This window comes from Stenotrophomonas sp. DR822, from assembly GCF_019793815.1.
GTDB classification, from domain to species: Bacteria; Pseudomonadota; Gammaproteobacteria; order Xanthomonadales; family Xanthomonadaceae; genus Stenotrophomonas; species Stenotrophomonas indicatrix.
The window spans coordinates 512,012-569,682 of record NZ_CP081826.1; the positions used below are offsets into that span (position 1 = coordinate 512,012).

General features: G+C 64.1%; 44 protein-coding genes and 1 pseudogene (2 of these 45 running past the window's edge). 19 read left to right on the forward strand and 26 right to left on the reverse strand.

Translation table 11 applies throughout. The features are described 5' to 3' along the window. Positions 1 to 3,427, forward strand: the 3' portion of a protein-coding gene (locus K5K93_RS02410) for an autotransporter outer membrane beta-barrel domain-containing protein (protein ID WP_222389632.1). 311 nt of this gene lie to the left of the window's left edge; only the last 3,427 of its 3,738 coding nucleotides appear in the window; the start codon falls outside the window, past its left edge; it ends in the stop codon at positions 3,425 to 3,427. Positions 3,428 to 3,474: 47 nt separating this feature from the next. Here K5K93_RS02410 and K5K93_RS20225 read toward each other — a convergent pair whose 3' ends face one another. Both K5K93_RS20225 and K5K93_RS02420 read right to left on the reverse strand, forming a co-directional pair. Next, the gene (locus K5K93_RS20225) at positions 3,475 to 3,951 is read right to left on the reverse strand and encodes a hypothetical protein (RefSeq protein ID WP_261311908.1); all 477 of its coding nucleotides are present in this window, start codon (positions 3,949 to 3,951) and stop codon (positions 3,475 to 3,477) included. 24 nt (positions 3,952 to 3,975) lie between these two features. Next, positions 3,976 to 4,332: a hypothetical protein gene (locus K5K93_RS02420; RefSeq protein ID WP_080148792.1), complete on the reverse strand. Its 357-nt coding sequence runs from the start codon at positions 4,330 to 4,332 to the stop codon at positions 3,976 to 3,978. Between the two features lie 579 nt (positions 4,333 to 4,911). On the opposite strand from K5K93_RS02420, the gene K5K93_RS02425 reads away from it, so the two are divergent. Both K5K93_RS02425 and K5K93_RS02430 read left to right on the forward strand, forming a co-directional pair. Continuing rightward, entirely contained in the window at positions 4,912 to 5,622 is a 711-nt protein-coding gene (locus K5K93_RS02425; RefSeq protein WP_222389634.1) for a hypothetical protein, read from the forward strand. Between the two features lie 293 nt (positions 5,623 to 5,915). Next, positions 5,916 to 6,464, forward strand: coding sequence for a hypothetical protein (locus tag K5K93_RS02430; RefSeq protein WP_222389636.1), 549 nt, complete (start codon positions 5,916 to 5,918; stop codon positions 6,462 to 6,464). Here the strand turns inward: K5K93_RS02430 and K5K93_RS02435 are convergent, their stop codons facing one another. Further along, complete coding sequence (locus K5K93_RS02435) at positions 6,465 to 6,704, reverse strand: hypothetical protein (protein WP_222389638.1); 240 nt, start codon at positions 6,702 to 6,704, stop codon at positions 6,465 to 6,467. 82 nt (positions 6,705 to 6,786) lie between these two features. Then, positions 6,787 to 7,023 carry a hypothetical protein gene (locus K5K93_RS02440; protein ID WP_222389639.1) on the reverse strand — a complete coding sequence of 79 codons (237 nt, stop codon included), beginning with the start codon at positions 7,021 to 7,023 and terminating at the stop codon, positions 6,787 to 6,789. 127 nt (positions 7,024 to 7,150) lie between these two features. Here K5K93_RS02440 and K5K93_RS02445 point away from each other — a divergent pair, with 127 nt between their 5' ends. The 4 genes from K5K93_RS02445 (at position 7,151) to K5K93_RS02460 (ending at position 12,571) form a co-directional block, all read left to right on the forward strand. Continuing rightward, the gene (locus tag K5K93_RS02445) at positions 7,151 to 7,444 is read left to right on the forward strand and encodes a transposase (protein WP_222389641.1); all 294 of its coding nucleotides are present in this window, start codon (positions 7,151 to 7,153) and stop codon (positions 7,442 to 7,444) included. Next, complete coding sequence (locus tag K5K93_RS02450; protein ID WP_222389642.1) at positions 7,441 to 8,301, forward strand: IS3 family transposase; 861 nt, start codon at positions 7,441 to 7,443, stop codon at positions 8,299 to 8,301. Before K5K93_RS02445 ends, K5K93_RS02450 begins: the two co-directional genes overlap by 4 nt. A gap of 779 nt (positions 8,302 to 9,080) precedes the next feature. Continuing rightward, positions 9,081 to 10,409, forward strand: a complete 1,329-nt coding sequence (locus K5K93_RS02455) for an XRE family transcriptional regulator (protein ID WP_222389644.1) — start codon at positions 9,081 to 9,083, stop codon at positions 10,407 to 10,409. A gap of 521 nt (positions 10,410 to 10,930) precedes the next feature. Then, entirely contained in the window at positions 10,931 to 12,571 is a 1,641-nt protein-coding gene (locus tag K5K93_RS02460) for an SEC-C domain-containing protein (protein WP_222389646.1), read from the forward strand. A gap of 865 nt (positions 12,572 to 13,436) precedes the next feature. Here the strand turns inward: K5K93_RS02460 and K5K93_RS20230 are convergent. Beyond that, positions 13,437 to 13,685, reverse strand: a complete 249-nt coding sequence (locus K5K93_RS20230; RefSeq protein ID WP_261311909.1) for a hypothetical protein — start codon at positions 13,683 to 13,685, stop codon at positions 13,437 to 13,439. Between the two features lie 109 nt (positions 13,686 to 13,794). Between K5K93_RS20230 and K5K93_RS02470 the strand changes: the two genes are divergently transcribed. Together K5K93_RS02470 and K5K93_RS02475 are read left to right on the forward strand one after the other, a co-directional pair. Next, entirely contained in the window at positions 13,795 to 14,748 is a 954-nt protein-coding gene (locus tag K5K93_RS02470) for a hypothetical protein (RefSeq protein ID WP_222389650.1), read from the forward strand. A gap of 181 nt (positions 14,749 to 14,929) precedes the next feature. After that, entirely contained in the window at positions 14,930 to 18,724 is a 3,795-nt protein-coding gene (locus K5K93_RS02475; protein WP_222389652.1) for a CHAT domain-containing protein, read from the forward strand. Positions 18,725 to 19,048: 324 nt separating this feature from the next. Here K5K93_RS02475 and K5K93_RS02480 read toward each other — a convergent pair. Next, positions 19,049 to 19,834: pseudogene (locus K5K93_RS02480) on the reverse strand (site-specific integrase); the annotation flags it as partial. 41 nt (positions 19,835 to 19,875) lie between these two features. On the opposite strand from K5K93_RS02480, the gene K5K93_RS02485 reads away from it, so the two are divergent. Continuing rightward, complete coding sequence (locus tag K5K93_RS02485; RefSeq protein WP_222389654.1) at positions 19,876 to 20,775, forward strand: DNA-binding protein; 900 nt, start codon at positions 19,876 to 19,878, stop codon at positions 20,773 to 20,775. 33 nt (positions 20,776 to 20,808) lie between these two features. Here K5K93_RS02485 and K5K93_RS02490 read toward each other — a convergent pair whose 3' ends face one another. From K5K93_RS02490 to K5K93_RS02500, 3 genes are all read right to left on the reverse strand, one after another. Next, entirely contained in the window at positions 20,809 to 21,045 is a 237-nt protein-coding gene (locus K5K93_RS02490) for a hypothetical protein (protein ID WP_261311910.1), read from the reverse strand. Positions 21,046 to 21,376: 331 nt separating this feature from the next. Next, entirely contained in the window at positions 21,377 to 24,832 is a 3,456-nt protein-coding gene (locus K5K93_RS02495) for an ESPR-type extended signal peptide-containing protein (RefSeq protein ID WP_222389656.1), read from the reverse strand. A 256-nt stretch (positions 24,833 to 25,088) separates the two neighbouring features. Further along, complete coding sequence (locus K5K93_RS02500) at positions 25,089 to 26,477, reverse strand: DUF389 domain-containing protein (RefSeq protein ID WP_222389658.1); 1,389 nt, start codon at positions 26,475 to 26,477, stop codon at positions 25,089 to 25,091. A gap of 548 nt (positions 26,478 to 27,025) precedes the next feature. On the opposite strand from K5K93_RS02500, the gene K5K93_RS02505 reads away from it, so the two are divergent. After that, entirely contained in the window at positions 27,026 to 27,652 is a 627-nt protein-coding gene (locus K5K93_RS02505; protein ID WP_093818293.1) for a response regulator transcription factor, read from the forward strand. Then, on the forward strand, positions 27,649 to 29,967 hold the full coding sequence (locus tag K5K93_RS02510) for an ATP-binding protein (RefSeq protein ID WP_261311911.1): 2,319 nt from the start codon (positions 27,649 to 27,651) through the stop codon (positions 29,965 to 29,967). Before K5K93_RS02505 ends, K5K93_RS02510 begins: the two co-directional genes overlap by 4 nt. Position 29,968: 1 nt before the next feature. On the opposite strand, the gene K5K93_RS02515 is transcribed toward K5K93_RS02510, so the two are convergent. The 9 genes from K5K93_RS02515 to K5K93_RS02555 form a co-directional block, all read right to left on the reverse strand. Beyond that, entirely contained in the window at positions 29,969 to 30,724 is a 756-nt protein-coding gene (locus K5K93_RS02515; RefSeq protein WP_222390951.1) for a SapC family protein, read from the reverse strand. Positions 30,725 to 30,836: 112 nt separating this feature from the next. After that, the gene (locus tag K5K93_RS02520; protein WP_025877210.1) at positions 30,837 to 31,109 is read right to left on the reverse strand and encodes a hypothetical protein; all 273 of its coding nucleotides are present in this window, start codon (positions 31,107 to 31,109) and stop codon (positions 30,837 to 30,839) included. A 234-nt stretch (positions 31,110 to 31,343) separates the two neighbouring features. Beyond that, positions 31,344 to 33,386 carry an elongation factor G gene (fusA, locus tag K5K93_RS02525; protein ID WP_222389659.1) on the reverse strand — a complete coding sequence of 681 codons (2,043 nt, stop codon included), beginning with the start codon at positions 33,384 to 33,386 and terminating at the stop codon, positions 31,344 to 31,346. Between the two features lie 402 nt (positions 33,387 to 33,788). Further along, entirely contained in the window at positions 33,789 to 34,538 is a 750-nt protein-coding gene (locus K5K93_RS02530; protein WP_222389660.1) for a hypothetical protein, read from the reverse strand. 67 nt (positions 34,539 to 34,605) lie between these two features. Continuing rightward, positions 34,606 to 35,367, reverse strand: coding sequence for a heme ABC transporter ATP-binding protein (locus K5K93_RS02535; protein WP_222389661.1), 762 nt, complete (start codon positions 35,365 to 35,367; stop codon positions 34,606 to 34,608). Continuing rightward, entirely contained in the window at positions 35,364 to 36,407 is a 1,044-nt protein-coding gene (locus tag K5K93_RS02540) for an iron ABC transporter permease (protein ID WP_025877218.1), read from the reverse strand. Before K5K93_RS02540 ends, K5K93_RS02535 begins: the two co-directional genes overlap by 4 nt. Then, on the reverse strand, positions 36,404 to 37,450 hold the full coding sequence (locus K5K93_RS02545; RefSeq protein ID WP_222389662.1) for an ABC transporter substrate-binding protein: 1,047 nt from the start codon (positions 37,448 to 37,450) through the stop codon (positions 36,404 to 36,406). The genes K5K93_RS02540 and K5K93_RS02545 overlap by 4 nt, the downstream gene beginning before the upstream one ends. A gap of 50 nt (positions 37,451 to 37,500) precedes the next feature. Further along, on the reverse strand, positions 37,501 to 38,880 hold the full coding sequence (locus tag K5K93_RS02550; protein WP_093818288.1) for an ATP-binding protein: 1,380 nt from the start codon (positions 38,878 to 38,880) through the stop codon (positions 37,501 to 37,503). Positions 38,881 to 39,001: 121 nt separating this feature from the next. Then, on the reverse strand, positions 39,002 to 40,030 hold the full coding sequence (locus tag K5K93_RS02555; RefSeq protein ID WP_222389663.1) for an alpha/beta hydrolase-fold protein: 1,029 nt from the start codon (positions 40,028 to 40,030) through the stop codon (positions 39,002 to 39,004). Between the two features lie 280 nt (positions 40,031 to 40,310). Here K5K93_RS02555 and K5K93_RS02560 point away from each other — a divergent pair, with 280 nt between their 5' ends. Next, the gene (locus K5K93_RS02560) at positions 40,311 to 40,685 is read left to right on the forward strand and encodes a hypothetical protein (RefSeq protein WP_222389664.1); all 375 of its coding nucleotides are present in this window, start codon (positions 40,311 to 40,313) and stop codon (positions 40,683 to 40,685) included. Positions 40,686 to 40,758: 73 nt separating this feature from the next. Here K5K93_RS02560 and K5K93_RS02565 read toward each other — a convergent pair whose 3' ends face one another. From K5K93_RS02565 to K5K93_RS02585, 5 genes are all read right to left on the reverse strand, one after another. Further along, positions 40,759 to 41,130, reverse strand: coding sequence for a DUF805 domain-containing protein (locus tag K5K93_RS02565; RefSeq protein ID WP_222389665.1), 372 nt, complete (start codon positions 41,128 to 41,130; stop codon positions 40,759 to 40,761). Between the two features lie 101 nt (positions 41,131 to 41,231). Then, positions 41,232 to 42,530: a replication-associated recombination protein A gene (locus tag K5K93_RS02570; protein ID WP_261311913.1), complete on the reverse strand. Its 1,299-nt coding sequence runs from the start codon at positions 42,528 to 42,530 to the stop codon at positions 41,232 to 41,234. Between the two features lie 283 nt (positions 42,531 to 42,813). Further along, positions 42,814 to 43,452: an outer membrane lipoprotein chaperone LolA gene (gene lolA, locus K5K93_RS02575; RefSeq protein ID WP_222389667.1), complete on the reverse strand. Its 639-nt coding sequence runs from the start codon at positions 43,450 to 43,452 to the stop codon at positions 42,814 to 42,816. A gap of 110 nt (positions 43,453 to 43,562) precedes the next feature. After that, the gene (locus tag K5K93_RS02580; protein WP_059064157.1) at positions 43,563 to 45,503 is read right to left on the reverse strand and encodes a DUF3857 domain-containing protein; all 1,941 of its coding nucleotides are present in this window, start codon (positions 45,501 to 45,503) and stop codon (positions 43,563 to 43,565) included. A 41-nt stretch (positions 45,504 to 45,544) separates the two neighbouring features. Beyond that, a complete protein-coding gene (locus tag K5K93_RS02585) occupies positions 45,545 to 47,908 on the reverse strand; it encodes a DNA translocase FtsK (RefSeq protein WP_093818282.1) in 2,364 nt (787 codons plus the stop codon). Positions 47,909 to 48,140: 232 nt separating this feature from the next. On the opposite strand from K5K93_RS02585, the gene trxB reads away from it, so the two are divergent. Then, positions 48,141 to 49,112, forward strand: coding sequence for a thioredoxin-disulfide reductase (gene trxB, locus K5K93_RS02590; protein WP_222389669.1), 972 nt, complete (start codon positions 48,141 to 48,143; stop codon positions 49,110 to 49,112). Between the two features lie 126 nt (positions 49,113 to 49,238). On the opposite strand, the gene K5K93_RS02595 is transcribed toward trxB, so the two are convergent. After that, positions 49,239 to 50,819: an N-acetylmuramoyl-L-alanine amidase gene (locus tag K5K93_RS02595; RefSeq protein ID WP_222389670.1), complete on the reverse strand. Its 1,581-nt coding sequence runs from the start codon at positions 50,817 to 50,819 to the stop codon at positions 49,239 to 49,241. A gap of 87 nt (positions 50,820 to 50,906) precedes the next feature. Between K5K93_RS02595 and K5K93_RS02600 the strand changes: the two genes are divergently transcribed. Beyond that, positions 50,907 to 52,028 carry a GNAT family N-acetyltransferase gene (locus K5K93_RS02600; RefSeq protein WP_222389671.1) on the forward strand — a complete coding sequence of 374 codons (1,122 nt, stop codon included), beginning with the start codon at positions 50,907 to 50,909 and terminating at the stop codon, positions 52,026 to 52,028. Positions 52,029 to 52,089: 61 nt separating this feature from the next. Here K5K93_RS02600 and K5K93_RS02605 read toward each other — a convergent pair whose 3' ends face one another. Further along, entirely contained in the window at positions 52,090 to 53,358 is a 1,269-nt protein-coding gene (locus tag K5K93_RS02605) for a hypothetical protein (protein WP_222389672.1), read from the reverse strand. Positions 53,359 to 53,429: 71 nt separating this feature from the next. Here K5K93_RS02605 and aat point away from each other — a divergent pair, with 71 nt between their 5' ends. The 3 genes from aat (at position 53,430) to K5K93_RS02620 (ending at position 55,074) form a co-directional block, all read left to right on the forward strand. Continuing rightward, positions 53,430 to 54,170: a leucyl/phenylalanyl-tRNA--protein transferase gene (gene aat / locus K5K93_RS02610; protein ID WP_222390954.1), complete on the forward strand. Its 741-nt coding sequence runs from the start codon at positions 53,430 to 53,432 to the stop codon at positions 54,168 to 54,170. A gap of 86 nt (positions 54,171 to 54,256) precedes the next feature. Further along, positions 54,257 to 54,475 (forward strand): translation initiation factor IF-1, encoded by a 219-nt coding sequence (gene infA, locus K5K93_RS02615; protein ID WP_005409596.1) that lies wholly within the window; start codon positions 54,257 to 54,259, stop codon positions 54,473 to 54,475. A 203-nt stretch (positions 54,476 to 54,678) separates the two neighbouring features. Beyond that, positions 54,679 to 55,074 (forward strand): hypothetical protein, encoded by a 396-nt coding sequence (locus tag K5K93_RS02620; RefSeq protein ID WP_093818278.1) that lies wholly within the window; start codon positions 54,679 to 54,681, stop codon positions 55,072 to 55,074. Positions 55,075 to 55,147: 73 nt separating this feature from the next. Here K5K93_RS02620 and clpA read toward each other — a convergent pair whose 3' ends face one another. Then, positions 55,148 to 57,430 carry an ATP-dependent Clp protease ATP-binding subunit ClpA gene (clpA, locus tag K5K93_RS02625; RefSeq protein ID WP_093818277.1) on the reverse strand — a complete coding sequence of 761 codons (2,283 nt, stop codon included), beginning with the start codon at positions 57,428 to 57,430 and terminating at the stop codon, positions 55,148 to 55,150. 137 nt (positions 57,431 to 57,567) lie between these two features. Between clpA and K5K93_RS02630 the strand changes: the two genes are divergently transcribed. Beyond that, positions 57,568 to 57,671: the beginning of an APH(6) family putative aminoglycoside O-phosphotransferase gene (locus K5K93_RS02630; protein WP_025879128.1), read on the forward strand. Its footprint extends 709 nt past the window's final position; the window shows 104 of its 813 coding nt (coding positions 1-104); the start codon lies at positions 57,568 to 57,570; the stop codon falls past the right edge of the window.

Below are 57,671 nucleotides of genomic sequence, written 5' to 3' on the forward strand. Positions count from 1 at the left end.
CGGCGGCACGGTGAACCGCGGCACGCAGAATCTGGACCTCAGCGGCCTTTCAAACTACGTCTTCGACAATGCCCAGGGCGTCTACAGCGTGGGTGGGCGTGCTGTTGGCGGCGCTTGGAATCAGACCGGTGCTACCACGGGAGCCGTCACGCTGGCCTCGGGTAGCAACCTCATCCGTGCTTCATACTTCGGCATCGGCGATGTGGGTCGTAGCATCAGCGCAAATGCCACCAATCAGGGCACCGTGCGCCTGGGCCGGAACAATACGATCTACGCGGACAGGATCATCCTTGGAGGCAACCAGAGTTCCGGCACCCTGACGTTCCAGGACTCGGTCACGGAGGGAACCCTCACCCTGCGCGGCTCGGACGGCAGCAGCGCCGTGGGCAGCTGGAACATTGGCACGGGAAACAGCAGCAATTACAACGACGCCACCGGCAATGTCGACCTGCGTCGCGGCACGATTGATGCAAAGGTGGACGCCCTGAACATTGCGGGCGCGTTGTACGGCAATGGCTCTGCAAATGGCACCCTGAGCCTGGGCCGGGGCGTGCTCGAGGCCAATACCATCATGCTTGGCGCACGAAGCGGCACCTCAGGCACGGGCGGCTCGAACGGGCGCCTGAATATTGGCGAGGGCGGCAGCGTGCTGGCCAACAGCATCACCATGGGCAACCGCACCGGCACGACAGGCACCGTGTCCGCGAACATCACCCTCGAGGGTGGTGCGCTGCACGCCGGCAGCATCCTGGCCGGCGCTGGCGCTGGTACCCGTGCGATCACCTTCAATGATGGCGTGCTGGGCAACCGTGCCGCAGGGCAGGACATGCTGGTCAACGTTCCGGTGGTGCTGGCCGCAAGCGGCCAGCACGTGTTCCGCGTCGACGGCGGCGATGCCCTGATGACCGTCAGTGGTCAGGTCCGAGGCAATGCAGGCACCCTGACCAAGACAGGCGAGGGCGTGCTGGCCTTGACCGGCGCCAACACCTACAGCGGGTCCACGCGCGTCAATCAAGGCCTGATCCGATTCCAGTCCGGCAGCAACCTGGGCACTGGCAGCATCGTCCTTGATGGCGGCGGCCTGCAGTGGGCTGCTGGCAGCCACGAGGACATCTCCGCGCGACTGGAGGCGCTGGGTACCGCAGGCGCCGTTCTGGACACCAACGGCAACGCGGTCACCCTGGCCACCGCCCTGCGTGGGGAAGGCGGCCAGCTGATCAAGCGTGGCAACGGCAGCCTCGCCCTTACCGCGGACAGCACCCATACCGGTACGACCCGGATTGAACAGGGTGAACTGGTGCTTGGCGATGGCGGCACAACCGGCAACGTGGCCGGCGACATCGTCAACAACGCCCTGCTCACCCTCAACCGTGGTGACCGCATGTCCCTGTCCGCCAACATCTCCGGCGGCGGCGAGCTGCTGCAGGCTGGCAGCGGTACCGTTGTGCTGTCCGGCAACGTCGCCCATGGCGGCGGCACCCGGGTGGAGGCTGGCACGCTGCAGGTTGGTGATGGCGGCTCGCGCGGCACGCTGGCTGGCGATGTCAGCCAGGCCAGTGGCACGCATCTGGACGTCGACCGCAACGATACGTTCGTGCTCTCCGCGCGCGTCGGCGGCGACGGTGCGCTGCGCCAGATCGGCTCGGGCACCACCGTGCTGGACGCCGACCACACCTACACCGGCGGCACGCTCATCGCGGCCGGTGCATTACGTGTGGGCAACGGCGGCACCACCGGCAGCGTGACGGGTGCAATCGACAACCAAGGCCGGCTGGAATTCAATCGCAGCGACGACTTCGTGCTGGGCAATGCCGTGAGCGGCGCTGGCGGCCTGGTGCAGATGGGTACGGGCACCCTGCGCATCGCCGATGACCAGGCATACACCGGCGCCACCCGCGTGCTTGGTGGCGCACTACAGGTCGATGGCAGCATCCGCTCGGCAACCGAAGTGGCCAGCACTGCCACCCTGAGCGGCAACGGCACGATTCATGGTGACGTAGTCAATGCCGGAACCATTCGTCCGGGCAGCGGAAATGACTATGGCCACCTGACCATTCACGGCAACTACGTTGGCCAGCAGGGGCAGTTGGAACTGAACACCTGGCTGGGCGAGGACGCATCGCCCAGCAGCCAGCTGGTGATCGATGGCGGCGTCGCCAGCGGCAGCACCACCGTGCGCGTTCACAACACCAGCGGCGCGGAAGGCCACACCGTCGCCGATGGCATCCTGGTGGTTGCCGCCATCAATGGGGGCACTACGTCGGCCGAGGCATTCAAGCTGGGAAACCATGCACGAAATGGTGCCTTCGGGTACGGGCTCTTCCGCGGCGACCTGGAGGGCAAGTCGGCCGAGAACTGGTATCTGCGCAACGCCTTCGTCGTGCAGCCGCCGGTCGATCCTGTCGATCCGACCCATCCGGCCGACCCGGTTCCTCCGGTGGCCATGCCCATTTTCGGCCGCGAGCTGGCGACCTACGGTACCCTCCAGCCGCTTGCGCACGAGCTGGGAACACTGGCAATGGGCAACCGGCGTGACAGGGCAGAAGCCGCCGCCGCTGGCGACGCGCGTCGCGCTGCCTGGGTACGGGTGGCGGGCCGCAGCCTGCACAACGGGTACGATTCCATCGTTGCGCCCGAAGCGAAGGGCAGGCTGGATGCGCTGCAGGTCGGAAGTGATTTCTGGCAGGCTGCCGCGTCGGCAGGCACGAACTGGCGGGCGGGCGGCTACCTGTCGCACGCAAGCAGCAATGTGCAGGTCCAGGGCATCTACACCAACGATGAGCGAACCCGCTATGTGCGTGGCGCAACCGGCAGCGTTGACCTGCACGCCACCAGTGCCGGCCTCACCCTGACGGGCGCGGGCAGCAGTGGCGGCTATCTGGATGCCGTCGTCCAGCTGACGCGCTACGGCGGTTCCGCCAGCGCGGGGCCGGTCAGCCTCGATACCCACGGCGAAGGCTACCTGGCGTCGCTCGAGGCGGGCCATCCGTTTGTCATGCAGGCCGGCAAAGGGCAGTTCACGCTCCAGCCGGAGGTCCAGCTGGTCTGGCAGAAGGTGCGTTTCGATGCAGCGCAGGACGCCGCAGGCCGCGTATCGCTTGGCAGTTCGCAGGGTCTGAGCGAGCGGCTGGGCATCAACGGCAGCTGGCAGTTCCAGGGCGCGGGTGGCGTGCAGTGGGCGCCGTACCTCGCAGCGGACGTGTGGCACGCATCGAATGCGCGCTCGGCGGTGACATACGCCGACAAGGATCAGATTCCGCTGGAAGCAGGCGGAAACCGAGTGTCGTTGAGCGCTGGCGTTACCGTCCGGTTGAATGACCGCTTCAAGCTGCAGGTATCCGGTGGCCGCGAGCGCTCCTTGGGCAATGGCAGTGGTGTCAGCCGGGACGGGGCGTTCGGCAACGTCGGCCTGCAGGTGCGCTGGTAAAGCCAGCGCACCCTGCCGCCCCGGCTGACGCCAAGCCGGGGCGGCTTCTACTGCCGTACGCCACACCGCTCATCCTCAGGCACATCGCCAGCAAGCGTCAGCAGCAGCCGATCCTGCAGCGTAGGCTCCTGCACGCCAGACAGGACCTGCTCCAGATAGGTCAACGGCACCAGTGACCATTGCAGCGTGGCCTGCAGGGGGTAGATCGCAGGCGCCCGTTGCTCGGCACCCAGCGCAACCCTGATCAGCAGAAGCGGCGGCTGCCTCTGCACGTGCAGCACCGGCACACCCTTGCACAGGATCTGGAAGGAAGCCGAAGCGGGCGCCCCCTCCAGGAACTCGAAACCGTCCCGCGTCCGTGCCTCTGCGAATCGAAGCGCGTGACGGCGCAGCGTCCGGAATGTCTCATCGGGTACATCACGGTACGCGAGCACTTCGGGCTCAACGGGCTCTGGCAAGTGCATCTGCACGGCAACGACCAGCGCCAGAAAGAGCGCCCACATCACCCCGTGGCGCACCTTCATTTCGGGTTCCACCAGGGCAGTCCTTCAGTCTGCCGGCTGCAGCCGTTCGCTGGCGTGGGCTGCCAGCCCCAGGCCGGCCATGATCAGCCCTTCCATCACCCGGTCGCCGACGTATTGCTCCGGCTCGCCGTTCTGGCGGGTGCGTTCTGCGGCCAGCAGCACTTCCAGCACCACGCGCAGGCCCGTCAGCGAGCAGTCGGCATCGGCCAGCGCCATCTGCCGGCCACGCAGCTGATGCCGCTCTGGCCAGGGCTGACCGTTGGCGGCCACACCCGAGCCGATGCTGTGCAGCAGCGCGATGAGGGTGTTGGGGTCCACTGCAGGCCCGGCCGAGGGCGCCTCGTGGATGGGCTGTGGGGCAGGGGAGTAGGGCGTGGTCATGGCAGGGCTCCTTGCGTGCAGGCAGAAGCCGCCACCGATAAAGGTGGCGGACGATGCGTGGCTCGAAATCCGGCGTGCAATCAGACCGGCAGGCGCAAGGCCTCCACGCACCGCCCGCCATAGCCGGCAGACGGATTGCCAGCCGGCACCACCTTAGCGATGGTGCCGACTGGCAAGCGTAAGTCACGATTACACAACCGGGATTTCGAGGCCCGACCACCGGTGTTCGGTGGCATGGCAAGGAATACGCCCGGTTGTGCGCGATGCCAATACAGTAAGGGCAATGCCGTCACCGTTTTCGACGTTTTCAGAATCGTTGTATGCCGGGGAAGGGTGCTAGAGGCTTGGCGTGCAAGGGCTGCCGACGGTGCCGATTAGCCCGCATATTTTGTGCCGGTACCGACATGCCCTGACCGGGAGTAGGGCAGACGCGACAAATGGATGGGCGGGGCGAACCCTCGATGCTCCCTTGAGGTCTGCTCCTATCTGCGGCAATCAGAGTGCGCTGCGTGGCTGACGCCGCGCTCCACGACATGGCACTATCCTGGATGCGTCAGGGGCGCTTGATAGGGGGAGTACATGGAAAGTACGCAAAAAGGATTAACGATGGCCGATGTGGCTGGCTGGGGCTCGGCTGTCGTCACGTTTGGCTTGATTCAGGGCGCGCTCTATCTGAAGGCGTACTGGGGTCACTTTGGCCTTGATCCCTTTCAGTTTGTTGCCGTGAGCGAACTGGCCTTGGCTGGCCTGGCCGGCATTGGCATGGTGCTGTTTCTCTTGCTGGTGGCCTTGCTGTTTGGCGGCTGGGTGGAGACGAAGGTGACGAGCGGCAGCGCCAAAAGCAAGCTGTTCGCATGGCTGTTTCCGATACTTTTCTTCACTGGCCTGGGGCTGCTGCTCTGGTGGTCGAACTCGTGGCCTCTTCTGATAGGGCTTCTTCTGACGATCATCTGTGCGCTGATCGTGCAACTTTCGCCGGTAGTACCCGCGACGGTGAAAGATTCCCCTTGGCTGATCTATGCCTTGGTGATGCTGGTCTACGTTTCGATAGTGTCAATCACGCTTGGTTCCGAGCGTGCCGGGACGATTTCCTCTGGGGGCGGCAAGCACGTGACGGCCGTGACTGTTGATGGAAAGGTGCAGGGCGGCCTTAGCCTGATTGGACGGCTTGGTGATAGCTATGCACTGTGGGACCCGGCGCGGAAAGCAGCTGTGCTTGTGCCTGTTGGCGATGTTGGAAGGTTGGAGATTGCGCGAAAGGGTGTGATGCCTATCCGAACAACGCAATAGGGTTGAGTCTCGGTAAGCATCAAGCCTCGAGCTGACACGTTTCTTCGGTGCCGGCGACTAGGGTGTCTATTGAGGATAGGGGCCGCTGCATCCTTCAGAGGCGCTGGCACTGTCCGGAGCCCGACTGCCCGGATAACTCCCAGCCCACACGCCTAGCCGTCCCAGCAGCCGCGGAAGATACTTGAACACGACGCCTCGATGACGCAAAGTTGATTTCACTCAAGCTTTGACTGGCAATTCTGCGTGCTGAATCTGCTCTTGGATCGGCTCGACTAGCATTCGCTGAGGGAACTATGCCATTTACGCTGACACGGACGGTCCTTGGGATTTTGGTGCCAGGCCTGATCGCCATCACGCCTTGGTTGCTCGCGCTCGTCCAGCACACAAAGGCAACCCTTGGCTTCGACTCAAACTCCACTCTTGGACATGCCCTGATCTTCTCTGCCGCAATCGTAGCCGGTACGTTTTTCGAGGCGCAAGGAACTAAGCTTGAGGTCAAGTGGGACAATAGAAAGGAGGAGGCGCATCAGGTTTTGGAGAACTGGTATAGCTATCTGTCGCAGGTCCTAGATAAAGAGCCGGTTGGGTATCGATACATGAGTAGACTCGCCACGACTCTCTACTTTGAGCTTGCCATGATGTGGGCTGCCCCCGCCTTCCTGCTCGGCGCTACGATTCTTGCGTCACTCCGTTTTCCGGAGGCTTGGGTCATCCTTGGAATTGTTGGGCTTGCAGCCGCCGTGGCGGTTGGATTCTATTTCTATAGACAGGCAAATTGCACCCACGACGTGATCTGTTCTACCCGAAAAGAACTTGTATCGCGCCTTCCGAAAAAGGACTAGTCACAGTTGGCGGAGCAGGCCAGCTGCGGTCGCTGCCAGCTTCCGCCATACCGCTTTCTCCTCTCGGCTGACGGCACGCGCCTCGTCGACGATCCCTAGGACGCGCGTCAACGGCAGTCCCGTCAGCCCAGCCAAGTTTGCGCACATCACCGTGTCGGGCAGCGAAATTGTTCCGCGCGATACGCCGAGCTGGCGTGCGAATTCCGCGTCGCTGCTGACGTTCAGCGCTTTACGTGCCACATCGATCCGGCATCTCAAAGCCACTGGCGGGTTTCCTCGGAGCAGAGGCTTGGACAGAGGCAGGGGGCACATGGACGCACTCTTACAGAGATCTTCTCGCGACCGCGACGAGCTTCTTAAATTCGGTGCAGTTCTCGTGGGCTCTCATCGCAAAGCCCAAGATATCCCTTGTAACTTTCATGTCGGTGTCGTCAATTTTTCGATTCACGTCGCCCTTGTAGTCCGCAATGTAGCCCTGGCCACGCGCCACAGTTCCTCTTATCGCATCAAGAGCAAAATTCAACCTCGCGATTTCCCTAATGGCGTCTTCGTCAAGCAAGTCGGTAACTTCAGAAGGAAGGACTACGTCTTTTGCATTGAGCGCCACACGCTTCAGCAGATCTGATCTGGCTCCCCGTGAGCGGACGCCAAGAAGCGATACTTTGATCGCACTTGGAGGTCCTTTTATGTCCCGTATCACCCGCCGTAGCTACACCGATGAGTTCAAGCACCAGGCTGTGGCGCTGGCCGAGTCACTCGGCCCAGCCGCAGCGGCCCGACAACTGGAGATGTCGGTCAAAACGCTGGCCAATTGGGTCGACGCTGTTCGGGCCGGCCGGTCGCTGACCTCGGAGGCCCGTAGACCGGCCACCGACCTGGAAAGCGAGATCAGCCGCCTGCGGGCCGAGAACGCCAACCTGAGGATGGAGCGGGAAATCCTAAAAAAAGCGGCGGCGTTCTTTGCCAAAGAGCCCAAGTGAGGTACGCCTTCGTCGCCAGCCATAGGACTCGCTACCCGACTCGGGTGCTGTGCCGTGTTCTCGGAGTATCCGTCTCTGGATTCCATGACTATCTGCGCCGACAGTCCGGCGCAGCCGCCGACCCCGATGCAGCACTCCGTGCCGAGCTTCGGGCTATCCATGCGGCCAGCAAGCGCAGCTATGGACGACATCGGCTGGTCAGGGCCCTGCGCGACCGGAATCATCACATCGGCCATAAGCGCGTGGCGCGGCTGATGGCCGAGGAGCGCATCCAGGGTAAGACCAAGGGGCGCTGGCGGCGCAACGCTTCGGCCGGAAGTTTGACCCTCGCCCCGAATCTGCTGGATCGAAAATTCGCTCCTGGTGCCGGGCCGACGGCGTGGGTCGGAGACATCACCTATGTCGCCACCCGTCAGGGCTGGCTGCATTTGGCGGTAGTCATCAGCGTCCAGACCCGACAGGTGCTGGGCTACAGCACTTCCGGCCGGATGACCGAGGACCTGGTGGTGAAAGCCTTTGCCAACGCTTGGGCCCTGCATCCACAACGGCCTGGCCTGATCTTCCATTCGGATCGAGGCGGGCAATACTGGGGCAATGAGTTTCGCCGGCTCCTGCAATCCCACGGGGTGGTCCAAAGCATGAGCCGGCCTGGCAATTGCTGGGACAACGCAGTAGCCGAGAGCTTTTTTGCCACGCTCAAGGCCGAAGAGGCCGCTGATCCTTACTCAAGCCGGGAGCAGGCCAGCCAGTCCCTCGCCACCTACATCCACGGCTTCTACAATCCCGCCCGGCTACACTCGGCACTGGGCTATCAATCGCCCAATGCCTACGCCCGGCAGCTCAGGGCTGCCGCCTGAAACGGCTTCATGGCGTCCGTTTTCAGGGAGCCAGATCAGTTGTGCGCAAGGACCAGGGACTGGTAGGGGCAACCAAAGATGCCTAGGTCAACCACTAGCCCAATTGAAGCAGTCACGCGTTCCCAAGCATCGGCGCCCAAATTCCAGATCGCCACTAGCAGTCCCTCTAGTCTGATAGAATTCGAGTCAATACCACCTGTCCAACACGATGAAATGCATAGCTCGGTCAAGGATTCGGACCTCATGCAGCAACCGCAAGCTTCGCCACATTTTGATGACTTGAGAGCCTTCGCCCAGCTTCGCGCTCCAGCGATACCCAAGGTCCATGAGGATGAGGATGTGTGCCTGATGGGCCACGATGAGGTATTTTCTCTCCGAGAGGCTCCAAGTCATGATTGCATTTTCTGTTCTGAAAGCGGGGGCCAAGAGGGAAAGTACCTTTGGCTGGTCCTGAGGGCGGACGTGGCCTGCGCGCTAGAGTATGGATCTTTAGGGTTGTCGCTTGGGCGGAAGCGCATGGCACACACTAATTTTTCCGGTAAAGAGCCTGCTTACATTGGCGGCGAGATGTGGTTCAGAGATGAGTATTCCGTCTGGATCAACGGTGGCTCTGGTCGCTTTCCCGCGCAAGACGCATCCGAGTGGGATGCGGCCGTCAGAGGCTTCATGCACGCGGGCTACAGAGTATGTAGCGCGGGTTGGGATGAGGGCGCCGGCACCCCTTCACGCGTGATTCGCAGTGAGGAATGGACTGCTCTGACTACAGACGAGGGGGAAGTATGACGATGTTTGTTCGTAGTCAGGACAATTTGGCAGTGCGGAGTAACCCAAAAGCCAATGGACATGTACTCACAGAGTTTGAGGTTCGCTCGGCTTTCGGTGACGAAGTTCTTGCCAGGGTGCTGGATGAAGGCGTGATACCACTTGCGTCATCCTTATGTGAGCCGTCTGAGACCCTTCGACGCACGCGTGAATCGCTTGGATTGACGGCGAAAGACGTTGCCAAGCGAGCAAAGCTTAGAGAGCAGGAAGTCAAAGACGCTGAGGATCGTTCTCGCGTTAATCCCATTCAAAATCTCGAGCGACTCGCGATCGTATTGGGCCTAGATGAGCGGATTTTGTCTTATTCCGCGGGAGCCAACGGAAATGATCAGCTGGCCGGTAGACTCAAAGCACTGAGAGAGGGAACTCTTTCCGTGAACTCTGTGAGTGCACTTTCCGAAGCCTCTTGGGTTATACGTACACAGTATCGCCTGATGAAAGAATGCGGACGATCGAAATCCGAGGCTTTGAGGAAATTCGCTCCGAGCGATAACTACGGAAGCCCAGGTTATCCAGCATATAAGCAGGGATATTATCTCGCTAATGAAACTCGAAAAATTCTGGACCTGTCGCCGGATGAACCCATCACATCCCTGCGTGATCTGTGTGAAGCGATCGACATTGCGGTCGTGCAAACAGAATTGTCGCCAAAGATTGCAGGCGCAACGATCGCGGTCGCCGGGGAGCGCGGCATCGTACTAAATATTAACGGACCCAACGCCAATGTTTGGGTGCGGCGAGCGACATTGGCACATGAATTGGCGCACCTTTTCTGGGATTCAGAGGAGAGGCTTGAACATATCACTGTCGATGATTATAAAAGCTTAAATTCGCAGCCTGCTAGAAATTCAGATCGCGTCGAGGCGAGGGCCAACGCATTCGCAATAGCGCTTCTGGCGCCGCCAGTCGCGACCGCCAGGCGATTTGAGGCTGCGGCTAGCCCGGAAGAAGGTCTAAGTGACATCATGAGCCACTTCGGCCTTAGTTTTTCAGCCGCAAGGCATCATATTTCAAACTGCACCGGCAAAGTAATCAATGTGGGACACATCGACCCACTCCCCTCCGACGAGTGGACGGCCCGCGAGAACTCCACGGTGGATTTCTTTCCTGATCACAGGACTCCGTTTTCGCGGCGCGGAAAGTTTGCAGAGAATGTCGTTGCAGCCTTGGATGCGGAAATTATCTCTGAAGATAGCGCTGCCAGATATCTTAATATTGATATCGATAGCCTTGCTGATAGGCTCCCGAGCTTAAGGGGTCTCTTCCCGAGCGTGAGAGCGCAATGACGGCATAGCCCTTCGGAAGCACCAACTAGACGCTCTAGATGAAAGCACCGCTCAAGACGCGACATCGGGCGCGACCGATGCGACGTAAGACAGGGCGCGAGCAGAGTCTGTGGATTGCAAAGGACATTCAGCTAGCGGAGATCGGGATGGTCGCTCTTTATGGCCACCTCAAGATCAAGGCGATGACAACGAATTGATCCAGAGACGGGGATCGCCTGACTCCTGATCGCCAGCTGTGAAAAGGCCCTCTTATGCCCCCCCCTTAAGCGCGTGACGCGGGCCCCAGAGGACCCACGTCTGGCCAGAAACGGACATCAGGCGAAGGGGGGGGGATTAGGGATGTTTATCGAGGGTAGGGGAGGGCCGTTCCCGACCCGATGCGGAGGATGTAAAGTGTTGATGACGCCAGATCGAAGTGGTTGCTGCTACCTCTGCACGACCATCTCGGCACGACCATTGAGAGAAGTGAATGAGCGGCTGAAGTGGGCCACCCTCAAGGAAGAACGGAGAAAGAGCCACATATGGGCGGAACAAAGCCAGGCAGGAACGATCTCTGCCCGTGTGGAAGCGGCAAGAAGTTCAAGCGCTGCCACGGCGGTCCGAATGTCAACTACGAAGAGATGATCTCGCGAGGGGCCGAGGAAGCTCAGCGCAAGGCTGAGATCAATTGGATACAGCAGCAGCGACAGCAAGGCCTCGGTCGCCCAATCATTACCGCCCAGACAGCCGGTAAGCGGATCGTTGCTGTGGGCCATCGTCTTTTTCAAGGCGCATGGCCAACTTTTCATGACTTCCTCTATAGCTACATCCTCGATGTTCTGGGGCGCGACTGGTTTGAAGCCCAGACGCAGCTGGAACACGACGAACGTCATCCTGTGATTAATTGGCACGAGAGGTTCCTGCTGGCGTCCAAAGCCGCCAACCTGGCGCCAGGCGAGACACAACAGACGCCAATGACCGGCGCGATCAGTGCCTTTCTAACGCTGGCGTATGACCTCTACACCCTGGAACACAACAATGATCAAACGCGCACCCCTCAGCTGCGGAAATCACTGATTGGTCGCTTGAAGTGTCAAGATCAGTTCATCGGGGTGCGTTATGAGATCCGCGTTGCGGCCATGCTGTTGAGAGCCGGGTTCGAGCTGGAATGGGAAGATGAAACCGATCGCCGAACCAAGCATGTGGAATACACCGCCACCTATCCGCGCACCAGAAAAGCGTTTGGCATCGAGTGCAAGATCCGAAACCAGGATGTTGCGAAGCAGGCCAACCAGCATCTTGGGAAGTTTGCTGGGCTGGTGAGTGATGCGCTGAAGAAGGCAACCCCACATGACCGTTTGATCTTCGTCGATCTGAACACGCAGGCCTATCCGTATGTTCCCGGTGGACCACATGATTGGCGAACAATCGGCATCAACACGCTTCGAAAGTTCGAGGCACAACCCAAGGCAGCGACCCTGCCACCCGCCGTGGTGTTCATCACCAACTATCCGGACCATCACCACCTTGACACACAGGTTCCCGATGCTGGAGCCGCCGTTGAGGGTTTCAAGATCGATGACTATCGAACCGGTCAGTTCCTGACGCTGCCGCAGAAGATTGAGATGCGCGTACGTAATCCTGAGGTCGAGGCACTCGTGGCATCGATCCGGGAACATATCGACCTGCCTTCCACATTTGAAGGGGAAATTCCTGGGCTGACATCAAACCGCCTACTCATCGGGCACCGATATCAGATGGACGATGGTGTGGTAGGCATCTTGGAAGACGCCTGCGTGATGAACGACAACGGCGAGGTCGCGTTGATTATTGATCGGGACGAAGGTGGGCGAGCGATCTACACTAACCGGCTCTCGCCTGAGGAATTTGCCGCTTGGAAGCGCTATCCAGAGACCTTCTTCGGGGAGATCCGCCAGGAACCGGGCCCTATCAATGATCCAATTGAACTCTATGACAGATTGAAAGCTACTTACGTCCGCACCCCAAAGGAAAAGCTGCTTCAGTTCATGGGAGAACACAGCGACCGCTTTGCCGCGCTCACGCAGCCCGAGCTGTTGGACGTCTATGTGCAAGGCATGGTGAACTCTGTGATGGAGCGGGCGGGCACGCAGGAAGTCCCAGTGCACATTCAAAGGATGAAGCCGCCGCCGACTCGGGCTTAGGAGGTAGCTCTGCTAGGTATTGAACGCGCGCGTTGGATGAATGACGAATTCCCCGGGTAGGGACTTCGGCTTTGGCTAGTCCCCGGGAAATGAACAGTGATGTCCGCTCTTGCAGCTGGCATGGGAAGAGTTAAGGAGTAGGGGGATTTATCGGGATTATGGTGGAGGTCAAACGCTGGTGGATAGAGGGCGTCTAGTGGCCTAGAACCATCGCGGTGCTGTGAACCTCAGTTTGACCGCACCTGTACTTCGAGGAGGGCAGCGCACACGAAGTGGGCGCCGAGTGGCCGAAGTAGCTGCCGCCCGAAAATCGGGTAGCAGCAGGTGAGGTGGGAAGTGATCATTGTCTAGCACCAAGGGCGGCTAGCATGCGAGTGTCGTCGACGTGCCATGTGATCCTTAAGACGATTACCGTGCAATGCTCTGGAAGGTCGTCACCGCACCGATTGAGGCCTTAGCCCATCTATGCCGCTTGTCAGCCGGCGCATGCTCACGTATAGATTAGACACATAATTTTATGGGTGAGGGGGCGCAGTGGTCATGGAAAAGCGTAGCGCGGAAAAGGGAGCCCGTTATGCATGCCCTTAGGGGAGATATCGCGAGAGACGGATATGCGTTTGTTCGTTCCTATCGCCCTGAGGCGGACGTTCTCGTGGTTGCACGCGCACTTGGTCAACCGCTCGATCCGTTGGGACGTGGAGCGATCCAAGAGTTGATTCCTCGTTCTAACTCGACGCCGAACACGTACAGCGGTAGCTACGGGCTCGGTTCCTTCCCATTTCATACCGACCTTGCGCATTGGCGCACCCCACCTCGATACTTACTCCTAAGATGCGTGACCGGCTACGCTGACGTCCCAACTCTTTTACTTGACGGGCAAGACGTCTTCGATGCCGTGCCTGTGGACATTCTTGCGCGCGCCATCTTTAAACCGCGCAGACCAAGAAACGGCGCGCTCGAATTGCTTCGCTTGTACGAGCCCACCGAAAATGGTTATTGCTTCCGGTGGGATGATCTGTTCTTGAGGTCTGCCAGCAGAGTCGGTGATGTCGCCGATCGGCGCATCAAGGAGCAACTGAGTAGATCTGAGCCTTTGAGGATCGCCCTTGCGCACGTTGGAGATACTTTATTGATTGACAATTGGCGCATGCTGCACGCACGCTCGCCGATTCCTGCTGGGCGTGAAAATAGAAGAGTTCAGAGGGTATACCTAGAGGCCTTGAATGAAGAAGACAGTCAAACCAGCGGCAACCCCTATGACCTGGGATCCGGAAGCGCTTTATCTCAAGGCCCAACGTTACGTGCAGCATATGAGTGATCTCGATAGCGATGATTGGGAGTACGCCCTCTGGTCTGGGTTCTCTTTGGAATTCCTCGCGCGAGCAGCTCTAGCCAATGTGAGTCCGGCGCTTTTGGTAGAGGCCGACAAGGGGTGGGGTAGTCTCTACCATGCGTTGGGGTTCAGTCCGATAGAGGAAAAATTCACGCCAAAGTCGATCGCGGTCAGTGAAGTGTTTAAACGTCTTATGGCGATCTTTCCGGACTTCACGAAGGAGCACGAGAGTTTCGGAATATTGCACACTGGTAGGCGTAATGCCGAACTACATTCAGGCGATCCAGGCTTCGACGGAATCAAAGGCTCCTTTTGGCAGCCGCGTTTTTATCAGGCCAGTGAAGTTCTCCTTGGCTCAATGGGTATGACTTTAGAGGACTTTTTTGGCGAGGATGAGGCAAAGGTTGCGAAGCAAGTTATTGCTGCTGCAGTCGATGACAGCGCTAAAGCGGTGAAAGGCGACGTTGAAGCCCACAAAAAAGTCTGGCATGCCAAAAGTGACAAGGAGCGTGCCACGTTGGCAGCGCAAGCCGCGGTCAGGGCGACTCGGCAAGAAGGGCACCGTGTTGAATGCCCTGCGTGCACTTCGCAAGCACTTGTTGTGGGAGAGCCTGTTTCTGCACCGGTTCAAACCCTTCGTGACGGAGAGATAATTGAGAAGCAGGAACATCTTCCAGCCCACTTTGAATGCGTCGCTTGTGGCTTGAAGATAACTGGCCTTTCTCGGCTGTCGGTGGTCGGGCTTGGTGACCGCTACAAGAAGACGCAAGTCTATGATGCGGCGGAATATTATGCTCCTCAAGATGATTTCATGGGCTATGATGAAGACAATAATGAGCCATAAGATGTAGGATACTTTTTGTATTGCCGTGGGTTTGAGGCTAGGCACCGATCAATGGACCCCCTCGTGGAGATGGTTGATCGCTCGCCGGTGATCCGGTCCCTTCTCGAAGGGACGGAGATCGTAGCCACCGCGTCGACCGCTCCGCCACCCCTGTCTTCGCCCTGACCTCAGGACGTTCTCCATGGCCGCCATGCTCGACCCGAGCGATGTCCCTTGGATTGATCTGTTTCGTGATGGACACTTGAGCGATCTGAATCTGACGCTGATGGGGCCGCATGGCCAGAACGTGCGCCTCGCACGCCTAGTGTTCGTCGTGCTTGCGGGGATGACCAATGCCGAAGGCCGCCCCGTCTTCGGGCAGGCGGTCGTGATCTTGCCTCCTGACGTTCTGGACACAGTGGCGGCCGATGTCGAAAGAGACGTCACGCGGGTGCGCCCAGATCCCATGGACGCCGAGGAGCGCGTGGTGCTCGCGCGCCGGCTTCAAGTGCACCGCATGACAACCTTCGAGACCGATGAGGTGCTGCGTACGGTGGCGGCGGCGCCAGCCGGTAGCTTCGTGATCGTGGTCGGCGGCGCACGTTTCCGCCGTATCGATGAGCCCGTTCGCGAGCCTGCGGAATTGCAGGTCCCCGAAGATCGGTGGGTTCCGAGCTTGATAGATCTAGCGAATCTTTGCCGAGATCGTACGGGCGAGGAGACGTACGTACTGATCGACGCAGGGGAGTACTTGCCGAGCTTGGCGCGTAATCTGGATGCGCTGCGTGGCATGGAGGCGTCGATCTGGGGTGCCGACGTGGCGAATGCCTTTGGTGATGCGAAGATGAGGCGGTTGCGAGAGTGGGTCGAGCGAATCGAGCACGGCGACATACTGTCGGTGCTAGGCGAAATCGATGCCACTGCGGGCTGGACGCCACCCGTCAAGATGCTGGCGAAGGCGCAGGTTCTGCATCGCGGCGGGCGGACGCTGCACGCCATGGAATTTGTGCGGGCCTATCTTCCCCATCTGGAGCAGGCACCGGCCGATCTGAAACTCAAGCTCGCGACGATGGCGCTCGGTGCCGATGATGTCGAGCTAGCCCGGCAGCTAATGGAAGCAAGTGCAGACGAACTGACTGACTTGGGCGTCAACGAGCTCGCGCTCGAACTGACCGAATCCGTCCCGTCCGCGGTCATCGAGACGCGAAGCCTGGCGTGGCTGGTCGCGAACTTTCCAACATCCACGGCGCTTCGGGATCATCAATTGCGCGGGCTGTTCCGGGCGACCCGTGACGGCCTCCTGGCCCGAACCGGTTACGGCATCCCATTACCTCTCGACGACTATATCGACACCGTCCTGACTGCCATGCGCGCGGAGGGCGTGCCGGACTATGTGGCCGCGCTGGAGGCGCTGGATGGACAATGGCCTGGCCACCGCGGTGAGACACGGTTGGCGATGACGCTGGATGCCCGACGTCGTGACTTGCCTGTGCACGTGGCGCTGATTGCGTCGTCGATGAGCGAGACGTCACCCTTGGCTCGCCCCGTCGCAATGACGCTGATGTGGGCGATTGAACGGGTGCTTCTGCGTGAGGGCGGCCCACAGGAGGTTTTAGCCGACGCGGTCCTGTTCATGCTGCTCTATTTAGCCAATAATCCCGCCGAGACCGGGACGCGCGAGCGCCTGGATGAGCTGCTATCGGTCGAGGTCGCAGGCAGCGTTGGAATGGCATTGCTCGCCTTTGCGTTGCTCCGTCTCGCTGGCGCATCGCAGCCAGAACCGCAGCCGCCGGCTGACGCCGAGGGTGACGAGCCTGTGGAAGCCAATGATCTCCTGGCCTTGTACGAATGCGTGGCCGCCTGGCTAGAGCAGCAACGCACTGTCGATCTGAGCAAGGTCGCTCTGCCTCGAGAAATGCTGACGATGCCTGCCGATGCGGCACTGCGATTTATCAAACGCACGGTGCAGCACACGATTGAGCAGGAGCAGGCGGACGATGGTCCAACGTTGCGGTTGATGGCGTTGGTCTCCTTCGCACTCGCGCCCCATGCGCAGCGGCGAAACGAGGACTTGGAGATCCTACGGATGGTGACCAGCCGCCTGGTGGCGTCGGGGGAAGCTCAGCTGGCGCGCGACCTCGTGGAGGCTGGATTGGCCGCTACGCAGGGCCGCCCGGATCGCCTTCGCTTGGCGTGGTTCGCCTATGGCGATGTGTTTCATCGGATGGGCAACGAATCTCGCGCGCTTCTGGCCTTCGGTTGCGCGTTGGCCACACGAGGCGCCGTCTCGCTCGACCAGGCCTACTACGAAACGATGGGGGTGGTTCGCGCCTTGCGGGATGCGGGCCTGTGGGATGCCTCGCGGCAGTTCTTGGATCGGTGCGAGCGGCTGCTGCATCAGCTGGGAGACTTCGAGCTTCGCGGGCATCGGATCGAAACCATGCGCGTGGGCATCTCGATGGCCGAGCTCATGGCGACGCGGGCCGCAGACCAGGCGCCATGGCCGCCGCTGCTCGCCGCCATCGATGCCAATCTTCAGGTGGTTCGGCGCGAGGACGACGAACTAGTCACCATCTTGATGATCGCTGTGCAGGTGATGCGCCATGCCGAAGGGCTGGGCATCGCGATCGAGCCCGCTCTGCAAACCCGTGTTGAAGAGGCGATCGGAGCAGCGGGAGCCATCACCAAGGAGCTCGTGCGCTTGGCAGCCCATGACTCCGTAGGGCCCAAGAGGCTGCTGGAGCGCGCCCAAGCGGTGCAGCAGGCGCGCTACGCCGACGATGTCGGATTCGACGTGCAGTACCTGGTTCGCGCGGCGAGGGCGCAGTTGTCGGACGAGGCGACACTGACAGACGCGCGGACGGCAAGTTTCGCCGCCGAACTGACGACCGATCACGCAATTGCCGTTCCGGGTGCCGTCGAAGGCGCTTGGTTGCCGACGACACTGGACGAGCCTTCGCAAGTACTGCAGGCGCTTTCGCAGCATGGCGTTCGCATAGAGCTACTGGCCATCGATCACCAAGACCGCCTGATCCGTGTCAGCGCCGAAGCCGGCGCCGTTACGGTGCGGCGCGAGCATGAGGCGTTCTCGATGCCGGCGCTGCACGTTTGGTCGAAGCGTTTTCCCTACGCCTACGCCGACGGAGGCCCCACGGGTGGGCCCGAGGTCGCACGGCCTCCACGTGACCCCAACATTTTCTACACCAGCATGCGTGACCTGGGCTTGTCCGCCGGCGCAGGCGATCGGGCACTGTTCATTCTGGACACCCGTCTGCAGCGGCTCCCGCCGCAGTTGTTGCTCGTGGATGGCGAGCTCCTCGGCCGCACGACCCAGTTTGCCGTAGCGCCATCGCTGACATGGTTGCGTGCGGTTACGAGGTTGCCGCCTCGCGCGTTGGAGCCGCCTGTGGCATGGATTCCAACGGCGGTCGAAGGGGGGGCGAACGGCACGCTTGTCACGGTGGCCGAGCGCGTCACGGATGTACTTGCCGAGCATGCCGTGACGTTGCATACGGGCGCGCAGGTGCCTGACGGCCTCAAGGGCGCAGAGCTGGCGATCGTCGCCGCGCACGGGGGCCTCGCGGACGACAATCGCTTCTTCAGGGGCATCGCGGACGAGGCCCAACTGCGGGTCAGCGGGCCCGCCTTGGCACGCGCACTCCAAGGCGCCGGCGTGGTGGTCTTGTTTGTGTGCAATGGCGGACGCCAAGACGAACACCCCGCCGCCAGCACGGCGGTGGGCTTGCCCAAGCAACTGCTCGATCGCGGCAGCGCCGCTGTTATTGCCTCACCCTGGCCGCTGGACGCGCGCGTCCCTTCTCACTGGCTTCCGGCATTCCTCGCCGCGTGGGGTGGAGGCCAAACCCTGCTCGAAGCCAACGGCGCCGGCAACCGCGCCGTCAGTGCGCAGATGGGCAACGAACCACAGGACGCCATGGCGCTGACGCTCTATGGCAATCCATTCCTACGACGCGTCGACCTCAATGCCGCGCCATAGCGAGGATCAGAAAAACGCGCTCGTGCCGCCGAGCACGAGCCATGCCGACCGATGCACTGGCCGCCTACTGAGCCAAAGGTGCCGAATGTGAGCCTCTCTGCGCACGCGCCGCACGCAGATGCCACTCGGCTATCAGCACGTTGGCCTGCCAACACAGGCGTGAGATGGCGCGGTTGATGTCAGAGTTTCTACCTAGTGGAAGGTGTTAGGTTGTTTCTGAGGGCCTGCTACCGGTCAACCTCCCAAAGTGTTCCGCTACTGCTCGATCGCTTGGATGCCCCGTTTAGGTCGCTACGTCTCCAATCGATCAACAATTGGCTCCATTCATTTCAATAGTCGCGCAGCTGGGTTGTCCTCAGCAGCACCTGCTTGAAAGTACCCAATCACGCTCGCCACGGAACGGTGCTCGGTCATGGCCATCACCGCCGGCAACGGCACCCCCTGCTTGCCGGCCTCGGTCACGAACCCTGACCGGAGGCTATGTGCCCCAAAGTCCCCCTCCAACCCTGCCAACTTAGCGCGGCGTTTGACGATTGCCGCCACTGAGCCTGGAAGGAGGGCAGGGCCGACCCGCCCCTTCCAAACCCGCCGGAAGATCGCACCCTCATGGATTTCTGCCTCATTGAGCCAGGCCGCGAGCGCCTCGGCGCTGCGCCCCAAAATTGGTTTGTCCGGGGTCGAATCGACTGACACCCCGGCCTGCTGCGTCTTGGAATACTCAAGTCGATAGATATAGGCGTCCTCGCCGACCTTGCGCAGGTCCCGCATATCCGCGGCGGCGATCTCGCTGCGACGTCGCCCGCCGCTGGCGAACCCGAAGCAGAGCAGGGCACGGTCACGCAGGCCCTCGAGGCTGTCGTCGCAGGTCGCCAGCATGACCTCCAGTTCGGGCCGAGTAATCGCGGTCTTCTTGGTCGGTCGTTCGCCGCGCTTGACCGCCGCGCGCCGGGCCCGGCTAAGCAGGGTGCGGACGCTAGGCAACTCGCAGGGGTTAGCCAGGCGTTTGAGCTTGTGGGCGGTGGAAAGCACAGCTACCCGCTGTACCACGGTCGAAAGCTTAAGCGGCCCGACCTTCGCCTTGAGGCCGGCGGCGAACAGCGCTTGGTCAATACGTTACCAGCAGAGTAGGGCGCCAGTACAGGAGACATCGCATGGCCCGCGGCATCATCGAATCTGACGTGCACACCGCCGCCGACGAACTGGTGGCCAAGGGCGAGCGCCCAACCGTTGAGCGAATTCGGGCTCACCTGGGGACTCGCTGGCTGGAGACGTGGTGGAACCGACTCGGCACGCGCCTGCAGCCACGGCGTCCTGGCTTTGAGGACGCACCAGCGGTGTTGGCGGAACTGGCCGGACAATGGTGGGAGCTGGCGCTGAAGCATGCCAGGGAGGTAGCCCTTCGAGAGTTCGCGGAGTCTGAGCAGTCACTGGCCGCCCAGCGTGATGCGCTGGATGCCAGGTCACAGGTGGTGGCGGACGAACTGAGTCAAATGCGCTCAGAGCGCGCCGCCGCTATCGCCGGCGAACGTGTTGCTACTACGCAAGCTGCAGAACTGGAGCGATTGGTCAACCAGCTACGCCTGCAGATCTCGGAGCTCACGGAGCAGCGGGATCTCGGGCTTAGGAGAGCCGATCGAGCTGAGGCAGCAAGACAACAGCTTGATGCCCGTCTTCATGAAGCGCTGGAAACAGCGAAATCTGAGCGAGAGGACTGGACCGAGTACGTCAGATCTGTCGAGAATCGAACGCTCAGCGACGTGGATCGATCTCGTCAAGAGGCCAAAGATCTTCAGGCTCAACTCAACAATCAGGCCAAAGCCCAAAGGGCAATTGAGGAGCAGCTACGTAAGGAGCTGCATGCTGCCCAATCTGCAGCCATCTCGGTCGGTCAAGCTGCTGATGTTCTCCGGGGTAGATGCGAGGCACTTGAGAAGCAACTCAGTAGTCTGCGAGAGCTTCCGGCGCAGCTGGAGGCAGCCTTTAAACGGAACACACCGAAGGATGCGACCCCGAGGTTGCGCGCGCGGCGGCAGAGCCCGAAGTCGACGTGAGCGTAGGCGCCCAGGGGTTCGCGAAGAGGTGCATCAATCTTCTGCAGCTTTCCGGCACATTCTGGCCGCATCGATTGTCGCCCGCACGCGCGCCACCACTTGATCGTGAGGAATCGCCGGTCGCGTATCGGCAATGGCGCGCTCAATTTTTGCTCGGAGCCACTGGTTGTAGCTCTCGGCCACCTCAGCTGACTCAGATTCGGAACTGCTGGAACAGCAGACCCAGTGGCAGACAGACGGCAGGGTCATTACGAACAGGATCGAAGGCAACTACAGCCGATACTTCCTTATTTAGGATGGTGTCCCTGAACGCCTCAAAATTCCCAATAAAATCAAGAAGGGGCACGATCCTAAGCAAAAGGACAAGAATCAAGAAGACTGACAGCAGCCATTGCCATGCGGAGCCGACGAACCCCACGACGGCAGATATGGCATTTCGCATAATGTATATTATGTTCTCACTAGCCCATGACTGTTCAACACGCCACCGGCCCCATCGCGTGATCTCCCGTCTACAAACGCCCGATCCAGACACATCAGACCACGGCCTCACTGATGCGAGGCCGTGGCACTCCTCTTCCCACCGCAGCGCCGAGCGGGATCAGTCGCCCAGCACGATCCCGACACCGAATCGCAGAATGGGACGATCGCCGCGCGCAGCAGAGACCCCCGCGTTGATGTTGACCCGGCCATTGTCGCTCCAGCGAGAGATGCCGACACCCAGCGACGTTTCTCCGCGGTAGCTGGCCATGCCGGCGTTGAGCACCGTCTTGCCCGGCAGATAAGGCGTGACCTGGATCAAGGCTGCGGCACCGGCAATGCCGCGATTGGCCTGGCGGCTGACATGGTCCACGCGGTCATTCAGTCCTTCCCAGACGTCCTGGACCCGTGAATCGGCGTAAGCCTTTGCGTCATTCAACCCTTGGTTCAGCTGGGAAACGTTGACGGCGTCGGTGTCGCGCACGCCGCGGGCCACGTGCGTGATCTGCCGCTCGCCACCCTCGTGGCCAACGGCGACCGTGTTGTCCCGGTCGGCCAGCGAACCAGCGCCAAGCGCAACGGCGTTCGCAGCGGAAGCGTTGGCACCAGACCCCGCAGCGACCGAACCGGCACCTGCGGCGGTAGCCGGGGTTCCTGCGCCTGCCAGCGGAGATGCCCCGTCTGCTGCGCCATCGGCCGCGTTGGCGTCATAGTAAGGCGTGTCCTTGCCACCGCTTCCAGCGCCGTTCTCCACCTGGCTCACACGCTCATCCAGATGCCCGATCTGGCCATTGAGCTCATCCCGCAGTGCGGCGATCTGGCCGCCGTTGACCGCTTCACGGCTCCCTTGGCCGATGCGCCCGTCGGCAACATTCCCCAGTACCGTACCTCCCGCGCCGCCAAACGTAATCCGGCCGCGCTGACTGTCGACATCGTAGACAACGGCATCCAGGCTCTGGCCACCATCGCCAATCAGGCCCGCGGCCTTGAGCTGCCGCAGGTTGACCGCATCGGTGTCCTCACTGGCATCGGCCACATGGGTGATCTGGCGCTCGGCACCTGCAGCGCCCACGGCGACCGAATTGGCACGATCGGCCACTGAGTTGGCACCCAGCGCCACCGCGTTGTCTGCCGAGGCGTGCGCCCCCTGCCCCAGGGCGACCGAGCCGTCGCCTGCCGCGCGGGCGTTCGCGCCAGCGGCAACTGCGCCCTGCCCTGACACCGACGCGTCGTCACTACCGTCGCCCTCGCCGTCCGCCTTGAAATAGCGGGTATCGCCACTGCGCACGCCCTCGATGGCTGCGCTCAGCTGCGAGACGTTCACTGCGTCGGCGTCCTCGATCCCGTTGGCCACGCCTTTGAGCTGGCGTGCGCCGGAAAGACCGGAGAAATCAACGCTGCCGCCACCACTGCCAGCGGCAACCGTAACCACGTCGCTGGGCGAAGCCTGGCGGACCAGGCCGGCGGCGCCGCCGGAAAGGTTGTTCAGCACATTGTTGATCTCGGTGATGTCCCCCTCGTTGATGGCAACACGGCCGTCCAGCGCGGTCAGCGAGCCATCCACAGCATTCAGTGCATCGCCAACGTTGTTGTAGTCGTTGCCCTGCAACACATAACGCGGGCCGGTAACAATGCCCTGCATGGCACTCATGGTGGCACCACCGCCCAATGCCGCCACGACGGGGCGCAGCTGCTGCACATTGACCGCATCTGCGTTTTCGGTGCCGTTGGCAACGTTGATCAGCTGACGGCTGCCGTTGCCGAACTGGTAGCCAGCACCCAACGAAACGACGTTGTCGCGGGTGGCGACCGACCCTGCACCCAGTGCAACAGAGTTCTCCCCTGTCGCCTGCGCGCCGGCACCCACCGCCACGGTCTCGATCCCAGCGGCCACTGCGCCGGCGCCGATCGCGGTGGCATCTGCAACGCTCGCCCGGGCCGCACGGCCAAACGCCACCGCCCCCAAGCCAACTGCCTGAGCGTCATCACTGCCGTCATTGCGGCCCACAACCTTCACGTAGCGGGTTGCGCCGCTCAGACCTTCCTGCAGCGCCACGATGCTGGTGGTATTGCTGGATACCTGCGCATTGGTGGCGTGCAGCTGCCGCCCGTTCACGGCCTGCAGGCTGTCCGCCGCGACCACGCCATCGGCGAGCCCATCCAGCGAGCGGGCGCCAGCGGCGCCACGGATGTCCAGGCGACCACCGCCGGTGCCGACGCCAACGGTGATGTCGGCATTGGCGTTCGATTGCTGGACCAGGCCGACCGTGCCCGCATCGATGGCGTTCACAAGGGTCGTCATGCGCGCGTCGACGTTGACGACGCTCCCGTTGAGGGTATCCAGGGCCGAGCCGACATTGTCCACCGTTTCCTGGCGTCCGCTGGCCACGTCATTGACGGTATAGCTGGGCGCAGAGAGAGACCCGTCCGACGCCACGATCGTTCCACCGCCCAGTGCAGCTGCAACACTGCTGGTGGCAGAGTGCAGCTGGCCCAGGTTGACCGCGTCAGTGGATTGGGTGGCGTTGGCCACGTTCACCAGCTGTCGCTCAGCACCAGCGGTGCCCAGCGACACCGTATCGCCACGGTCGGCGATGGAGCCGGCGCCAATGGCCACGGCATTCGTGCCGGTCGCCTGCGCCTGATAGCCGAGGGCGCTCGAGGATGCGCCGCTTACACGGCTACCGGCACCGATGGCCATCCCGTTGTTGACGTTCGCCGTTACGGAGCTGCTTGAGCCGATCGCCACCGCATTGGCGCTGTTGCTGCCGATGGCCGCGTAGTAGCCGACGGCCGTCGACCCACTGCCAGCAACATTGGCCGACGCGCCGATGGCGGTGGCGGACCCCGATGTTCCGCGGGCGCCGGTGCCGATGGCCACCGTATTGCCGCCTGACGAGGCAGAACTCAGGCCGATGGCGGTTGAGTTGTTCCCACTGGCGTTGGCGGCCACGCCAACCGCAAGCGCGCCGTTGTTGGTGGCGCGAGCGGTCGCGCCGAACGCGTTGGCGCCATTGCCCGTCGCATATGCGCCCTGGCCCACGGCAAGCGAGTTCGGCCCGGTGTTGGTTGCAGCGGCCGTGCCGGTGTTGCCGAAGACGGCGATGAAGCGGCTGCCATTTGGAATGTTGGCAATCGCCTGCTCGTTGTCGGTAATTCGTGCGTCCAGCCCATTCAATGCGCTGCCGACGTTGCCGTAGGTTGTGCCCCCCAGGACATAGCTGGGCGCGATCAGCACCCCATCCGGGTCTACGGCGGCGCCGCCGCCAAAGGCATCAGCAATGCTCTGCACACTGGAGCGCAGTTGCGCACCGTTGACCGGGTCGGCATCGGCGAACAGCGCTCCCGTGTTGGGCGACGCGTCAACGTCACAGGTCACCACCTCGTTGTCGACAGCTGGGCAGGCAACGTCTGGACCGGCATCCGCTGCTGCCGCCGACGTCACCAGCAAGGCGGAAAGCAGGCAGGACAACACGGTTCGGCGCGCCGTGCGCTTGCCACGGCCATGAGCCAGTTCCGAGGCCACAACCCATTTGCCCAAAGCGGTGTTCCAGACAATGCGATAGATGGTATTCATGCTCGTTCTCCGTCAAGTAAAGGACTTGGTGAAGGCCGTTGGTGGCCTACCCGCCGGTCCAGGGGACGTTCGGCGACGGATTCAGAGTAGGTAGCGAGGGTCATCAACCCCATCGGACACAGCCTATTAGCAGTGCCGTCGGGATTTGAATTAAGCCTTTTAAATCAATTGCTTGTGGAATATTCATGGACGCTTTTAGGCGGCGTCCTATACGCCCCGGGGCGGGCTGACTCGCACGCTCGGCAGCGCGTCGATCTCAGGCAGCAGGCGGCTCTACCGTCCCGGTTGCGGCTTGCGAACCTTCGCCCCTCGAATCCAGCTGGGGCCGGAGAACCTGGATGCGCCAATGCGGAAATGCGACGGACAACCGCCGGCGAAGCTGCACGCTCTCATCTTCATCCGGGGAGTCCTGCTGAGGAAGTTCGGACGCCTCTGCCTCGGGCGTGGGCAACAGCGCGACAGTAATGGTCTGTTGAAGGCCATCGACAGCCACCTCGGCCTGCCTGTCACCAAGCCACTGGTGTACGTCTGCAATGGTGGCAGCGTCGGCCTGCCACCGTAACCGGGCCGATTGCTGCGTCAGCGCATTCATTTCCAGACGGAGCGCATCCAGATCGGCGCGGTCGCGCCGGCCGCTGTCACTGGCCTCCAGGGTTTGTCGTATGCGAACAGTTGCCGGCTTGCCAAGGCGTGCGGAAATACGGGCATCCAGCTCCTGCTGCGCATTGGGAATGTAGCGAGGGACCATCGCCACCAGTTCCACCCGGTAGCTCCGGTCATTGCGTTGCACGTTGATCAGCTCGATTGAACCCTGGTGCACGTCCAGATAGCGTTGAACGATTGAACGGGCCTGGTTTGCGGCCCATGTCTGCGTACTGATGTTGCGCAGGGCGACGCCCAGCGGAACAGCGAGCAGGAGGAAGGTGGCAACGATCACCGTGGCTTGCCAGGCGGTATGTTGTGGCGAGTTGTTCAGGCCAAACCCGTACCACTTGGCGATCAGCGTAACGCTGAAGGCAATGGCGAGCAGGTTCGTCATGAACAGAAAGAACGCACCACCTGCAACCTGGAAATTGCCGGTTGCCAACCCGAACGCAACGACGGCCAGCGGTGGCATCAAGGCGGTCGCGATCGCCACACCTACGATGGCCTCCCCCTTCCGGGTGATCACGGCATACCCGCCGGCCAGGCCGGAGAGAATCGCCACAAGCAGGTCAAACAGCGTTGGCTGCGTACGCGCCAGGATCTCACTGGTCGCCTCCTGCAGCGGCGACGCCCACACGATGCACATTGCAGTCCCCAGCGCCAACGCGACGCCAGCGGCAAGGGCCATCAATGCCCGCCGCATCATGTGGAAATCCACCACGCAGAGCGAGAACCCAAGCTGCACGATCGGGCCCATCAATGGCGAGATCAGCATCGCGCCAATGACCACGGCTGCCGAAGACTGCAGCAGCCCGAGGATGGCGATGCCGCACGACATGACTGCCATGAACGCATAGCGGGCGGTGAGGCCGCCTGCGTCCACAACGTTGTCCACGACTGCCGAGTGATCCACGCGCTGCAGCGGCCGCTCCCGCAGGAGGCGCCAACGGAAAACGGCATGATCAATGATATGACTGACAAGGCTGCCGATACGGTTCATTGCTTGAGTCCCGACGACAGCTGTGACGGGTCCAGGCCATGAATTCGCTCGAACAGCTCAAGGACGCGCTTGGCCTCGCAGACTTCAGTTCGCCCTGCCAGGAGTTGCGATCCACGCATTACCAGCCAGAAACCACTCGGTGCTTGCTTCAGATAGTGGAATGAAGATGTAGACATCGCGGTGCTCGCACAGTGCCACGTGGGTCGATATCCGGATGCTCCGCCCGTCCCCCTTCTTTCCCAATAGGACCAGGCTCAATCTGTTTCACGAGGGCGCCATCATCGTGATGCGTCACGTTAACCCCCCCCCCTCTCCCTCGTCAGGCCCGGATTGCGGCGGCCTGCCGATGGCGGCGGACGTAGTCCAGAAGCCGGCAGACGCAACAGGCCACTCCGCCGCACTCACTCAGTGTTGATCCCGACACAAGGCCCACCTTTTCCTGATTTCACTCTAGGAAAAATCTCAAAAATCGAACGTTTTCGATGCGTGCCGCGACAGCGGCGCCAGAATGAGCACCACGCCACTGGGCGCTGACAACATTCCTGCGCATGAACGGATTCCCTACACCGCGCCGGCTTCGCCTGGCCCTGCTTGATGACCATGATGTCGTCCGCCGCGGCACGGCCTTCCACCTGGGCAACGACAACCGCTTCGAGATCGTGGCCAGCCACAGTGACAGCCAGGCGTTCGTGCTGGCGCTGCAGCAGTGTCGCGCCGATGTAGCCATCATCGACATTACCCTGGCCCCCGGCGACATCAGCGGTGCCGAACTGGTCCGGCATCTGCGCCAGGTGCTGCCCCGCGTAACGCTACTCGGCTTTGCCGGGCAGGCTTCGGTGGCGAACATCAACCACCTGCTGGATGCCGGAATCAGTGGCTTTGTCGGCAAGTCCGAGCCGTTGGCCGAGCTGTCCGACGCGGTCGTGCGCGTGGCCCAAGGGCTCTGCCGTATTCCGCCGTCGTGCAAACTGCTGACGCCTTGCGACGCCCTGAGCCGGAACGAGCGCGAGGTCATCCGGCTCGTGCTGGACGGACTGACCGTCTCCCAGATTGCCCTGCATCGGCACCGCAGCGTCAAGACCGTCAGCACGCAGAAGGTTGCCGCCCTGCGCAAGCTGGGCCTGCGCAATGATGCGGAGATCTTCGCGATGCGGCAGCAGTTGGAGGCGCTGTGACCGTGCTGTTCAAGCGCGTCCGCAGAGCCATACTGCTGGCACTGTTTACCCTGCTTCCCTGCACCTCGGCGGGCGACATCCAGCGTGGAGGCTGGGCGGCTGGCCAGGTGGTCCGGGTGGCCGCCGGTCCGACTCTGCACCCTGCCCCCGAAGACGCCGCCAATCCCGAGGTGTTGCAGACGCTGGCCCATGGCTATGCGGCGCTCGTCGCCCGCCATTCCGGACTGGTTTTCGTCGAAGTCCCTTTTCCAAGCACCCACGCAGCGATGGCGGCTGTCTGTGAGGGGCGGGCCGACCTTGTACTGGCGCAGGGCACCGGCCTGCCCCTGCCCTGCCCCGACCTGGCGCCCTCGCGCAGCTTCCACGGCGGTGCCAGCGTACTCGCCGGCCGCATTGGCGAGCGCTTGCCGCGGCGGCTTGCCGATGCCCGAACGCAGAGGATCGCCGCCGTTGAAGGAGGCCCCTATCCGGCATGGCTGGCCCAGCACCACCCTGCAGTGCCCGTGCTGCCGCAACCCAGCATGCGTGCGGCCTTGGCTGCCGTGGACGCCGGCATTGCCGACGCTGCGATAGGCCTGGAATCCACTGCGGGTGCGATGGCGCGACGTCACTATCCCCACAGCCTGCGGCTGCAGATTCTGGATGCGGATTTTCCGACCCAACTGCACCTCCTTGCCAGGCGAAAAGACCAGCAGCTGCTTGACCGTATCGAAGCGGCGCTGGATGACATCACCATCCAGGAGCATGCCCAGCTGCTGCAGCGCTGGGCCAGGCAGGCGCTACCGGCTGCATTTGGCCCGGAAGTGCGCGGTGGCTTCGATGGCGCGTTCTGGCTGTTGCCAGCCGCTGCCTTGATGCTGGCATTTCCGGTACTGGCCGCACGCAGACGACGCGAGCAGCAGGGCCTGGACCAGAAGCAGGCGCGGATGACGGGCATGATCAGTCATGAAGTGCGCAATTCCGCCCAGGCCGTGATGGCGTCAATCGACCTGCTGGGTCAAGCACCGCTGCCGGCTGGCCAGCGCGAGCTGGTAGCTGCCGCTGCCAACGCCAGCCAAGCACTGCGCGGATTGCTCAATCGCGCATTGGACTTTTCCCGCCTGGCCAGTGGCACGTTCCGGCCAAAGCAGGTGCCCTGCGACGTTCCTGCCATCTGCGCGCAGGCTCTGGATGCCATTGCGCCCCAGGCGCAGAAGAAGGCACTGCGCCTGCAGTTCGCCGCACCGCAGGCGCCCTTCCCGCTACTGGTGGCAGACCCGGATTGCCTGCGCCAACTGCTGGACAACCTGCTCGGCAATGCCGTCAAGTTCACCGACACCGGCGGCGTTGAGCTGCGCCTGCAGCTGGATGGGCCGGCAAAAGCCACGTGGTTGCTGATGGAGGTCATCGACAGTGGCATCGGCATCGAGCCAGCGCAGATGAGTTGCCTGTTTACCCCCTTCCAGCAAGCCGATGCAGGCGGGCTGCGAGGTGGCAGCGGGCTGGGCCTGTCCATCTGTCGCACGCTGGCCGAGGCGATGGGCGGCACTTTGGATGTCCATAGCGTGCATGGCCGTGGCAGCCGTTTCATTCTTCGCCTGCCGGTGCAGCGCGTACAGGAAGAGGCGCCGACCGCTACCGCTGCGTCCGCCCTGCCGCGGCTGGCCGGTCTGCGCATCCTGCTGGTCGAAGATCATGCACTGAACCGGCAGGTCGTTGCAGCCCAGCTGCGGCGCCGGGGCGCCACAGTGTGCGAGGCTGCCAACGCCATGGATGCATTGGCGCTGCAGAGGGAGTCTCCCTGTTCAGTGGTGATGCTGGACATCGGCCTGCCCGGAACGGATGGCTACGCGCTGGCCCGGCAATTGCGGTTGCTGGAGGCAGGACGGACGCCTCGCGCCCGGCTACTTGCGCTCTCCGCCTTCAGCGGCGGCGACCACGCGCTGCGTTGTCAGGTCGCTGGCATCGATGCCGTGCTGGTCAAGCCATTGCAGATTGACGCGCTGCTGCAGGCGCTGGACCAGCCTGTGGCCGGCAGTGCCGTCGAGGCCGCTGCCCCCGCACTGGTGGCCGCCTACGAAGAAGATGTTGATCGCGAGCTGCAATGCCTGCACGAAGCAATCGCTGGTCGCGATGCCGTGCAGCTGCGCCATCATGCGCATCGCCTGCAGGGCGTGCTGCAGATGCTCAACGCGCACGGCATGGATGCACGCGCCGGCGAGCTATGGGAGCTGGGGGATCGCGTGCCGCCCGGCTGGGACCATGCGCGCCAGGTGCTGGCCGAGCTGCAGGCGTGGCGCGGCTCCCGGGGTGCGGGAACCGCGCCGTCGCCCTGAATCAGGCGGCGTTGCGGCCTGCCTGGCGGCGGGTCAGGTCGTTGAAGCGACCCAGCGACATCAGGTGCTGGTGAATCAGCGCCAGCCAGCCGTTGCGGTGCCATTCGACGACGGTCGCATCCGGCAGCGCGATGAACTTCTCGACGTCGACCACGAAGAAGCCGTTGAGGTTGAACTCGCGACCATCGGGCAGGCGCACGGTTGCATTGCGCTCGACCAGCAGGCCGTTGTCGACCAGTGCCTTGGAGAATGCCTGGGTCTGCTCGTGCTCGCGGGTGAACTGGCCGCAGAACTCAAGCGCCTGCTGCACCATCTCGGTTGCCTTGCCATCGACGAACAGCGGCTGGCCTTCGTCGCCGCCACGGACGATGCGCGGGCTGTCTTCGTCGATGCCGAGCAGGAAGTCATTGTCCGCGCCGGTGTCGATGAAGATGAAGGGATGGCGGCGCAGGTAGGCCGGAATGTAGGTCTCGTCGTCCCACAGCCCATCGGTGATGAACAGGTTGTCGGTGGTCACGCCCACGGCGGCCATCGGCACCGCGCTCGGGCCAGCGAACAGGATCGGGAAGTGGTGCAGCGCCAGCGAGAATTCGCCCAGCACCAGCGGGATGGAGTTGCTGTTGGCAGCGAACTCGAGCTTGCCCGGCAGGATGCGCAGATCGGCGTGCAGGTCTGCCTGCAGCGGCACCGGGCGGGTGTAGAACAGGGGCGCGCCGCTCGGCGCAGCTTCGGTGGTGGTGTCGCTGGTGGTGGTCATCGTGGAAACCATGTCGATCATGCGCGCCTGCCATCCCGGGCGCGCCAGCGGGAACAACCTGAATCCCGCATTATCAACAAGGCAGGTGACAACGGCCACCCCGCCGCCCCAGTTATTTCAGCTGCAACGGGTAGCGCTGCCACAGTACGTGGACCAGGAAGCCTGCCAGTTCGGTATCGCGCGCACTGACCGCCGCGCGGATCTTGTCCAGCAGGACCATGTCGCTGCAATGCCGCACATCGGCGTGGTTGGCCTGGCCGGCGCGCCGTGCCCGATAGCGTGCAGCCCGCTGTGCATCGCTCATTGCGTACCCGAACTTGGGCGGCCGACCGCGTTTGCGCGGCAGGGTCAGCTCCAGGGTTCCGGGATCATTGTCATCACGCATGGGCAGGGTGCGGGCGGCGGCAAGCAACGGGGGGTGCGCAATTTATCGTGAGGCATCACTTTAATCCAGCTTTTTCTGCAGTTTTGTTGCAATGCAATGCAATGCAATGCAGGTGCGTGGCGCACGTATGGCACCCATCCACGCATGGCGTGGGAAGTAGATCCACGCCATGCGTGGATGACCCCCTCGCCAATACAAGAATGGGAGCCCGCGAACGGGCTCCCTGCATCCACCTTACGCTGCACGCACCGGCTCGTAGCCATGCAGGTGCGATTCGCTGCTGGCCCGTCCCTGGCTCAGCGAACGCAGCGAGGTCGTATACCCGACCAGCTGCGCCAGCGGCGCGAACCCGCTGACTTCGGCGCGACCGTCCTGGTCGTCGATGCGGGCGACGCGTCCATGGCGGCGATTCAGGTCGCCCACGACGTCCCCCACCGAGGCCGACGGCGAATGCACCGTCACCGCCATCACCGGCTCCAGCAGCTGTGTGCCACTGGCCGCCAACGCGGCCTTGATTCCCTCGCTGCCGGCCCGATGGAACGCCATCTCCGACGAATCCTTCGCGTGGGCCTGGCCATCCACCAGGCTGACTTCGATGCCGACCACCGGATGGCCCTGCGGGCCTTCCGACAGCGCGGCACGAACGCCCTTCTCCACCGCAGCGATGAAGTTGCGCGGCACCACGCCACCGACGATGCGGTCATTGAACACAACCTCACCGTCGTCGCGCGGCACCACATCCAGCACCACGTGCGCGAACTGGCCCTGGCCACCGGTCTGCTTGACCAGGCGGCCCACAACGCCTTCCACGGCACGCTGCGGCGTTTCCTGGTAAGCCACGCGTGGCGCGCCAATGCCGATGTCCAGCTTCCATTCGCTGCGCAGCCGCTCGACCATCACCTCCAGATGCAGCTCGCCCATGCCCCAGGCCAGGGTTTCACCGGTCTCGCGATCGGTTTCCACCCGGAACGAGGGATCTTCCTGGGCCAGGCTTGCCAGGCCCTGCGCCAGCCGGATCAGGTCGGCCGCACGTGCCGGCTCCAACCGCCAGGCCAGTACCGGGGCCTGTGCCTGGATGCTCTCCAGGCGCAACGGCTGCCCTCGCCCGCTCAGCGTTTCACCGCTGACCGCATCCTTCCAGCCCAGCACCGCCACGATGTCGCCGGCCACCGCCTGCCCGATGTCCTGGGTCTGGTCGGCCTGCACGCGCACCAGCCGGCTGATGCGACGCCCTTGCGGGTGCTGCGAGCTGGCCACGTTGTCGCCTACCTTCAAGGTGCCCGAATACAGCCGTACGAAGCTCAACGCACCGTGCTGCTGGTGGGTGATCTTGAACAGCAGGCCGGCCAACGGGCCGTCCGGGTCCGGCGGCAGCAGGACGTCGCCGTCCTCGCCTTCGGCAGTGACCGCAGGACGATCCAGCGGCGACGGCAGGTAATCGACCACCGCATCCAGCAGTGTTTCGATGCCCTTGTCCTTGAAGGCAGCACCCGCCAGCACCGGCACGCCAGCGCCCGCCAGCGTCGCGCGACGGATCGCTGCGCGCAGCGTCGCCGCGTCGATGTCACGACCTTCCAGCCATGCTGTTGCCAGCGCATCATCATGGTCGGCCACGGCTTCGACCAGCGCATTGCGCTGCGGTTGCCACTGCGCGCGCTCTGCTTCGCCCCATGCCGTCACCGTTGCCGCGCCTGCGTCCTGCCACTGCAGTACACGGCCATCGACCAGGTCGACCCAGCCGTGCAAGTCGCCCTCACTGCCCAACGGCACGCCCAGCGCCCACGGTCGCGCCCGCAGCTTGTCCTGCAGCTGCTCCAGCACGCGCTCGAACGAGGCGCCGATGCGATCCATCTTGTTGACGAACGCAATCAACGGCACGCCATGCCGGCGCGCCTGGCGCCACACGGTTTCCGATTGCGGCTGCACGCCGTCCACGGCCGAGAACACGGCCACGGCACCGTCGAGCACGCGCAGCGAGCGCTCGACCTCGATGGCGAAGTCGATATGGCCGGGCGTGTCGATCAGGGTCAGCTGGTGCAGCGGCAGATCGCGCGGCGCCCACTGTGCGTGCACGGCGGCCGCACCGATGGTGATGCCACGTTCGCGCTCGATCGCCGAGAAGTCGGTGGTCGCGTTGCCGTCATGCACTTCGCCGACGCGGTGGATCTCGCCGGTCTTCCACAGAAGGCGTTCGGTAAGGGTGGTTTTGCCAGCGTCGATGTGGGCAATGATGCCGAGGTTGCGAAGACGCGACAGCGTCTGGGTGTTGGTGTTCATGAGAAAGGTTCCTGCTGGGCCAACTTCGGGGGCCGCACACGCTGGTTGGCAACGGCGTGTGCGGCTAGCGTTCGGTCTCGGCGATCTGGTGCATGGCACGTTCTCCTTGCGGTGGAGCGGGTTGAGGGATAGGGGCGGAAACGAAAAGAGCGCCCCGGAGGGCGCTCTGTGGATGGTCCAGCGAAGGCCGCGATCAGCGGCCTCGCAGGGCTCCAGGCAGACACGCCCGTTCCGCGCTTGCGCGGGTCAGGGTGAAAAACTTCAGGAGCGGCATCCGGTTCATGCGGCGCATTCTAGACCTGTCAATCTGGCGCGCAAGTGAATATTGCGCGCATGGATGGAACGATGAGCCCCGAAGTAGAGCCACCCCATGGGTGGCTGCAACCCAGGTCGTCAGGCGAATTACTTGCAGTCGTGCAGCCGGCGGGCATCGCCCACGGTCGCCGCGTGCTGCTCAACGGTCGACACCCAACCCTTCAGCGACATCGCCGGATCGTTGCCCTGCTTGCGCGGACCGCCATGGATCAGCACTTCGGTCCAGCTGCCGGTCGGCGCCAGTTCGGCCAAGCGTGCGGCCTGGTCCTCGTCGGTACTGAAGGTGTCGTCAGGCGAGGAGGGTTTTGCGTTGTTGACCGTCGCCTGCTTGCGTACGCGCACACGCAGGGCGCCATCCGGCATGCGCTGGGTGGCCACCTCGTAGCGCTCCACGCCGTAGGCCCACTTTGATTCGCCGGGGCGACGCGTCTCAGTGCCGTCATCGGCAACCTCGATCGACTCGCCGGTGACCGAGCCCAGCGCAGCAATGCCGCCGAAGCCGGCCATCATCGCCTCGTAGGCCACCATCTGCCGCTGCTCGACCGACAGCTTGCTGGCGTCCGGTTTCATGCCGGGCAGGTTGAGATAGACCGCCTTCTTGCACAACAGCAGCACGCGCTTGTCCTCCCAGGCCATCGAGATCTCACCATTGGCGAAGTACTCGGTGGTGAACGATGAAACCGCTGCGCCCTCGCCGGTTGAATGGCGGGTCTCAATCAGCGACGCCTCTTCGGACGCTGTCATCAGCGAGACCTTGGTGGTCGCGGCGGCTCCTGCGGTACCGACAATGCCGATCAGGGCAGCGAACAGTGCGCAACGCGTGCGGGAGAGAGTCATCAGGCCATTCCTTTGAAAAAAACGAACCGCACATGATACGCGGCCAGATCCGGGGCGCCGCTTCGTCTCAGGTAACCACCACCAACGGCACACCGCGGCGCGGATGCTGCAGCACCACCACGTCCTGCTGGTAGACACGCTGCAGGTTGCCCTCGGTCAGCACGTCCGAAGGCGCGCCGTCAGCGGCCACCCTGCCCTGCTCCAGCAATACGATGCGATCGGAGTACCCGGCCGCCAGGTTGAGGTCATGCAGTACCACGATCACGCACGCACCGGCTTCGGCGCAGGCACGTACGCTGCGCAGGGTGCGCTCCTGGTGGCGCAGATCCAAGGCAGCCGTAGGCTCATCCAGCAGCAGCAACGGCGTGTCCTGTGCCAGCACGCGCGCGAACGTGGTGCGCGCCGATTCGCCGCCGGACAACTGCTGCACTTCGCGCAGGCGCAGCGCCTGCAGTTCGGCAGCATCGATCGCCCGCTCCACCTGCGCCTCATCCACCTGCGGATCCGGCGGGTGCGGCAGGCGCCCCATCGCCACCACTTCTTCCACGCTGAAGGCGAAGCGCACGCCGTGCTCCTGCGGCATCACCGCACGTTCGCGCGCAAGCGGTCCGGCCCGGTAGTCGCGCAACGGACGTCCATGCAGCTGCACATCGCCACCGTCGGCACGCAGATCGCCAGCCGCCACGCCCAGCAGGGTCGACTTGCCGGCACCGTTGGGCCCCACCAGCGCCGTCACCGTGCCCGGCTCGAATGCGAGGGTGATGCCATGCAGGATCTCGCGCTGCTGGCGACGCACCACCACGTCGCACAGTTGCAGGAAGGCGCTCATGCGGCCGCCTTGCGGCGCTGCTGCAGCACCAGCCAGAGGAAGAACGGCGCGCCCAGCGCGGCGGAGAACAGGCCCAGCGGAATCTCGGCAGGCGGGTCCAGGGTGCGCGCCGCAGTGTCGGCCACCACGATCAGCAGTGCACCCAGCAGCCCCGACAACGGCAGCAGCCAGCGGTGGCCAGGCCCAACCAGCAGGCGCGCCACGTGCGGCACCACCAGGCCGACGAAACTGATCGAGCCGGCGAATGCCACCGCCGCGCCGACCAGCAGCGCACTGAAGGCCACCAGCAGGCGCCGTGTACGCGCCACGTCCAGCCCCAGATGCTGTGCCTGGCGCTCGCCGAGCGCCAGCATGTCCAGCGGCGTGGCCAGCCGATGCAGTGCGAACGCGCCGATGGCGAACAGCGGCAGCACCGCCACCACGTCGGCCCAGTTCGCGCGCGCCAGCGAGCCCATCTGCCAGAACACCAGCGATTGCAGCTCGCTTTCGTTGGCGATGTAGGTCAGGAAGCCGATCAGTGCCGAACAGAACGCGGCCATCGCAATGCCCACCAGCAACAGCGTGGCATTGCCACTGCCCTTGCCCGGCCGCGCCAGCGCGTAGGTCAGCCCGATCGCGGCGGCACCGCCGCCGAAGGCCGCCACCGGCACCAGCCAACCGGCTGCACCCGCAGCGCCCAGCACGATCGCCGCCACGGCACCCAGCGCGGCGCCCTGGCTTACACCGACGATGCCCGGATCGGCCAGCGGATTGCCGAACAGTCCCTGCAGGCTGGCACCGGCCATCGCCAGCGCGGCGCCAACCATCGCCCCCAGCAACGCACGCGGAATGCGCAGCTGCCAGACCACGGCCAGGTCACGGCTGCTGACCGATTGCGGATCCAGCAGGCCCAGCTTCACCGCCAGTGCCTGCATCACTTCCAGCGGCGGCAAGCGCAGCGGCCCCACGGCGAACGATGCCAGCACCGCGCCCAGCAGCGCGAGCAGCGCAATCAACAACATCGTCCGCCCGCGACGGCGGCGTCGATCCGCAGGGCTCATGCCTTCGGCAGCGCCGCCAGCGCCTGCGCCAGGGCCAATGCACCGGCACCGGAACCGATGCTGGCGTACTTCAACTGCGCATCCGGCATCACCCAGACCCGGTTGGCCTGTCCGGCCGGGGTCTGCTTCAGCGTCGGGTAGGCCTTCCACAGGCCTTGGGCACCACCAAACAGCTGCAGGTCATGCTCGGTCACCAGGATTACCTCCGGCGCCGCCGCGACCACACCTTCATTGCTCAGCTGCGAATAGTTGGCCACGCCGGCCTCGGTGCCGATGTTCAGGCCGCCGGCCAGGGCGATCAGCTTGGCCGATGCGCTGTCGGCACCGGCCACGGTGGGCGCACCGCCCGCTCCCGTCGCCGACACATGGATCACCCGCGGCGCATGCGCCAGGCCCTTGCCGATCGCGGCGGCCTCATCCAGCTGGCGCTGCACCTGCGTGGCCAGGGTCTGCCCTGCGTCGGCCACGCCGAGCACGGCGGCGATCTTGCGCACCTTGTCCGGCGCCGGCTGCAGGTCATCGATCACCACTGCAGGCTCGCCCACTTCGCGCAGCTTCTTTGCCAGTTCGGTGTGGCGACGCAGGCTGTTGCCGATGAACAGCGACCCCTGCAGGCTGAGAACCCCCTCCACGCCGGTCGTGCGGTTGAACAGGAACTGGTGCGGTGCGGCCAGCCCTGCCTCGGTGGTGGTGTTGGTCGGCGCGGCGAACACCTGCTTGCCCAGGCCCAGCGCCTCGATCACGGCGATGATGTCGTCACCGCCGGCAATGATCCGGCTGCTGTCATCCACCTCCACATCGGCGCCATCGTCGGAGTGCACCTTGCTCGGCAGCACCGCCTGCTGCCCCGGCAGTGCCGGCACATCGTTGCCTGCCACCCGCTGCCAACCTGCGGGTAGTGCTCCCGCCTTGGCGGTGGCGGCCGCCGGTGCTGCTGCGTCTGGGCTGCCGGCAGACGGCGGCGCTTTGTCGCCACAGGCGGCCAGCACCAATGAAACGGCAATCGGAAGCGCGCACTGGCGCAGGCGGGAAGCGATGTTCATGCAGATTCTCCTTGCTGGCAGGGCGGCGGGGCGCCGCCCTGCCCTGTGGCTTACGGCTGGCGCAGGCTGATGCGGGTGATGCGGTCACCCTTCGGATCTTCAGCGCCACGCGACTTGTTCACGGCGAAGACATTGCCCTTGCCATCGGCACGGACGTGATTGGGGAAGGTGCCGCCATCGAGGTTGCCGACCACCTTGCCATCACGGTCGACGGCAGTGACGGTGCCGGCACCGCGATTGGTGACGTAGGCCAGGCCACTGTTCGCATCGAAGGCCACGTTCAGTGCGCCGGCGCCGACCGGCACGTCGTGCACGACCTTGCCGCTGGCCACGTCGACGATCAGCAGGTTGTCGGTGCCCTGCGAGGCTACGTAGAGGCGGTTGCGCTCGGCATCGAAGGCAACGCCCGAAGCGCTGATCGCATTGCCCAGGTCGATGACCTTGTCGACCTTGCCGCTGGCCACATCGATCACCGCCGCTTCCGGCGTACCGATGCTGACCGTGAACAGCTTGCCGCTGGGCTCATCCAGCACCAGGCTCATCGGCACGAACTTCTCGTCGTCCACGCCGGAGGCCAGGGTGATCGGCTCCAGTGCCTTCAGCGTCTTCGCATCGAACACCGACAAATGGTCTTCACCGGCGGCCGAGGCGAACACCTTGCCGTGCGTGCTGTCGACCACCACGTCGCGGGCGTGCGGCACGGCGCCGACCGGGAACTGGTGGACCAGCGACAGATCCGCCTGGCGATAGACAGCCACGGTGTCCTGGCGGGTGTTGCTGACCCAGACATTGCCATTGGCATCATCCACGCCCACGCCATACACCGCGAACACCGCACCGTTGGTGCTGCCCGGCACCTGCGCCGGGGTGATGGCCTTGGTCACCTTCAGCGACTTCGGGTCCAGTTTCAGCAGCTGCGACTGGGTGACCGGCGGGCGGCCGACGGCCGAGGTCACGAACACGGCATTGCTGGCAGCACTGTAGGCCGACTGGTACAGGCCCGGCACCAGCTTGTTGGACTGGGTGGCGAACTTCGCCTGGCCCGACAGCGGCAGCTGCGGCGACACGCGCAGCTTCAGCACGGCTGCGGCGGCCGGCTGGCTGGCGCGCACCACCACCGGATGGGTACCCGGCACGGCGTCGGCCGGAATGGCCAGCTGGGTCTTGAAGTTGCCATCGGCATCGACCACCACCGGCTGGCTGTTGAGCACGGTATCGCCACGCAGCAGGCTGACCTGCTGGCCCGGCACGAAGCCGCGGCCGGTGACATCGGCGGTGCTGCCGGGAACCACGTTCTCACCGCGTGAGACAACCTGGCCCTTGAAGGTAGCGCTGGCCGGCTGGTCGAACACCGGCTGTGCGCTGGCGGTCACTGCCAGCAGCAGGCCGGCGGCCAGGGAAGTGAGGCGGAAAGACGGACGGAATGACATGGAAGGCTCCTTGCACACGTAGGCCGCGCCTGGTGGCGCGGGATTCATCGGTTGCCTTGGCCGCTGCACATCGACAGTCCGCCTGGGTAGTGGGGTCGCACGGCACTGCCGTGCGAGGGGTTCATTCGGCGGCGCTGTCTCCACCGGCCGGCGGGCCGTCGGCGGCGCTGCGGTCGGTCACGCCATACAGCTCATGCAGCGCCGCGTGGAAGGACGCAGGCAGCATCGGGCCATGGCCCAGGCCCGGGAACTCGCGGTACCGCACGCTCAGCCCCGGCACCTTGCCCAGGCGCTGGGACAGCTGCATCGCCGCATCCGGGGTGGCGCCACCAATGCGGCGCAGATGCGCGACCACGCGCGGATTGCTCATGTCGCGCTTGCCACGGTCGCCGACGCGCTCGGCACCACCCAGCATCAGCCACACCTTTGCTGGCTGGCCATGCACGTTCTGCACGAACTGCTGCTCGATGTCACCCAGAGGCGCCCCCTGGCTCCACCACAATGACGGACTGGCACTGAGGTAGTACTGGAAGGCGGCCGGACGGGTGTACAGGCTGCTGAGCACGAACAGGCCGCCCAGCGAATGGCCCCACAGGGCCTGCTGCTGGCGATCGATGTTGGCGCGGCGTTCCACTTCCGGCTTGATGCGACGCTCGATCATGTCCAGGAAGGCCGCTGCGCCGCCGCCGACAGCCTGCGTCCTGCCGCTTTCGTCATCGGCGCGATCGATCCATGCGGTGTAGTCGCGGGTGCGCGACGCCGAATCGATGCGCAGGTCGTTGTCATAGCCGATCAGCACCAGCACCGGCGGCACTTTCCGTGCGGCAAGCTCGGCCAGCAGCGGCTGGTCCAGCACCATCGCCACGGCGTTGCCGTCCAGTGCGTACAGCACCGGCGATGGCGCCTTGGAGGCCTTGGCCGGAATCGCCACATTCACCCGCCAGCGGCGCTGCTGGTCGGGGCTGTCGATCACGAAACGCTCGAAGCGATAGCTCGCCGCCGGTGCATCGAGCACGGTCTGGCCCATCTTCTGCAGCGGATTGCGTTGCTGCGCGTATGCGTACGGGGTAGCCAGGAGCAGGCCCATCATCAAGGCGGCCAGGCCGGACAACAGCGGGCCACGGCGCGGAGGCAGGACGGAAGACTTCATCAGTGACGGCGAAAGCGGCACACGGCCACCGGTTCACAAGGGACCGCAGTCTACCTCAAACGCGAATGATTATCACATCGATCAAACGTCACGCTGTGTATCACGCGCGCGATGACCCGCTTGCGCAGGACGCGGCATTTCCCCTATTTTGCCGCCACCGGGGCATTGGATCGCCCCGCTTACAGCGCGGCCACGGAGGGCGGGCAGCCTGCCGCCGACCAGGCCGCGTCATCCGCGCCACGACTGCCATGGGATTGGATCCCATGATTGTGAGACTGCCTTGAAGCACATCCCCCTGATCGCCCTCTCCCTCGGCCTGCTTGCGCCGCTGGCCGCGCACGCCGCGCAGGATCTGCCGTCGCTCTACCAGGCCTACGAAGAGGCCGGCAATTCGACGCTGAGCATGGAACAACTCAACCAGACGGTGACGTTCACTGCGGTGGCGCTGGGCGTGTCCAGCAACCTGCAGGGCGAGCCGCTGATCGAAGCAGGCGATGACCAGGGCAATGTCCTGGCCCGGCTGACCACCTCCGATGAGCAGCAGGCTGCCAAGCTGGGCGCCCTGGAAGAAGGCGCAACGTTCACCGCCGACTGCACGCTGCAGTTCAGTTCCGGCACGGACTACCTGTCCTTCGGTGATTGCACCATCAAATAAAGACGAAGCCGGCGAAATGCCGGCTTCAGTTCATTGCCCCTGCAGAGTCGAGCCATGCTCGACTCCCGCAGCCTCACGGCCCCGTGGGCACCGGGCCGTACACGTTCTCCTGCGGCGTACCCGGCATCAGCGCGAACACGAAGATCACCAGGCCGCCAAGCGGAACGAAGGCCAACAGGTACAACCAGCCCGACTGATTGCAGTCATGCAGGCGGCGCACGGTGACGGCGATGACCGGCAGCAGGGTGGCCAGCCAGAACACGACAAACAGAATGATCGACGCAATGCCCAGGCCATCGGACTGCATCACCAACCCGGCGATGAGCGGCACCATCAGCACGGCGGAGACGATCAACATGAACAGCTGGAACATCCAGTACTCGCGACGGTTGGCACGGCCATCGAACTGGGCGTAACGCTTCAACGGCAGAATCATTTCCTGCACGGCATCAATCCTTGAAAAAGTAGCCGCGCAGTCTGCCAAAGACCGGCACGCAGGACAATGTAGACCCGAGCCGAGCATGGCTCGACTCCACAAAAGCGGGGTCAGCGGCCTTTTGCAGCCCTCGCCGCTTCGCGCTCGGCGCGCAGGCGATCCAGTTTTTCCTTCAGCTTGATCTCCAGCCCGCGCGGCACCGGGTTGTAGTACACCCGCTCGCCCATCGCATCGGGGAAACCGGTCTGGTCCAACGCGATGCCGCCCTCGGCATCGTGGTCGTACTGGTACTCGGCGCCGTAGCCCAGCTCCTTCATCAGCTTGGTCGGTGCATTGCGCAGGTGCAGTGGCACTTCTTCGGTACCACTGTCGCGCACATCGGCCTTGGCCTGGTTGAAGGCGGCATAGCCGGCATTCGACTTGGCGGTGCTGGCCAAGTACAGCACCAGCTGCGCGAAGGCGAGCTCACCTTCCGGGCTGCCCAGCCGCTCGTAGATGTCCCACGCTTCCAGCGCCATGCTCTGCGCGCGGGGATCGGCCAGGCCGATGTCCTCGATGGCCATGCGGGTGAGCCGGCGCGCCAGATAGGACGGATCGCAGCCACCGTCGAGCATGCGCGTCAGCCAGTACAACGCGGCATCGGGATTGGAGCTGCGCACGGACTTGTGCAGCGCCGAGATCTGGTCGTAGAACTGCTCGCCGCCCTTGTCGAAGCGGCGGGTGCGGTCGGCCAGCACCTGGGTCAGCGTCTGCGGGGTGATGCGACCACCCTCCCCGCCCGCCAGCTCGGCGGCGATTTCCAGCAGGGTCAGCGCACGGCGGACGTCGCCATCAGCGGCGGTGGCGATCTCCAGCAGCAGCTCGGGCGCGACTTCGATGCGTTCCTCGCCCAGCCCGCGCTCGCGATCACCGAGCGCACGTTCCAGCGCTTCGACGATGTCGGTTGGCGAAACACCTTCCAGCACGTGCACGCGGCAACGCGACAGCAGCGCCGAGTTCAATTCGAACGACGGGTTCTCGGTGGTTGCACCGACGAACAGGATGGTGCCGCGCTCGATGTGCGGCAGGAATGCATCCTGCTGCGCCTTGTTGAAGCGGTGCACTTCATCGACGAACAGCACCGTGCGGCGACCTTCGGCGAAGCGCTGCGCGGCCTCGGCCAGCACCTGGCGCACTTCCGGCAGGCCGGACAGCACGGCGGAAATGGCACGGAATTCGGCGTCGGAGTATTCAGCCAGCAACAGCGCCAGGGTGGTCTTGCCGCAGCCGGGCGGCCCCCACAGGATCATCGAATGCACGCGTCCGGATTCGACGGCGCGGCGCAGCGCGCTCTCTGGCGCGAGCAGGCGCTTCTGCCCGACCATCTCATCCAGGGTGCGGGGGCGCATGCGCTCGGCCAGCGGGCGCATGTGTTCCCGATCGACACTCAGCAGATCGGGGCCGGGGAATGAAGTGGAGCGATGTCTTGGCACGCGGTCATTGTACCGCGAGAGCGTGCCAACCAAGGTTGGCACCCACCAAGGGCGATGCCGATTGACACCCACCAGAGCAGGTAGCGCCGGGCCATGCCCGGCGGGCCGGAGCTCTGCGGCAATCGGTAGTGCCGGCCGCTGGCCGGCAGATCAAAAGCGTGTCAACCAAGGTTGACGCCTACCAAGGGCGGTAGCGCCGGGCCATGCCCGGCGACCGCAATCAGTTGCCGATGACGTCGGTACCGGCCGGCGGGGTGAAGCGGAAGGTGTTGGCGGCGAAGCTGGGGTTGCGCTTCCAGCCGCTGAAACTGATCACGGTGCGCTGGCCCACGGCGTCGGTGATCTCCATTTTCGCCAGGCCCTGCGCGTTGAAGCCCAGCGCGGCGTACTGGAAGCTGGCTTCGGTCTCGCGCTTCGGCGACAGCGACAGCCACTGCAGGCCATCGCGGGTGGCGGCCTCTTGGCTCACGTCGTACTGCTGCTCCAGCAGTGCCGGATTGATCAGCGCGGTCAGCGGGCTGTTCTGCTCTTCCTTGCCCTGCTCGCGCACGGTCGCCTGCTCCAGATCCGGCTCGAACATCCACACCTTCTTGCCGTCAGCCACGATCAGCTGCTCGTGCGGGCGCACGTATTCCCAACGGAACAGGCGCGGTGCCGACAAAGCGACGCGACCACTGGTGGATTCCTTGACCTTGCCGCGGCTGTCGAACACCTGCTGGCTGAACTGCCCATCCAGACCCTTCAGGCCGGTGGTGAAGGTCTTCAGGTCATCACGGGCGCCGGCCCAGGCGCTGCCCGCAGCGGCGCAGGCCACGGCCAGGGTGGTGGTGGCAAGGAAACGACGGAGGCGAAGGTTCATGCAGGGATCCTGTGGGCGCGCGGCCAGGAAAGTTGGGTGCCAGTGTGCCCGGCGAAAGATGAATGGGCGATCAGGACGCCATTATGACGCCCTGATCGCTGATCGGCGATTCAGCTGCCAGCGGCCGGCAGCTTGCCGTACAGCACCTGACCACGGAAGCCGCGGCGTACCTCGCGGAACAGCGCGCGGAACGCGGCATAGTCCTGCGGCTGGCACAGCGCCTCGGCGCCGCGCACCGCGTTCTGCTGCAGGCGGTGATGCACGGTCACTTCCTGGCCCTGCCGGCTCCAGTCGACCCGGTACTCGCCGGCCGCATTGGCAAACCGCTGGCTGCGCGGAATCGCGATGATCGGGGCATTGGCCGGGAACTGCAGGCGATAGGTTTCCTCTCGCAGGCTGGCATTGCAGTAGAACGGCGTCTCGTTGTCCGGCGCCGAGGCGCTGGCATACAGCCCGCGTACCGATTCACCACCGGGAGGATCGGGCACGGCCATGCCGCCGGCCACGTCGAAGTCCACGTAGTCCTCGGCCTGGAAGGCCATGCGATAGCCAAACGGCCGGGTCAGGTCGACCGGCACACCCTGCAGCTGCAGCTGGCCGCGGCCATCGAAACCGGACGCGGCCATGATCGATTCTTCAGCGCGCGCCCGGTTCTGTGCATTGAGCTGGGCGAACTGCGCGCGCATGCCGATCTCGGCGTTGTCGCTCAGCTGCGGCACTGTCTCGCCACGCAGGTTGCCCTGCGCGTCGAAGGTGAAGCGCACCTCCATCACCGTGGCGTTGCGCTGCGGATCATTGGCCGGCGTGCGTGCCAGGGTGGCATCGCGGGTGTGCAGCACCGGCGCGCCGAGGTCGCCGTCGGGCAGCTGGCCGAAGCGCGCCCAGGCACTGGTCGAATCCAGGTACAGGTCGAACTCGGGCACGTAGGTGATGGCGTGGTTGAAGCGGCCCAGCAGCGGAATCTTCGGCAGCGTCGGGCCGCCACCGGCACCGATCAGCACCGGCGAACTGGTGATGCCCTTGGCCGCCAGCAGCGCCTCGAGGATCGTTACGTGGTCCTTGCAGTCGCCATAGTGGTTGTCGAGGATGCTCTGCGCACTGTTCGGCTCCAGGCCGCCATTGCCCAGGTACACCGCCACGTAGCGGATGTTCTGCGCCACCCAGCGGTACAGCGCATCGGCCTGCGCGCGACGGTCGCTGATGCCGGCGGTGACTTCATCGGCCAGCGCCTGGATCTCCGGGGTGACCTGTGCGGCCGGCCCTGCTTTCAATTGGTAGGCGCGGCCCATCTGCGCCCAGTCGCGATAGGTGCTGGCCATGATGTTCGGCCCGAACTCCCACACCGCCGCCGACCAGTTCTGCGCCTGCATCGGCTCGCGGCGCTGGTAGCGCCAGCGCCATTGCGCCTGGCCGTTCTTCACCACCGGTCGGTCACTGCCCTGCACGCCACGGCTGTCCACGAACATGGGCAGATTGGCCGGCGCGCTGAGGGTCACTTCGGCATCGTCGTACTGGGTGAACACATTGAAGGTTTCCCACAGGCCGAAGTAGCCCGGGAAATAGGGCGTCAGCTGGGTCCGGCGCACCTGGTAGAACAGCCGCGTACCCGGCGCCAGGTTCGGGAACACGATCACCCGCACCTTGCGGTCGGCATACATCGCCGCCGAGGCACTGGAATAGCTTTCCTGGGTGTAGATGCGGTCGGCCGGCACTTCGCGGCGCTGGCCGTCGGCGGTCAGCGTATAGGCGTTGACCACATCCAGCGTTTCCATCTTCTCGCTGTAGCTCAACCGCACCTGGCTGAACTGCTCCACCGCTGCCTTGGTCTTGAGCAGGATCTCGTAGGTTTCGGTCTGCACGTTGCCGGCATCGGCGCGCACCTGGTAGTCGGCGCGATAACGTACAAAGCTGAAGTTGTTGCTGGCCTCGGCATCGCTGCCGGTGGACGGCGGCGCGACTGCGGGTACAGCCGTCGCGGCGGCGTCGGCCAGCGCCGGGCCGGCTGCCAGCAGGCAGGCCAGCGCCAGCGCGCAGGAAACGGGTTGAAGCATGCGTCGGTTCCTTGGACGTCGGGAATGCGGCAGGGCTTGGCTTACTTCGGCGGGGGCGGTGCCAGCACCGTGCGGTCGCCGTTGTGCTCGGGCGGACTGACCACACCGGCCGCTTCCATGGCCTCGATCAGTCGCGCCGCGCGGTTGTAGCCGATCTTCAGGCGACGCTGCACACCGGAAATCGACGCGCGGCGGGTCTCGGTGACCACGCGCAGCGCTTCGTCGTACAGCGGGTCGGACTCATCGCCGCCGCCGGAACTGGTCTCCGGCAGGCCGGTCGCACCGACCACCACGCCATCGCCCATCGTCTGCACTTCGTCCAGCACGCCGTCGACATAGTCGGCCGGCCCCATTGCCTTGAGGTGCTCGACCACGCGATGCACTTCCTCATCGGACACGAAGGCGCCGTGCACACGCTCGGGCATCGCCGTGCCAGGCGGCAGGTACAGCATGTCGCCGTGACCGAGCAGCGTCTCGGCGCCGGACTGGTCGAGGATGGTGCGCGAATCGATCTTCGAGCTGACCTGGAAGGCGATGCGGGTGGGGATGTTGGCCTTGATCAGGCCGGTGATGACGTCCACCGACGGGCGCTGGGTGGCCAGGATCAGGTGGATGCCGGCCGCACGTGCCTTCTGCGCCAGTCGCGCGATCAGCTCTTCGACCTTCTTGCCGACGATCATCATCATGTCGGCGAATTCATCGATGAAGATGACGATGAACGGCAGTGTCTCCAGCGGGCGCGGCGCCTCGCCCAGCTCCGGGTTGGGCTTGAACAGCGGGTCCATCATCGGCTGGCCGGCGTCCTGGGCGTCTTTCACCTTCTTGTTGAAGCCAGCCAGGTTGCGCACGCCCACTGCGCTCATCAGCTTGTAGCGGCGCTCCATCTCGGCCACGCACCAGCGCAGGCCGTTGGCGGCCTCCTTCATGTCGGTGACCACCGGCGCCAGCAGATGCGGGATACCCTGGTAGACGCTCAGTTCGAGCATCTTCGGGTCGATCATCAGCATCCGCAGATCTTTCGGCGACGCCTTGAACAGCAGGCTCAACACCATCGCGTTGACCGCCACCGACTTGCCCGAACCGGTGGTACCGGCCACCAGCAGGTGCGGCATGCGCGCAAGGTCGGCCACGGTCGAGCGGCCGGCGATGTCCTTGCCCAGCGCCAGGGTCAGCACGCTGGCGGACTTATCGTATTCCTTCGAGCGCAGCAGCTCGGACAGGTAGATCATCTCGCGGGTGACGTTGGGGATTTCCAGGCCGATCACCGACTTGCCCGGGATCACATCGACCACACGCACCGACTTCACCGACAGGCCGCGGGCGATGTCCTTGTCCAGCGAACTGATCTGGCTGACCTTGATGCCCGGCGCCGGCTCGATCTCGAAGCGGGTGATGACCGGGCCGGGGTTGGCGCCGACCACCTGCGCTTCGATGCGGAAGTCCTTGAGCTTGAACTCGATCTGCCGCGACAGCGCGTCGAGGGTGTCCTTGTCATAGCCCACGGGCTGCGGCTTGGGATCATCCAGCAGGGCCAGCGGCGGCAGGTCCGAGCCGTCGCCATTGACGCCACGGAACATCGGGATCTGGTTGTCGCGCTTGGCCCGGTCGCTCTTTTCGATCACCGGCTCCGGGCGCGGCTCGATCTTCACCGGTTCGCGCTTGGCACGCACTTCGGCATCGGCCTTGCGCACTTCCTGGCGCTCCTCGCGCAGCGCACGGGTCTGCTGCCATTCGGTGGCCTGCTCCTTCTTGCGCTCCAGCAACGGTGCCAGCGACATCACGCCGCGGCCGATCTTCTCCATCACCACGAACCAGGACAGGCCCGTGGCCAGGGTGATCGAGGCCAGCAGCAACACCAGCACGAACAGGTTCGCGCCCAGCGCACCAAAGCCCACGCTGAGCGAATTGCCGACCAGCTTGCCGAGGATGCCGCCGGCACTGGAGACATCGCCACTGAACAGGCGCACGTGCAGGAAGCCGGTGCCGGCGATCAGGAAGCCGACCAGCCCGACCAACCGCAACGCGGGGTCCAGATCGTTCTCGCCCTTGCTCTCACGCTTGAGGCCGAACATCGCGATCCAGGCCAGCGCGCCCAGCACCACCGGCAGCAGGAAGGCGATGTAGCCAAACAGCTGCAGCAGCACGTCGGCGATCCACGCGCCCGCGCGGCCGCCCATGTTGTGTACCGGCGCAACCACGCTGCCGGTGTGTGACCAGCCCGGGTCCGTCGCTGAATAGGTGAAAAGGCTGGCAGCCAGATACAGCAGCGCCGGCGCGATGGCGATCAGACCCAGGTCGCGCCACAGGCGCTGACGGCGTGGGTTGTCGGTCGTGGCCGCTGCCGCCGAGCGACGCGATGCCTTTTTGTCGTCGGACCTGGAGCGTTCGGGGACCTGCTTCGCCACCTTAGACCATACCTTTGGAATGCGCTGTTAGTGTTTGATAATAAACGAGACGGCGTCAGTTTTCAGTTATCCGTTGCCGCGCAAGCGAGGACGGGGCCTGAAACCGCCCATGGATGGCGCTGTTCTGTTCATCGGCTTGAATCGCCCTGCCCCAGCCGCCACTCTATGACCAGCCAAGGATGCTGTGCAAACATCGCCGCGCCTTGTCCCATCTACCTTTTCGCGAGTCTACATGAGCACCAGCCTGCCCTCCCGCCACCAGCGTCTTGTCATCCTCGGTTCCGGCCCGGCCGGCTGGACCGCTGCCGTCTACGCTGCCCGCGCCAACCTGAAGCCGGTCGTCATCACCGGCCTGCAGCAGGGTGGCCAGCTGATGACCACCACCGAAGTGGACAACTGGCCGGGTGACGCCCATGGCCTGATGGGCCCGGACCTGATGGCGCGCATGCAGGCCCACGCAAAGCGCTTCGAGACCGAGGTCATCTTCGACCACATCCATACCGCGGACCTGTCGCAGCGCCCGTTCAAGCTGATCGGCGACAGCCACGAGTACACCTGTGACGCCCTGATCATCTCCACCGGCGCGACCGCCAAGTACCTGGGCATCCCGACCGAAGACGAGTTCAAGGGCCGCGGTGTCTCCGCCTGCGCCACCTGCGACGGCTTCTTCTACCGTGACCAGGACGTGGTCGTGGTCGGCGGCGGCAACACCGCCGTGGAAGAAGCGCTGTACCTGTCCAACATCGCCCGCAAGGTCTACCTGGTCCACCGCCGCGACACCCTGAAGGCGGAAAAGATCATGCAGGACAAGCTGTTCGCCAAGGTTGAAGCCGGCAAGATCGAAACGGTCTGGCACCACCAGGTGGAGGAAGTGCTGGGCAACGATGCCGGCGTGACCGGCGTGCGCGTGAAGTCGACCCTGGACGGAAGCACCCGCGACATCGATGCCCACGGCTTCTTCGTGGCCATCGGCCACCACCCGAACACCCAGCTGTTCGACGGCCAGCTGACCATGAACAACGGCTACCTGGAAATCCGTTCGGGCCTGGGCGGCAACGCCACCCAGACCTCGGTGGAAGGCGTGTTCGCCGCCGGCGACGTGGCCGACCAGCACTATCGCCAGGCGATCACCTCGGCCGGCTTCGGCTGCATGGCCGCACTGGACGCAGAGCGTTACCTGGATGCACAGGGCAAGGCCAGCTGAGAAGCGAACCTGCTTCTGTAGAGTCGAGCCATGCTCGACTGCGACAAAAGGCCGACGCGAGAGCGCCGGCCTTTTGTTTTCAGTAGCGCCAGGCCATGCCTGGCAAGTACAACACTGTGAAACCGCTTAGGTCAGGACGCAGGATTGATTGAACTCCTGATACTCCGTCACTACGCCATCCGCATCGCGTAGGCGTGTCCGCCAGCGAACGGTTCCGACCCCGTCGCCATTGCAGAGCAATTCAAGCTGCACTGGCTGGCCGGGGTCCATGAATTCCTCGTCCGACGGCGTACAGTTTCCCCCCACGCAAGAGGCAACGCTCAACTCCAGCACCAGGGGATACTGGGGATTGCCCTTGAATGCGACCGGGACAAACCGAGAGGAGCGCACCGGGATCTGTACATCTGCCAGAGGATCGAGGGCCAAGGTCTCGCATGCCTTTCCGGTAGCCCACAAGCGATAACCCTTCTCAACACCCTTCATGGCAGCAGACCGGAAGACCGGGTCCTGCAGTGCGGCAACATCCTCCGGATTGGAGTGATAGGCCGTCTCGACGATCACCGACGGCATCGTGCCAATGCGGTTCTCACCGTGGCCTTCAGCAACTGATTCGGCTCGAACTGGAAAACTCTCGTACCCGGGCTGCGCATGGATCACCTCTCTCATGCCGCACAGGATGCTGTCACCCAGCGCCTTGTCCTCTGGCTTGGTCCGATGATGATAGACCTCGGCACCGCGAACGCCGGGGGCGGCGTTTCCGTTTGTGTGCAGGCTCAGCATTACATCGACGCCAAGGTGATTGGCGTAGTTGGGACGAGCACGGATGTCCTCCTTCACCTCCCGATCACTGCTGGGACTGTTTGGAAGCTCATTCCATATGTCGGCACGTTCGGGGAAGAGCGCTTTCAAGTGATATCTGGAAGACATCTGTTCCCAAGGGTGGCCAGACTCTGGATGCGGGTCTTTAGAACGACTGCGAGCGCGGTGCACCACCAATCCACTTCGCTGCTCCAGCAAATCCTGCAGTTCGTCGCCGTATGTAGGGCTCAATACGTCCTCCTGCAGGCCGAGCGGAGCAGGGCGCTGGAATTCCCACGCCCTGCTGGGATGCAAGGCAATATATCCATGACTCGATGAAACCAGAGCCTGCGTGTGCGCGGATCGGGATTTCGTCGCTCTCGGCATAGGGCGATCTTCTGGAAAATGCGCCTCTATTTGTTTGCCCTGAAAAAGGAACTCCACATCCAGAATTTCCAAGCCCGCCTGATTCGAGTAGTGCCGAAGATCGGCGGCCAATGGGATGAGGAAAAGTTCTCCATAGTTTTGTTCATCGCCCGGAAGGTATCCGGGGCCGAAGTCGACGACCATCCTGCGTTTTTGCGGATCGACTGCCACACTCACAGTCACTTGCCGCAGCCTGCCCTCCTCTTGCAGATGACGCGTCAACTGGGCGCCAATCTCGCGCTCAAGCAGCGCCAACAGCTCGGCATAGGTGCCCGGGTCTTCGGCTGCCCTTGAGGCCTCGGCTCTAGAAGCCAACACTGGTGACGCAAGGAACAGGCTGCACGCGACTACGGCAGTTGCAAGCTTCAATCCCTTCATTATTGATTTCTCCATGTGGTGGGATACACGCCGCTCGTGCAGCGCCCCGCCACCCTGCCCCGCCGTGCGCCAGCGATTCCGCACCAGGCGCACACCGATGGACATTTCAAACTTCCCTCATCCCCAACCAGAACAAACCAACCCAGCCCCGCCAACACCGTTCGTGATCCACCTGGCCTATCCTTGCCAACCATGCCCACCGCCCGCTTCCTCAACTCACTGCAGTCCGTTCCCGCCACCGCCTGGGATGCCCTGCACGATGGCCGCAATCCATTCGTCAGCCACGCCTTCCTGTCCGGCCTGGAAACCTACGGCTGCCTGCGCGAGGACTGGGGCTGGCAGCCGCGGCACTTCACCCTGTGGGACCGTGATGCCCTGGTCGGCGCCGTTCCCGGCTACCTGAAGACCAATTCCCACGGTGAATTCGTGTTCGACCACGCCTGGGCCAATGCCTATGCGCGGCACGGGCGCGACTACTACCCGAAGTGGCTCGGCGCGGTGCCGTACTCGCCGGTGACCGGCCCGCGGTTGCTGGCCCGCGACGATGCGCAGCCCACCCTGCTGACAGCACTGCGCGACCGGTTGCCCGCGCTGGATGTGTCATCAGCACACATCAACTTCCACACAGCGGCTGACGAAACAATCTTCGACGACGACTGGTTGCTGCGCGAGGACATCCAGTTCCAGTGGCAGAACCCGGGTGACTGGGTGACGTTCGAACAGTTCCTGGGCGCGATGGACCACAAGCACCGCAAGAACATCCGCCAGGAGCGCGCCAAGGTCGGCCGCCAGGGCATCAGCTTCCGGGTGGTGCATGGCGATGAGGCCACCCGCGCCGATCTGCAGGCGATGTACCGCTTCTACCTGCAGACGTTCCTGGAATACGGCAACGCGCCGGCGCTGACAGAAGCGTTCCTGCGCCATCTGGCGATCTCACTGGGACGCGGGCTGGTGCTGTTCCTGGCCGAACAGGACGGTGAGCCGATCGCCGGCGCGCTGTGCCTGCGCGGCGGCGACACGTTGTACGGCCGCTATTGGGGCGGCGCTACCCTGCCCGGCCTGCACTTCGAGGCCTGCTACTACCAGGGCATCGAGTACTGCCTGCGCGAGGGCGTGGCCCGCTTCGAACCGGGTGCGCAGGGTGAGCACAAACTGGCGCGTGGCTTCCTGCCCACCATCGTGCGCAGCCGGCACTGGGTGGCCGATGCGGAGTTCGCCGAAGCGCTGCGCGACTGGTGCCGGCAGGAGCGGCGGGATGTGCGCCGCTACCAGCAGGAGCTGCAGGGGCACAGCCCGTTCCGTGCGGAACCGTAGCGTGGGAAAAGCGTGCCAACCAAGGTTGGCATCTACCACAGCAATGGCGGGGACCCTGCGCTCAGGTGCACTGCCAGAAGTGCCCGCTCACCCGGCACTTCGCGCACCAGAAGCTGTACAGCATGCCGCCACTACCCCACAGCAACATGCCTTCATTGGTAGTCGGCAACGTTGAGTCCAGCTGCATCACAAAAGGCATCTGCTCGCCGCAATCGATGCACCCCGGGTAGTGCGCGCTCTGCACCCAGCTCGGTGCGCCCCCCACCCGCGACAGGTTCTGCCGGTGATTGGACTGGCCCCAGTCCTGCTGTTGCCAGCGATCGCCGTCCATCGCGGCAAGACCCACCTCGGCCTGCAGCAGGTCGCCGCTGTCGGTGGGATTGATCGGCACCTGGCAGTGCTGGCTCGGGTGACAGCTCGGCATGCCTTCTGCATCGTGCCGATAGAAGCGCACGGGCGGGTCTTCCCAGCCACAGCAGTCCAGGCACAGCCCGAGCGTGACCTCGCCCTTCGCCTCCGGCTGCAGCGCCGCAGCATCGGTCCGCAGCAGGCACTGCAGCGGCGCATGACAGCTGCCGCACAAGGCATCCAGCAGCCCGCCCATGTGCCCCGCATGACGCACCTGGCCGCCATTCCAGGTGGGGTGCAGACGCCAGATCCGCTTGCGCCAGGCAGGCTCTTCGGCCACCTGTGCGCGATGCTGTTCGCGCCCGAAACGCAGGTGCAGCGGTTGCCGGCCATGCAGGTGGCGCAGACGTGGGCCATCGGCCAGGCCCGCCCAGTGCGCCCAGACCTCGGCATCCAGGTCGCTCCAGTCGGCCAGGTAGCCACGGGCGGCGGCGTGGGTCTCCGGCTGGGTGGCCAGCAGCACTGCCTTGGCCCGCTCCAGTTCGCGATCGTCGTCCGCCTCGGTCAACCGGTGCGCCCAGTCAGTCGCAACCGACGGCGGCAATGCCTGCCAGACCTGCGAAGCCAGCTGGATGTCATCCTCGATGGCGACCTCCAGCAGCGTCTCCCAATCGTCCTGCAGCGTGTGCGGCGCCTGGTAGCTGGCAAACTCCAGCACGCTGGTCAGCAGCTCGCCGCGCTCGCCGTCACGATAGCGCCGCCAGGCGTCAATACAGACCGGGGCGACAGCCTCGTCCGGCAGCAGATCCAAGGCCGTGTCGAGGAAGGTGGAGCCGGGCGAGCGGCGGTCCAGCGCCCGCAGCAACAACGCGCCAAGCTGGAGGCGGTCTTCGCTGGCCAGGGTCAACAGCATGGCCAGGCTGTCATTGCGTGTGCGCGGCGCATCGTGCGCATCGAGGATGGCGGTGATCGGATCGCTCATGCGGGGCTCCCTGCCGGTAGTGCGTGATGGTGCCAGACATCGCGCATCGCCACGACGAATACAATGCCGGCATGACCCGTCAGTTGCCCTGGCGCCTGGCCGACGCGCCGGATGCCCCCTTCCCGCCGGCCGAGACAGCGCTGCGCCAACCCGATGGCCTGCTTGCGGTGGGCGGCGACCTGCATCCGCTGCGCCTGCTCAATGCCTATGCCGGCGGCATCTTTCCGTGGTTCAGCGAAGGCGAGCCGATCCTGTGGTGGTCGCCGGACCCGCGCATGGTGTTCCGTACCGACGGCGTGCACCTGAGCAGCAGGTTCCGCCGGCAACTGCGCGGCAACCGCTGGGAAGTGACCGCCGATACCGCCTTCAGCCAGGTGATGCGTGCCTGCGCCAGCGCGCCCCGCCCCGGCCAGGACGGCACCTGGATCAGCCAGGCGATGGTGGATGCCTACAGCCAGCTGCACGACCTGGGTTTCGCACATTCCTTCGAGGTGTGGGATCGGCAGACGCTGGTCGGCGGCATCTATGGCGTGGCCATCGGCGAGATGTTCTTTGGTGAAAGCATGTTCAGTGGCGAAAGTGGCGGTTCCAAGGTGGCGCTGGCCGCACTGGCACGCACGCTGCACGGCTGGGGTTGGCCACTGATCGACGCGCAGGTGGAAAATCCGCACCTGCTGCGCATGGGCGCCGAGCATCTGCCGCGCGCGCCGTTTCTGCAGCAGGTCCGCAGCGCGGTACAGGCGCCGGGCCGGGAAGGTGCTTGGACCCGGCTCGTCGGGCGCGTGCCGGCAGCGGATTTTGCCGGGGAATAACACAATCTTTGCAAGCTGGGCGTTTGACGCGTAAAATGCTGCGCCTTAGGCCCAGCGTGGCCGTTTTCTGAACCGCACAGGACTACATGTCGAAAGACGATTCCATCGAGTTCGAGGGCACCGTCAGCGAGACGCTGCCGAACACCACTTTCCGCGTTCGTCTGGAAAATGGGCACGAAATCATCGCCCACATCTCCGGCCGCATGCGCAAGAACTACATCCGCATCCTCACCGGTGACCGGGTCAAGGTTGAAATGACCCCGTACGACCTGACCAAGGGTCGTATCACCTACCGAATGAAGTAAGCGGCTGGCGCGTTGCGCCACCCCGACAAGGCCAGCCCTGGACGCTGGCCTTTTGTCATGCCTGAAATCCGGCCCTGCCGGACGGCACCCTGACCGAATGCACCGTGACATCGGTCAGCCATGCTTGCGGCAGATTCGCATTCGCAGCGGCGGCGTCATCGTGGCATCCGATCCAGTCCGGATCGCCACCCCCTGCCCCCGCCATGAACGTGACCTCCCTGCCCGCTGGCTTCGCCGCCCTGGTACTCAGCACTGCCGCCCTGATCGCGCCCGCCGCCCAGGCCGCCGACACGCCGTCGGCAAGCGCCGGTGACAGCTGCATTGCCTTGAGCGAAGACCAGCAGATCGTCCGCGCCGGCGCCGATCGCGATGTGCTGCTGCGCAATGGTGACCAGCACTACCGCGTGGTGTTCAAGGCCTCCTGCAGCAGCGCCGTAACCTCGCGGCGGCTGGCATTTGAAACCCAGGGTGAAAGCAACCAGCTCTGCGCCGGCTCACGCAGCGCACTGAAGACCGACCGCGCCAGCTGCACGGTCGAGCGGATCGAACCCCTCGAAGCTGCCACCTTCCAGCGCATGGCCCGCCAGCGCAGCCGCTGAGGAGCCGGCACGACAAGGGCGGCCTGCGCCGCCCTGTCGTTGCTTCCGTTGCCGGGCGCTGCCCGGCACGTCCTTACTCCACCGTGGCCGGCAACAGCCGCTCCGGCTCGGCCTGCGCCTCGACCACCAGCTCGTCGTTGCGCACGTCGATGCTGACCTTGCCACCGTTGACCAGCTTGCCGAACAGCAGTTCGTCGGCCAGCGGGCGCTTCACCTTGTCCTGCAGCACCCGCGCCATCGGGCGGGCACCCATCAGCGGGTCGAAACCGTGGTGGGCCAGCCAGTCGCGCGCAGTCGGCGTGGCCGACAGGCTGACGTGCTTCTCCTGCAGCAGCATCTCCAGTTCGATCAGGAACTTGTCCACCACGCGCAGGATGTGTTCGAAGCCCAGCGGCTGGAACTGCACCACCGCATCGAGGCGGTTGCGGAATTCCGGGGTGAACGCACGACGGATGGTCTCCATCGCATCGGTGGCGTGGTCCTGCTTGGTGAAACCGATCGAGCGCCGCGAGGCCTGCGCCGCGCCGGCGTTGGTGGTCATCACCAGCACCACGTTCTTGAAGTTGGCTTCGCGACCGTTGGTGTCGGTCAGCACGCCGCGGTCCATCACCTGCAACAGGATGTTGAAGATGTCCGGGTGCGCCTTCTCGATTTCATCCAGCAGCAGCACGCAGTGCGGCGTCTTGACGATCTTTTCGGTCAGCAGGCCACCCTGGTCGAAGCCGACGTAGCCCGGGGGTGCACCGATCAGGCGGCTGATCGAATGCGGCTCCATGTATTCGGACATGTCGAAACGGACCAGTTCGATGCCCAGCTGCAGCGCCAGCTGCTTGGTCACCTCGGTCTTGCCGACACCGGTGGGGCCGGCGAACAGGAAGTTGCCGATCGGCTTTTCCGGATTGCCCAGGCCCGAGCGTGCCAGCTTGATGGCCGACGCCAGGGTGCCGATGGCAGGATCCTGGCCGAAGATCACCATCTTCAGGTTGCGCTCCAGGTGCTGCAGCACATCCTTGTCGGTGGCGCTGACCTGCTTGGCCGGGATGCGCGCCATCTTGGCGACGATGGCCTCGACCTCCTCGACGTCGATCAGCTCCTTGCGCTGGCCTTCCGGCATCAGGCGCTGGCGGGCACCGGCCTCATCGATCACGTCGATGGCCTTGTCCGGCAGCAGGCGATCGGCGATGTGCTTGACCGACAGGTCGACGGCGGCCTGCAGCGCTTCATCGGCGTAGGTGACGCCGTGATGGGCTTCATACTTGGACTTCAGGCCCTGCAGGATCTCGTAGGTTTCGCCCACGGTCGGCTCGACGATGTCGATCTTCTGGAAGCGACGGGCCAGCGCCCGGTCCTTCTCGAAGATGCCGCGGTATTCCTGGAAGGTGGTCGAGCCGATGCAGCGCAGCTCGCCCGACGCCAGTGCCGGCTTGATCAGGTTGGAGGCGTCCATGGTGCCGCCCGACGCCGAACCGGCGCCGATGATGGTATGGATCTCGTCGATGAACAGCACCGCATTGGGCACCTTCTTCAGCGCGGTCAGCACGCCCTTCAGGCGCTTTTCGAAGTCGCCACGGTATTTGGTACCGGCCACCAGCGCGCCGAGGTCGAGCGAATAGATGACCGCATCGGCCAGCACGTCCGGCACCGAACCCTCAACGATGCGTCGGGCCAGGCCCTCGGCAATCGCGGTCTTGCCGACGCCGGCCTCGCCCACGTACAGCGGGTTGTTCTTGCGGCGGCGGCACAGGACCTGGATGGTGCGCTCGATCTCGTCGGCACGGCCGACCAGCGGGTCGATGCGACCGGCACGGGCCTGCTCGTTGAGGTTGCTGGCGAACTCGGTCAAGGCATCGCCCTTGGGCTCGCCCTCGCCCCCTTCCATGCGGCCCTCACCGTCGGAGGAGGACGGCTGCTCGCCTTCCTCGCCCAGCTTGGCGATGCCGTGGGACAGGTAATTGACCACATCCAGCCGGGTGACGTCCTGCTGGTTGAGGTAATAGACCGCGTGGGAGTCCTTCTCACCGAAGATGGCGACCAGCACATTGGCGCCGGTGACCTCCTTCTTGCCGGAGGACTGCACGTGGTACACGGCCCGCTGCAGCACGCGCTGGAAGCCCAGCGTGGGCTGGGTATCGCGACCGTCATCTTCGGCCAGGCGGGACACGGAGGCCTCGATGGCCTGCTCCAGCTCCTGGCGCAGGCGGTCGGCGTCGGCGCCACACGCCTTCAATACGGCCTGGGCGGACGGGTTGTCGAGCAGTGCCAGCAGCAGGTGTTCGACCGTCATGAACTCATGTCGGGCCTCACGGGCGCGCTTGTAGCACTGGCCGATGGTGTGTTCGAGGTCTTTGCTGAACATGGATTACTCCGGCGGCAGTTGGAGACAATATGCGGCCTGACTACACGATTTCCATCACCCTAGCGGATTGCGACGTTCAGATGGCGTTAGCACTACCCGACGCTTGATCATCGTTCACTCCAGGACAGCCCACCCACATGAGCGAACCCTACCTGAGCCGCTGGCGATTGCGACGTGATGGTCCTTCGATCCGTACCCCCCATGCCCGGCTCTGGCCGGTGCTGACCGCCTCTGGCGAGGC

What these genes read in the sequence shown, in the direction of transcription:
- K5K93_RS02460 (WP_222389646.1), top strand. Translation starts at nt 10,931, where the DNA reads ATGGGCGGAACAAAGCCAGGCAGGAACGATCTCTGCCCGTGTGGAAGC.
- K5K93_RS02420 (WP_080148792.1), bottom strand. Translation starts at nt 4,332, where the DNA reads ATGACCACGCCCTACTCCCCTGCCCCACAGCCCATCCACGAGGCGCCC.
- K5K93_RS02555 (WP_222389663.1), bottom strand. Translation starts at nt 40,030, where the DNA reads ATGAAGTCTTCCGTCCTGCCTCCGCGCCGTGGCCCGCTGTTGTCCGGC.
- K5K93_RS02495 (WP_222389656.1), bottom strand. Translation starts at nt 24,832, where the DNA reads ATGAATACCATCTATCGCATTGTCTGGAACACCGCTTTGGGCAAATGG.
- K5K93_RS02515 (WP_222390951.1), bottom strand. Translation starts at nt 30,724, where the DNA reads ATGACCACCACCAGCGACACCACCACCGAAGCTGCGCCGAGCGGCGCG.
- K5K93_RS02535 (WP_222389661.1), bottom strand. Translation starts at nt 35,367, where the DNA reads ATGAGCGCCTTCCTGCAACTGTGCGACGTGGTGGTGCGTCGCCAGCAG.
- K5K93_RS02600 (WP_222389671.1), top strand. Translation starts at nt 50,907, where the DNA reads ATGCCCACCGCCCGCTTCCTCAACTCACTGCAGTCCGTTCCCGCCACC.
- K5K93_RS02485 (WP_222389654.1), top strand. Translation starts at nt 19,876, where the DNA reads ATGGCCCGCGGCATCATCGAATCTGACGTGCACACCGCCGCCGACGAA.
- K5K93_RS02425 (WP_222389634.1), top strand. Translation starts at nt 4,912, where the DNA reads ATGGAAAGTACGCAAAAAGGATTAACGATGGCCGATGTGGCTGGCTGG.
- K5K93_RS02520 (WP_025877210.1), bottom strand. Translation starts at nt 31,109, where the DNA reads ATGCGTGATGACAATGATCCCGGAACCCTGGAGCTGACCCTGCCGCGC.
- infA (WP_005409596.1), top strand. Translation starts at nt 54,257, where the DNA reads ATGTCGAAAGACGATTCCATCGAGTTCGAGGGCACCGTCAGCGAGACG.
- K5K93_RS20225 (WP_261311908.1), bottom strand. Translation starts at nt 3,951, where the DNA reads ATGAAGGTGCGCCACGGGGTGATGTGGGCGCTCTTTCTGGCGCTGGTC.
- K5K93_RS02595 (WP_222389670.1), bottom strand. Translation starts at nt 50,819, where the DNA reads ATGTCCATCGGTGTGCGCCTGGTGCGGAATCGCTGGCGCACGGCGGGG.
- K5K93_RS02430 (WP_222389636.1), top strand. Translation starts at nt 5,916, where the DNA reads ATGCCATTTACGCTGACACGGACGGTCCTTGGGATTTTGGTGCCAGGC.
- K5K93_RS02545 (WP_222389662.1), bottom strand. Translation starts at nt 37,450, where the DNA reads ATGAACATCGCTTCCCGCCTGCGCCAGTGCGCGCTTCCGATTGCCGTT.
- K5K93_RS02500 (WP_222389658.1), bottom strand. Translation starts at nt 26,477, where the DNA reads ATGAACCGTATCGGCAGCCTTGTCAGTCATATCATTGATCATGCCGTT.
- K5K93_RS02505 (WP_093818293.1), top strand. Translation starts at nt 27,026, where the DNA reads ATGAACGGATTCCCTACACCGCGCCGGCTTCGCCTGGCCCTGCTTGAT.
- K5K93_RS02475 (WP_222389652.1), top strand. Translation starts at nt 14,930, where the DNA reads ATGGCCGCCATGCTCGACCCGAGCGATGTCCCTTGGATTGATCTGTTT.
- trxB (WP_222389669.1), top strand. Translation starts at nt 48,141, where the DNA reads ATGAGCACCAGCCTGCCCTCCCGCCACCAGCGTCTTGTCATCCTCGGT.
- K5K93_RS02455 (WP_222389644.1), top strand. Translation starts at nt 9,081, where the DNA reads ATGACGATGTTTGTTCGTAGTCAGGACAATTTGGCAGTGCGGAGTAAC.
- K5K93_RS02570 (WP_261311913.1), bottom strand. Translation starts at nt 42,530, where the DNA reads ATGCGCCCGCTGGCCGAGCGCATGCGCCCCCGCACCCTGGATGAGATG.
- K5K93_RS02605 (WP_222389672.1), bottom strand. Translation starts at nt 53,358, where the DNA reads ATGAGCGATCCGATCACCGCCATCCTCGATGCGCACGATGCGCCGCGC.
- K5K93_RS02580 (WP_059064157.1), bottom strand. Translation starts at nt 45,503, where the DNA reads ATGCTTCAACCCGTTTCCTGCGCGCTGGCGCTGGCCTGCCTGCTGGCA.
- lolA (WP_222389667.1), bottom strand. Translation starts at nt 43,452, where the DNA reads ATGAACCTTCGCCTCCGTCGTTTCCTTGCCACCACCACCCTGGCCGTG.
- K5K93_RS02620 (WP_093818278.1), top strand. Translation starts at nt 54,679, where the DNA reads ATGAACGTGACCTCCCTGCCCGCTGGCTTCGCCGCCCTGGTACTCAGC.
- K5K93_RS02445 (WP_222389641.1), top strand. Translation starts at nt 7,151, where the DNA reads ATGTCCCGTATCACCCGCCGTAGCTACACCGATGAGTTCAAGCACCAG.
- clpA (WP_093818277.1), bottom strand. Translation starts at nt 57,430, where the DNA reads ATGTTCAGCAAAGACCTCGAACACACCATCGGCCAGTGCTACAAGCGC.
- K5K93_RS02530 (WP_222389660.1), bottom strand. Translation starts at nt 34,538, where the DNA reads ATGACTCTCTCCCGCACGCGTTGCGCACTGTTCGCTGCCCTGATCGGC.
- fusA (WP_222389659.1), bottom strand. Translation starts at nt 33,386, where the DNA reads ATGAACACCAACACCCAGACGCTGTCGCGTCTTCGCAACCTCGGCATC.
- K5K93_RS02550 (WP_093818288.1), bottom strand. Translation starts at nt 38,880, where the DNA reads ATGTCATTCCGTCCGTCTTTCCGCCTCACTTCCCTGGCCGCCGGCCTG.
- K5K93_RS02540 (WP_025877218.1), bottom strand. Translation starts at nt 36,407, where the DNA reads ATGAGCCCTGCGGATCGACGCCGCCGTCGCGGGCGGACGATGTTGTTG.
- K5K93_RS02470 (WP_222389650.1), top strand. Translation starts at nt 13,795, where the DNA reads ATGAAGAAGACAGTCAAACCAGCGGCAACCCCTATGACCTGGGATCCG.
- aat (WP_222390954.1), top strand. Translation starts at nt 53,430, where the DNA reads ATGACCCGTCAGTTGCCCTGGCGCCTGGCCGACGCGCCGGATGCCCCC.